Consider the following 57671-nt stretch of genomic DNA (forward strand, 5'->3'; position numbering starts at 1 on the left):
TTGTCACCATCAAGCCGAGCAGTAGCTTGATGGCGTTTGTCTGCTTTCGACTGTTTACACAATCGCAAGCTGACGAAAGAGTTGGTTGCGGGGGCCGGATTTGAACCGACGACCTTCGGGTTATGAGCCCGACGAGCTACCGAGCTGCTCCACCCCGCGTCCGAATTTTTTCTCGAAGTGGCCGAGCAGTAGCCAGTTCGATTTCTCCTTTCCTACCAACCGGTTACACCGGCTTGACTGGTCAGGATCTCAGATGGTTGCGGGGGCCAGATTTGAACTGACGACCTTCGGGTTATGAGCCCGACGAGCTACCGGGCTGCTCCACCCCGCGTCTGAGGTCGCCAATAATAGGCGCCAGCGCACAGATTGCAAGTAAATATCTCAAAAAAAGTTTATTCGTAGATTAATCGGACAAATAGTGCGGTCATTAGCAGCATCATGCTGTTTTTTCAGGCAATCGAGTCCTTGCCAGGCATCCGGCACTACACTCAATAAGGTGAACACTCCTCATTTTGGGTAGGTAGAATATGCGCATCTCCGCCGGTCACTGCCGTCAGTTGGGGGCCACACCCGACAGTCACGGCGTCAACTTCGCGATCTGGGCACGCCTCGCCAGCCGGGTCGAACTGCTGCTCTTCGCAAGCGCAGACGATGCGACCCCCGAGGTGATCCCCCTCTCCCCGCGCCTTAACCGCACCGCCTACTACTGGCATATCCATGTGGAGGGGATCTCGGTCGGGCAGCGTTACGCCTATCGCATTCAGGGCCCGTGGCGCCCATATGGCGGCACCCGCTTCGATGCCGAGAAGGTGTTGCTCGACCCTTACGGCCGCAGCATCGAGCTTGGCGCCCATTACGATCGATGGGCGGCGGCCCGTCCAGGCAGCAATCTGGCTTGTTGCGCCAAGAACAAGGTGGTCGATACTCGCCACTACGACTGGGAAGGAGACAAACTGCCCGCTCACTCCCTCTCCCGCTCGGTGATCTACGAGCTGCATCTGGGGGGCTTTACCAAGTCCCCGAGCTCCGGGGTCGATCCGGCGCTGCGTGGCACCTATCTCGGGCTGATTGAGAAGATCCCCTATCTGCAATCTCTCGGTGTCACCGCCGTCGAGCTGCTGCCGGTGTTCCAGTTCGATCCTCAGGATGCACCCAAAGGACTCTCCAACTACTGGGGTTACAGCCCCATGTCCTTTTTCGCCCCCCACGCCCAATACGCCTGCGGCGATGATCCGCTGACCGAATTTCGCGACATGGTCAAGGCGCTGCACAAGGCCAATATCGAGGTGATCCTGGACGTGGTTTACAACCACACCGCCGAAGGGGGTGATGATGGCCCCACCTTCTCGTTTCGCGGCATCGACAACGAGGCCTACTACATCCTCGACAACAACCAGAAGGACACCAACTATTCTGGCTGCGGCAACACCTTCAACGGCGCCCATCCGGTGGTGCTGCGAATGATCATGGACAGCCTCCACTTCTGGCGTCAGGAGATGCACGTCGATGGCTTTCGGTTTGATCTGGCCGCCATTCTGTCGCGGGATGAATCGGGTCAGCCGCAGGCCAATGCCCCCACTCTACGCACCATAGATACCGACCCCAACATCGCCGACATCAAGCTGATTGCCGAAGCTTGGGACGCGGGGGGGCTCTATCAGGTGGGGTCACTGGCCGGCGCCCGCTGGCGTGAGTGGAACGGCCAATTCCGGGATGATGTTCGCCGCTTTCTGCGCGGGGATGACAACAGCGTCACCGCCTTTGTCGAGCGACTCTGCGGCAGTCCCGACATCTACCACTATCACCACGCCGATCCCGAGAAAAGCATCAACTTCGTTACCTGCCACGACGGTTTTACCCTGTGGGACTGGGCCAGTTACAACAGCAAACACAACGAGGCCAACGGGGAGGAGAACCGTGACGGCTGCGATCACAACTTCAGCTGGAACCACGGCCACGAAGGGGTGACGGAAGATCCCCAGATCAACGCCCTGCGGATGCGTCAGGCCAAAAACATGATGGTGGCGACCCTGCTCTCGGTGGGCTCCCCCATGCTGCTGATGGGAGACGAGCTGCTGCGCACCCAGCGGGGCAACAACAACGGCTACTGCCAGGACAATGCCACCTGCTGGATGAACTGGCTGCCCAATGCCCGCAGTCAGGAGATGTTCCGCTTTATGAAGGAGCTGATCCAGTACCGCAAACACCTGTTTCAGCGCCCGGAACAGGAGAGCATGCCGCTGTCACTCACCGAGATCCTGCGCCACAGCGAGATCTGCTGGCACGGGGTCAACGCCGGGCAACCGGATTTCAGCCCCCACTCCCACGCCATCGCCATGTCGGCGCTGTCGAGCGAAACCAAGCTGGCGCTCTATGTGCTGTTCAACGCCTACTGGGAGCCCCTCACCTTCAACCTGCCGAGCCCCCCCAAGGGCGTCGGCGGCTACTGGCGGCGGATCCTCGATACCGCCCTCCCCTCGCCGCAAGATATCTGCACCTTCGGCATGCCGCTGGAGGGATTGACCCGCGAATATCTGGCCCAGCCGCGCAGCAGTTGCCTCTTTATCTGCGGGGCCGACGATTTCTATTGATCGATTGCTGTGAATTGATAGCAGCGATACTTGCAAGCCAGATATGCAAAAGCCCCGAGTGTTGGCTCGGGGCTTTCTCTTTTCAGCGCCAGTGTCAGATCAGCTGGTGCAACACGCTGGTAGCGGCAATCTGGGCGATCAGCAGGCCACACAGGGAGGTGGAGACCACCACTGGCGCGGTATCACGCTGCAAGTAGAGCGGGCTGAACCAGAGCAGCAGAGAGGCCACCAGCAGCGCTGCCTGGGTCACCACCGCCGGGATCAGGGCATCGAGATTGGCCTCACTCCCTTGCCAGCCCACCAGCACTGCCAGCCAGACAAGGCTGGCCATCGCCCCAACCAGACCAGCCAACGGCAGCAGGGTGTTGAATGCCTTGAGACGATGACGGGCCCGCAGCAGCATCAGATGGGCAAAAGCCGCCCCCAGCATCGCCATCTGCAGCAGACCGCTCACCCAGCCCTGCAGTTGCAGCAGCCCGATGCCATAGAGAGCGAGCGGCAACGCAGGTAGCCAGAGCAGTGTCGAGGGGACTGAGCGCTTGCCCTCCAGCCGTGACTGGGCCAGCGACAAGCCAACCCCGAGCACCAGTGCGGCTCCACCACTCCAGATGAGCCAGCTGGCCGCCTTGGCCTCGACCGCCAGCATCAGGGAGAGCGCGGTAATGACCCAGATGGAGAAGAGCTGCTGACTGATGCGCGAGCGCTGGCCTGGGCAGATATCACCGCGCCACAGCACGATGCCGAGGGCGATCAGGGCGCCAAGCGCCATCAATCCGGTGAGAGGAAAGAGCCAAAAAGGGAGTTGGACGAACACGACGCCTCCAGCAGTAAAGATTCGAGGTGCGCCACCGGGGCGCCAGAGAGGGGCGAGTATACCCAAACCGGCGGCTATCCCCAATCGCGACAAACAATCGCGGGCAAACAATCCGGGGCAATTTGCCGCCAGCAGAGCCCACCTTGAGGGGCGCCCTGCTGGCAGCCATATCCATAGTGACGGGATACGGCGCTGGCGTTAGCCCTGACCGCGGGCCAGCGCCACCACCCGGGCAAACATCTGGCGGATCACCGGCGGAATATGCTCGGCGCCGAGCCGCTCCGCCTCTTCCACCACCGCCAGCGCCATTCCCGGCTTGCTGCGGTGATGGATCGCCTTGTTGATGATATGACTGGCGCTCCACATGGCGCGCCCGCCCACCCCCGCCTCGCGGCGAAACACAGCTTCAAAACCGTTGTGATAGAGGTAGTGCTCGATGTCGGCGGCAGGGAGCTGGGTCAGTCGGTCCCGCTCCCGCTCGCCCTTGAGCTGGCCACGGGCCGAGGTGGCATACTTGAGCCCCGCCTCGTCGCCATCGGTCAGCAGGTGCCACTCGATGCCAAAATCCCGCGCCACCTTGATCAGCGGCGACTGGCCGCACTGGGCAAACTCGATGATCCGCACCCCTTCGGCCCGCAGACTATAACCGCAGATCTGCGCCAACTCGGAGAGCAGCCAGATCTCGGTCTCCCCCTCCACCAGCAGCCAGCAACGGGCAAACAGCGACATGGGGCGGTTGATCCGCACGTGAAAGGCGATCTTGCGCAGATCGTCGCTGCTGTAACGCTCGCCCCCCAGCTGGTGACAGAGGATATCCTGCTGACGGCGCACCAGCCGCCGCACCTGATTGAGCGGCAGGGAGGAGAGCAAGTCCCCCGAGTTGGTGGTGAGCAGCTTCTGGCCCGGCAGTTGTTCCAGCAGCCCCCACGCCAGCGCCAGCATGGTCGGATGCAGCCGGCTCTCAGGATCCTCCAGGATCATGATGGGGCGGGCCCCCTCCTCCAGCTCGCGGTTGCCCCGCGCTTGCAGCAGGGTAGCCGCCATCCCCGCCATCGCCAGCTGCAGCGCGCGGTTATCGGCGCGGCGCAGCAGGGTATGCAGGTTGCCAGGATTGCGCAATGTCATGGGGCGATTGATGATGTCGCGCTGACTGCGCGGCTTGTTCTTGATGGGGGCCAGGGCGTTGAAGTAGTGATCCATCAGCTGGCGCACCGCCTGCAACGCCTCTTTGAGCTCCGGCTCGCCGATCCGCTGGGGTTCGTCGATCAGCTTGTCCGCCAGCTCGCTCAGGCGATGCTCGGAGAGATCTCCCCACTGCAATGTCTCCACCCCGTTGCGAGCGGTACGGGCGTCCCGCAGCCGGAACACCGGGTTCATGGTGATGAGCATGCAGACCAGCTCGTGGGTATTGGCGATGGGCAAGCTCTTGCCTACCCCGTCGAGAAAGTCGTGAATGGTGAGCACAGAGCCATCCGCCTGCAGCTCGGCGCTGGCGCGATAGTGAATGCGGTGGAATTTGTCCTTGTGCAGCACCCAGGAGGGGCAAAGACGGGCCAGCCGACGGGAGTGCTGACACATCTGGGGTCTGTGCTCACTGAAGGTGAGCACCAGTTGCAGGTGGCGCGCCGGGGCCAATTCGGGATCTTCCGGTTGGTGAAAATCCTCGGCGGTGAACTGATAGGGCTCGGCATCCTGCCCCAGCAGACACCAGAGGGCGCGCAGCAGGCTCGATTTACCCCAGGTATTCTCGCCGATCAGCACTGTGGTCTGATCCAGCCCGAGCGACAGGCGATTTATACCGCGAAAACCTTTGACTTCAATACGTTCCAGAAACATCCAGCCATGTCCACATCATTGTGATGGGGCAATAGTGGCAAAGTTACCGGAAAAATCCTATCGCAGGCGGGGCTTTTTCAACGTGAACTGTGAGGCACTGCAGGTTCGGGAGGGGTAACGACAGCGGTGCGATCTTGCGGGGCATTCCAGTGGCTGAACCAGAGATGACGGGTACGGATTTGACGTTTGCGATAATTCAATGGGCATTCCTTTCAATGGATAAGTTGTAGAGAGTACACCTCTTTTGCCCAAAGTCTCAGGGTTATCTGTGACGAGAAGATGACAATTGCGCCCGCCACTGCCCCGGCGTCAAACCAAACGCCTCGCGAAAACGATTACCGAAATGGGCCTGGGAAGAGAAGCCACACTGACTGGCGATGCTGGCCAGCGGCTCGGGGCCAGCCAACAGCTGCTTGGCCCGTTTGAGCCGCAGCCCAAGCAGATAACGATGGGGCGGGCAGCCGAGACTCTGGCCGAACATGCGGGCAAAGTGATACTCGCTCAGCCCCGCCTGCTGGGCCAGCTCTGCCAGCGTGACCGAATCGGCCAGATGGGCCTGCAGATACTCCTGCACCCGCTTGATCACCACGGGCGCCAGCCCGCCGCGTAGAGGCGGCAGACCGGGAGCCTCCTCGGTGTGGTGGCGGTAGGCGTGGAGGATCAACATCCAGGCGCCGTGGGAGAGTGCCAACCGATCGACCCTGTGCTGCCACTGAAGCTGCATCAGTTGGCGCTGCACCAGCGAAGCCGCCTGCGGATCGTCGATAAAGGTCTTGTCCACCAGTTGCAGGTGGCGCCCCTCCTTGTCACACACCTCCTCGGCGATACGGGTGAGGTGAGCCGGGGTGAAGTAGAGATGAAAGAAGCGAAACTCTTCGCGCACCAGCCACTCGGATCTGTGGTGATCCGGCATGATGCACACCTTGCCGGTGCCACCGTGGCCACCCGGCCCATCGAGTCGCTCGGTCTGCTCGCCTCCTTGCAGATAGACGCTCAGGGTGTGGTGGCCCGGCTTGTGATAGCGGGTCTGGTCATAGCAGTTGCGCCAACTGGCGACGCCAAGCCCGGGTTCGAGCCAACAGGCGTCCTCCAGCCGGGCGCCGGTGCTGACCAGTGCATCAAATACCCCTGCTGTTTTCATTCGCCCCTGCCGCCTGTTCCGGTGTACGTGTTATGCCGCTGCCATCCATCTTACCGACCGCGCCCGCAGATGACAGCGCGTGACGATGAAAAACCGCAAGATGGTGCAATCCAGCCATCAGGGTTCGCCCCATAGTGGATCATCTCTCCCTGACTCACCGGAACTGTGATGAACCTGATGCTCTATCTTGCCACCGTGCTTATCTGGGGCAGCACCTGGATTGCCATCGCCTGGCAACTTGGCCCCATTCCCATCGAGGTGTCGGTGCTCTACCGCTTCCTGCTGGCGGCGGTGGCACTGTTTGCCCTGCTCACCGCCAGTGGCCGCTTTCCGCGCCTCCCCTGGCATGGCCAGCGCTATGCGGCGCTGCTCGGTGCCCTGCTCTTTTCCACCAACTTTCTCTGCTTCTACCACGCCACACGCTATATCCCGAGCGGCATGTCGGCGGTGATCTTCGCCAGTGCCAGCATCTTCAACGGCCTCAACCTCTGGCTGTTCGAGCGCAAGCGCCCCACCCTGCGCTGGTTGCAAGGCTCCTTGCTGGGACTCTTTGGCACCCTGTTACTGTTCTGGCCGGTGCTGGCGGATGCGCAACTGGGTGCAAACGGCTGGCAGGGGCTGCTGCTCGCCTGTTGCGGCACCCTCTGCTTTTCGCTGGGCAATCTGGTCTCGGCCCGGGGCCAGCGCCATGGCTACCACGTACTGCAACTGGTGCCCTGGGGCATGGTTTACGGCGTGGTGCTGCTGCTGGGCTGGATCACATTGCTCGGGCAGCAACTGGTTGTGCCGACCGATGGCCACTATCTGGCGGCCATGGTCTACCTCGCCCTGTTTGGCTCGGTGATCGCTTTTACCGCCTACCTGACGCTGGTGGGGCGCATCGGTGCCAGCAAGGCCTCCTACGCCACCGTGCTCTTTCCGTTAGTGGCGCTTACCCTCTCCACCTTCTATGAAGGCTTTGTCTGGCAGCCGGTCTCGGTGGCCGGAGTGGTGATCAGCCTCATCGGCAATCTGGTGATCTTCGCACCGCCCTTAAGCGAATGGCGCATTCGACCGGCCAAGGCAGCAAACGACCCTTGCTCCTGAACCAGTCAGCCCCTAAGGTAGCGCTCAATCTGTGACGATCCTGATGGCGATAAACAAGGGGGCGAGATGTTACTGGAAGGGCTGGAAACGCTGAGCCTGCTGGCAAGTGAAGGAACCATGGCCAAGGTGGCCAGTCGCCTCTATATCAGCCAGTCGGCGGTGAGCAAGCGGATTGCCCAGCTGGAGCTGCGCCTTGGCAAGAAGCTGATCGAGCCGGAGGGGCGCCAGATCCGCCTCACCCCGCAGGCAAAGGAGCTGCTTGAGCGAGTGGCCCCGAGTCTGGCAGAGATGAACGGTGTGCTGGCCGATAGCCAGGATCTGGCGGATCACAGCCCCCTCCCCATCGCCTGCTCCGAGACCCTGCTGGCGGGCTACCTCGCCCACTTTATGCGCGACTATCTGGAGCGCGATCCCCACCTTGCCCTCTCTACCCACCACACGCCGGTCATTCTGGCGCGGGTGCGCAGCGGCGATGCCCTGCTCGGCATCTGCGCCGGTCGGCTCCCGCCCGGCCATGGCCTCGGCGCCGATCTGCTGCTTGAGGAGCCCTTCTATCTGGTGGGCGAGGCACAGCAGAGCCTGCCGCCAGCCAGCGCAGAAAGCAGGCGCAAGATCCTCACCATGGATCTGGAGAACCCCTCCAACCGCTACCTGCGCGAACCGCTGGCTGATTTGGGGCTGGAGCCCGCCATGGAGCTCGACTCCTATCTTGCGCTCATCGAACTCGCCAAGGCAGGTATTGGCCCTGTGCTGCTCCCCGCTGGCCTACTGGGACTGGTGGGAGAACAGGGGGAGATGGCCCGCCCACTGCCCGGGCTAGGCCGTCCCCTGCATCTGGTCTACCGACCAAACAGCCTAAAGCGAGAGCGGATAGCCAGGCTGGTGAGCGCCTTGCATCAACACTTTCGCCACCGCAGCGACACACCGCGCTAGCCATGTAAAACACCAGATATGACAACGGGGCCCGAGGGCCCCGTTAACAATTGCGATGCGGCACATCAGATCCAGGCAAACAGCTCCGGATACTGGCTCCACACCAGCTTGGCAGACATCAGCAAGGAGACGGTCACCAGCAGCGGCTTGATCAGCTTCACCCCTTTTTTCAGCACCATCTTGGAGCCGAAGCGGGCGCCGATAAACTGCCCCAGCGCCATGCAAAAACCGACACTCCACACCACCTTGCCACCGAGCGCAAAGAACAGCAGGGAGGCGATATTAGAGGTGAAGTTGAGCAGTTTGGTATGGGCGGTGGCGCGCGCCATGCCAAAGCCCGCCAGCGCCACGAAACCGATGGCAAAAAACGAACCTGTGCCCGGCCCGAAGAAGCCGTCATAAAAGCCGACCCCGCCCCCCACCAGCAGCGCAAACAGCATGGGAGTCAGACGGCGGGAGCTCTCGGCATCGCTTACCCGCGGCGAGGAGTAGAAGTAGCAGGCAAAAGCCATCAGCAGGAAAGGGAGCAGGCGCTCGAGAATGGCGGCGTCTATGGTCTGTACCGCCAGCGTGCCGATAGCCGCACCGATAAAGGTGCAGATCACCGCAGGCCAAATCATGGCCCACTCCAGCAGCCCCTTGCGGGCATAGAACCACGTGGCGGAGAAGGAGCCAAAACTGCTCTGCAGCTTGTTAGTACCGAGCACCAGCGCCGGGGGCATGCCGGTGGCCAGCAGGGCCGGCACCGTCAACAGGCCGCCGCCACCGGCGATGGCATCGATAAAGCCGGCGACAAGCGCTACACCGAACAGGGCAAACAGGGTAACCAGTTCCAATTCCATCCATAGACCTCACGAGAGTGGGTTGCCCGAAGGGGCCGGGCAACCGGAGCTAACCAAAACGACGTTGTGCGGGGGGGCACAGGCTGTCCGCTATCCTAGCGAGCTACTGACCATGAATCTAACGAAACAGTGGCAGCCAATTGATTCCTGATTTTCATTGATTTGAGCTCAGAGGGCCCGTTAGCAAGCCGGTGAAGCGACGTTCGCTTCCTTGATGGCTGCCAGCGCCTCACAGAGATGCTCTTCATCGGCACCGGGGAAACGGCTGACCCGCCCGGCCATGTAGCGGCTGCTGAACAAGTTGAACCAGTGCTGCAGTGCCTGCCCCGCCTTGAGCTCCCCCGCTACTTCCAGCACACAGGCCGCCACTTCGGCGGTGCAGAGGTGCTCGTCGCAGTTGGCGACCCGCATGCCGTAGGTGGAGAGCGCATCGGGTTTGATGGCGAGCACCGGAAAACCGTCCAGATAGGGGCTCTTGTTGAACATCTTGCGCGCCTCCGGCCAGGTGCCATCGAGCAGGATAAAGAGCGGTTTTTTACCCGGTGCCAGCGCCACCTCACCGGTCAAACGGGCAGGCTCCTTCTCGCAAGCGGGAAAGACTACATAGGGCTGCCAGGCGGGATCGGCCAGCAGGGCCAGCAGCTCGGGATGGGGCTGGGTACGCGACCAGAGAAACGCCCAGGTGGTATCCGGCAACACATCGGCGATGAGGCGACCGGTGTTGGAGGGTTTCATCGGCTCGCTGTCATACATCAGCAGGCAGAAACCGGCCTCCGCTTTGAGCTCGGGGCGCCACTCGCAGGCACACCAGTCCTCGCGCAGCTGGCAGGCCGGACAGCGGGCCAGGGTGCCGCCACGGGCAAGAAACGGTCGGGTAGAGATACTCTTGCGCCAGGCCCGCAGGCGGTTGACGGCGTGATCAGGAACAGGCTTCATCTAGGTTCACAACTGGAGTCAAAACAGGAACGGCAGCGATGCCAACAAGTCACGGCGCCACAGGGCGCGATAACAGGGGGTCTGCCGGAAAAGCGCAAGATTGTACCGAGTTACGCGCTGGCGGAACAGCAATCCCTGCCCCTTTCGCCAGACGCAGTGCCAACTCCTCTTGCCTTACGACTCCTGACAGCTGCGCAGCAGCTCCAGCAACAGGCTGCCATCGCGCAGTGCCTTGTGCACCTGCACCGAAGTGGGCTTGGTGGGATCTTCGTAGAAGTGAGTGGATTCAATCTGCAGCCGCACCAGATATTCGGCGGGCAGCTGGCTGGCCAGCGACTGGTGCAACATGGGGAACAGCAGCCGATCGGCACGGGTGATTTCCCCCCCCAGCAGCAGCTTGCCCGGATTGAGCAGGCAGATGAGATTGGAGAGCACCTTGGAGAGGCGACCCGCCGCCTGATGGAGAATATCCTGACAGAGGCTGTTGCCCGCCAGCGCCAGCTCGCACAGCTCGCGGATGGTGACGCTCTCGGGCAAGTCGTGCTCCTGCATCCGCTCGCGCAGATCCCGGTATTGCGCCTCCAGCGCCTGATTGGTCACCAGGGTGCAGGCGCAGCCAAAGCCACCGCAGTAGCAGCGCTGGCCATAGGGCTCGAGCTGCAGATGGCTGAGATCCCCAAGCAGCGCATTCTCGCTCTCGATGAGCTGACCATTGACCACCATGCCGACCCCGATGTCGTTGTGGACAAACACCAGCACCGCATCGGCACAATTTTTGGCGGCCCCCCACTCCCGCTCGGCCTGGATCCAGGTGCGCACGTCACCGCTTACCAGCACAGGTACCGAGAACGCCTGTTGCAGAGTCGGGCCAAGGGGCCAGTTGCGCAAATCGTAGAAGGGGAAGTGCTTGACCATGCCGGAGTGGCGCTCTACCTGACCCGGCAGACAGAGGGCGATGCAGGCCAGACTGAGGGACTTTCTCGGCAAAAACACCTTGATGGCATGCACCAGACTGCCCAGCAGATCGGCGCGCTCCTCCTCGGTAAAGAGGTGGCGCTGGCGGGCCAGCGAGCGACCGGAGAAGTCAAACAGCGCCATATCCACGTAGCCACGGCCAAGACGCATGGAGAGAAACTGGAAGCGGCGCTCGTTGATGCGCAGCAAGGTCTGACGACGGCCGCGCCCCACCGAACTTTCACCACAGGTGACCACCAGACCCCCATCGAGCAGTTCCCGGGTGATCTTGGTGATACTGGCTGGCGAGAGACCGGTCAGGCGGGAGAGATCGGTGCGCGACAGCTCCTTGTGCTCTTCCAGGCTGGCATAGACCAGGCCGTAGTTGAGCTGCCGGATCAAATCGATACTACCTTTCACGATCTCATTCATAGGGTATGGGGCAAAGGCTGAAAAAAAGAGGCTGGCAATTTTCACACATTATTGGTCAATCCCCAAATAAAGTGCGGCCTGAACCGGGGGTCAGGCCGCATCTTGTGGTTGCCGTCACGGACCATTGCAAGATCAATAACGGAATTGCGATACCAGTTTGCGCAATTTGTCGCCGGTATTGGCCAGATCGCGGGTGGTACTGTTGGATTCCACCGCCGCGCTGGTCAGCTCGCTGACAATCTGCTGAATGGCCACCAGGTTCTTGTTGATCTCCTCGGAGACTGCGTGCTGCTCCTCGGCGGCGGTGGCGATCTGGATGTTCATGTCGTTGATGGTACTGACCGCCATCACCATGCTGTCGAGGGAACTGGCGATATGACTCGCCTCCTGCACCGTCTCCTGACTGCGATCCTCGCTCGCCTGCATCACCTCCACCGCCTGCTTCACCCCGCCCTGCAGACGTTGGAGCATCTCGTTGATCTCCTTGGTGCTCTGCTGGGTACGGCCGGCCAGCGAACGCACTTCGTCCGCCACCACCGCAAAGCCGCGTCCCTGCTCACCGGCGCGGGCCGCCTCGATGGCGGCGTTCAGCGCCAGCAGGTTGGTCTGTTCGGCAATGCCGCGAATGACCTCCACCACCGAGCCAATCTTGGCAGTCTCTTGCGCCAATTGTTCGATAACGCCGGAGGCAGTATGCACCTCCCCCACCAGCCGGTTGATACTGTTGATGGCCCCGCTCACCACCCCCCGGGCGGCGTCCGATTCACGGGCCGCATCGCTGGTTGCTGTCGCGGCATTGGAGGCACTGGCCGCCACCTCCTGCGCGGTGGAGCTCATCTCGGTCACTGCGGTAACCACTTGGTCGGTCTCGCGACTGTGGTCCTGCATCTGATGGTCATAGTGTTCGCTCAGATGGTGCAGCTTGTCGACCGCGCTAAAGAGGTGGTTGCTGGTCTCGCCCACCTGACTCACCACCGACTGGATCCGCTCGACAAAGCGGTTGAAGGCGCTTGCCAGCTGGCCAATCTCGTCCTGACTCTGCACCTTGAGGCGCTGGGTCAGATCCCCGTCACCGTTGGCAATATCGTTCAATGCCAGCACCGCATCCGCCAACGGCTTGGTGACCCGGTTGCCCACAATGATGGTCGCCGCCAGGGTGATACCCAGGATCAGCAGGATCACCAGCACACTGCTCTGCAACGAGGCATGCATGTTGCTCTCGCGCTCTGCCCGCAAGGCCGCCAGCTCGTTGTCGATATCATCGATATAAAAACCGGTGCCAATGGCCCACTGGTATTTGTCCAGCACCAGAGTAAAGGCCAGTTTGGGAGCATCGCGCCCGATAGAGGGCTTGGCCGTCCAGTATTCAGTAAAACCATCCCCCTGACGGGCCGACTTGAGGATCTCCTGGATCAGCAACTTGCCCTTGGCATCCTTGTCGTTCCAGCGGTTTTTCCCCTCCAGCTCGGTACGCACCGGCAGCAGTATGGTGTTGCCTTCGAAGTCATAGACAAAAAAGTAGCCGTCACTGCTGTAACGCAGCGGCCTGAGCAACTCTTTGACCTTTTGACGATTTTCCGGTGAATCCGGCAGGGAATACACGGCATCGACGGCGGTTTTGGCCATCATGATGTAACTGCTGAGCAGCGCTTTACGCTCCTTGATGGCATTTTCCCTCGCCACCACCAGATCAGACTCCAGATCGCTCTTGGAGACCATGTAGTTACTGAGATTGACCACCAGGGCCATCAACAGTACGGGGACTGCACCCAGTAACAGGATTTTCTGCTTTAGCGTCATCTTTCACATCCTTGCAGCTGTTTTTATTGGAATTCCTTGCTTACTCGTCAGTATAGGTGCTGGCAGGGCGAGCCCAGCTTTCGTTACAATTCCCTTAAACAAATCGGCCTGAACGTGAAAATCATGAATCTTTGTCCTTGCGGCTCAACCCTTTCTCTCGAATTGTGCTGTGGCTCACGTCACAGTGGCGCTGTAGCTGACACCCCGGAGCAGCTGATGCGCTCGCGCTACAGCGCTTTTGTGCTGGGTCTGGGGGAGTATCTGGTCCATAGCTGGCACCCGGCCCACCTTGGCGGTCTCACCGCCGAAGAGCTTTCACGCATCGACACCCGCTGGGATGGTCTCGAGATCATCGCCAGCCAGGGCGGCCCAGAGGATGAAACCGGGATGGTGGAGTTTAAAGCCTGGTTTCTGGAAGGGGATGAGCGTCACTGCCTCCATGAGCGTTCCCGCTTCGTGCGTTATCAGGGGCGCTGGGTCTATACCGAGGGAGAGCAGGATCCGGCCCCCCTCAAAACCGGTCGCAACGATCCCTGCCCCTGTGGCAGCGGCAAAAAACACAAGAAGTGCTGCGGCTGACCCCTAACACACCCACCAGACTCGTCAAACAGTGACAAGGGGCATCCGATGCCCCTTTTTTGTGCCTGCCATTCGCCACCAGCCCATTAACCGCTGCGATAACAAGCGTGACAAATGTCACATAATGCTCATTAACGCGCAAGCAAATGAGCGTTTGCGAACGCAAATTTGGCCCATATCAAACATTTCCACTCAGAAGTAGGCCACACTGGCCTCATCTGGAAGAGATGAGACGGGCAACAATGAAAAGAATAACTACACAAGTCGTCATCATAGGCGGCGGTGCCACAGGGGCCGGCATCATGCGCGATTGCGCACTGCGCGGCATCGACTGCATCCTGCTCGAGCGCGATGATATCGCCGCCGGCACCACCGGCCGCAACCACGGCCTGCTCCACTCCGGTGCCCGCTACGCGGTAACGGATCAGGAGTCCGCCCGCGAATGCATCCAGGAAAACCGCATCCTCAAGCGGATCGCCAGCCACTGTGTCGAGGACACGGGCGGCCTCTTCCTCACCCTGCCGGAAGATGACATCAATTTCCAAACCACCTTTATGGATGCCTGCGCTCTGGCCGGTATCGAAACCCGCCAGCTCGATCCCGGTGAAGCCCTGCGCATGGAGCCCAACGCCAACCCGGCGATGATCGGCGCCATCCATGTACCGGACGGTACGGTCGACCCGTTCCGCCTCGCCGCCGCCAACGTGCTGGACGCCAAAGAGCACGGCGCGCGCATCTTTACCCACTGCAAGGTGCTGGGGCTGCTGCGCACTCAGGATCGGGTGCACGGGGTCAAGGCGATCAATACCCGCACCGGCGAAGCGTTCGAGGTGGAGTGTCAGGAGGTGATCAACGCCGCCGGCATCTGGGGCCAGCAAATTTGCGAATACGCCGATCTCGGCATCCGCATGTTCCCGGCCAAGGGCTCCCTGCTCATCATGGATTACCGCATCAACCAGTTGGTGCTCAACCGCGCCCGCAAACCGGCGGATGCGGACATTCTGGTGCCGGGCGATACCATCTCCCTCATCGGCACCACCTCCAGTCGCATCGATTACAACAAGATTGACCAGCTCACCGTCGAACCGGAAGAGGTCGAAGTGCTGCTGCGCGAGGGGATCAAGCTCGCCCCCATCATGGCGCGCACCCGTCTGCTGCGCGCCTACGCCGGGGTACGCCCGCTGGTGGCGGTGGACGGTGACGACACCGGCCGCAACATCAGCCGCGGTATCGTGCTGCTGGATCACGCCGAGCGCGATGGCCTCAAGGGCTTCAACACCATCACCGGCGGCAAGCTGATGACCTACCGCCTGATGGCGGAGTGGGCCACCGATCTGCTGGCCAAGAAGCTTGGTAACAGCAAACCCTGCCAGACCGCCGAACTGAGCCTGCCCGGCTCGCGGGATCCGGAAAAGGTCTCAGCTCCCGGCTTATCGGTGCCGGTCGAAGGCTCTGCCCAGTACCGCCACGGCGAGCGGGTCATCGCCTTCTTCCGTGACAACCCCAAGGCCAACGCCCTCATCTGCGAGTGCGAAATGGTCACCGCAGGCGAAATCGAATACGCCCTGCGCGAGCTGGATGTGGACAACCTCATCGACCTGCGCCGCCGCACCCGTCTGGGGATGGGGCCCTGTCAGGGCGAGCTGTGCGCCTACCGCGCCGCCGGTCTGATGCAGGAGTACGGCAAGGCCGATGGCCGTCAGGCCTGCGTCATGCTGCGCCAGTTCCTTGAGGAGCGTTACAAGGGAACCCGCCCCGTTCTGTGGGGCGATGCCCTGCGCGAGGCCGAGTTCACCTACTGGATCTACGAAGGGCTGTTTGGCCTGGGGGAATGGACGGCGCCACAGCTGGTCGCCGATACCCCACGCGACCCAACCAGCGAGACCACTCACAAGGAGAGCCGTCATGAAGTTTGACAATATCGTTATCGGCGGTGGCATGGCGGGACTCTCGGCCGCCCTGCGGCTGGTAGAGGCGGGCCAGAAGACCCTGCTGATGGCCTCCGGCCAGAGCGCCCTGCACTTCTCCTCCGGCTCGGTCGATCTGCTCGAAAGCGAGGGAGATCCCCGCGCCGCCCTGCCCGCCTTTATGGCTGCCCATCCGGATCATCCCTACAGCAAGGTAGGGATGCAAAATATCGAAGCGAGCCTGGCCGATCTGCAGCGCCACTGCGCCGAGCAGGGATTGCCGCTGGTGCGCCACGACACCAATCACCAGCGTCTGACCCCCATCGGCACCCTCAAGCGTACCTGGCTCTCCCCCGATACCTGTGCCTGCGTGACCGATGCGCCGATCCCGGATGTACTGCTGCTGGCCACCCTCGAGGGCTTTCGCGACTTTCATCCAGCACTGGCGGCCGCCAATCTGGCGACCCATCCGCGTTTTGCCCACTGCCGCATTCTGACTGGCGAAATCCGCCTGCCCCTGCTGGCGGAATTCAGCCGCAATCCCCACGAGTTTCGCTCAGCCGACATCGCGCGCCTGTGTGACAAGCATCATCTGGTGGCCGATCTGGCCCGCGAGATCAGCCGCATGGTGCAGGAGAGCGGTGTTCCCGGCTGCCGCCATATCGTGCTGCCCGCCTGCCTTTCGCTGGGGCTGGTTGGCCCGCGTCTGGCGAAGCTGGAGCAGCGCACCGGCTGCACCATCAAGGAGGTGGCCACCATGCCGCCGTCTCTGATCGGAATGAGAATGCAGGAGGCGCTCAAGCGCCGCTTTATGGCCCTTGGTGGCACCTTCCTCACCAGCGAGCGGGTGCTGGGCGCCCGTTACGAATGTGACCGGGTAGTCGGCGTACATACCCAGAATGGCGATGATCAGCTGTTCGAGGCGGACAACTTCGTGCTTGCCTCCGGCAGCTTCTTCAGCCGTGGGCTGGAATCCCGTCTGCGCGGCATTCGCGAGCCCATCTTCGATGCCGATGTGCTGAGTCTGGAGGAGCGTGACGCCTGGGCCGGTCGCCGCCTGTTCGACCACCACCCTTTCATGGGCTTCGGGGTCAAGACCGACGACAAGCTGCGGGTGCTGCGTGGCGGCAAGCCGCTCGCCAACCTCTATGGTGCGGGCAGTGTCTTGGCCCATTACGACCCAATTCGTGAAGGTTCCGGCTCCGGTGTTGCCGTTGCCACCGGCTGGCAGGCTGCCGGCCATATTCTGGGCGCGGCCCAATGATTACTACGTCCCATATCCCGTGTCTTCATCATCGCCGGGAGGAGAACTGACATGCTACTGGATCACGCCAACCAAACTTTCGATCAGTGCATCAAATGCACCGTCTGTACCGCCTACTGCCCCGTGGCCAAGGCCAACCCCGCCTACCCCGGCCCGAAACAGGCGGGCCCGGATGGCGAGCGGCTGCGGATCAAGAGCCCCGAGCTGTTCGATAGCGCCCTCAAGCACTGCACCAACTGCAAGCGTTGCGAAGTAGCCTGCCCGAGCGGAGTGCGCATCGGTGACATCATCGCCAAGGCCAAGCATCAGTACAGCGGTTTCAAACCGGGGATCCGCGAGTTCGTCCTCTCCCACACCGATCTGATGGGCAGCATGTCTACCCTGATGGCCCCGGTGGTCAACTTCACCACCGGCCTCAAGCCAATGAAAATGGTGCTGGACAAGGCGCTGGGGGTCTCATCCCACCGCGATCTGCCCAAATACTCCCAGGGCACCTTCCGCGGCTGGTACAAGAAGCAAAAAGAATCTCAGGCCCGCTTTGCGCGGCAGATCGCCTACTTCCACGGCTGCTATGTCAACTACAACCACCCGCAGCTTGGCAAGGAGCTGGTACAGGTGCTCAACGCCATGAACATCGGCGTGCAGTTGCTGGAGCGGGAGAAGTGCTGCGGCGTGCCGCTGATTGCCAACGGCTTCATGGACAAGGCCAAGCAACAGGCGGCCTTCAACATCAAGCAGATGGAGAACTCCCTGCTGGGCAACGAGATGCCGCTGCTGGCCGCCTCCTCCACCTGCGGCTTCACCCTGCGGGACGAATACCCCCACCTGCTGGAGCAGGACAACCACAAGGTACGGGATCGCATCTCGCTGGTGACCCGCTTCCTGTGGAACGAGTTCTACAAGGGCAACAAACCGGCGATGAAGCCGCTCAATCTGCACATCGCCTACCACACCCCCTGCCACATGGAAAAAATGGGGGGCGTCATCTACACCCTCGAATTGCTGCGCGCCATTCCCGGGGTCAAGGTGACGGTACTGGAGTCCCAGTGCTGCGGCATCGCTGGCACCTACGGCTTCAAGTCGGAGAACTACCAGACCAGCCAGACCATCGGCGAGGGGCTGTTTGATCAAATCAACCGCCTCTCCCCCGATCTGGTGATCACCGACTGCGAGACCTGCAAATGGCAGATCGAGATGAGCACCAGCTTCCGCTGTGAACATCCGATCCACCTGCTGGCCCAGGCGTTGGCCTGAATCCCCGGCCCTTACGGCCGCATAAAAACAATCCACGCAGAGATAAACAAAGAGCCGGCAATTGCCGGCTCTTCTTTTTTAAGCTTCACGCACGCTATCAGGGGTGCTGGATGATCAGGCTATGTTGATCTTCCAGCATGCTCTGCAGGATATCGTGGGACGAGGTGCTGGTGAGATTCCAGCTGGTTAGATCCACATCCTTCAGGGTGATCTGCTGAGTTATCTGGCCATCACCCGCGGGGGAAACCGAGAGATTCACATCGCTCAGGCCATTGCTCCCCGTGGTCACCGAGGCTGAGAGATGCTTGAGCAGATCATCGACACCATTGCCAGTGACCCCTTGCAGCATATCAGCCAGATCGATCTTGTCCCCTTGCTCCGGATGGAAGTCGGTGATGGTATCGATGGCGGGCAGCCCCAGACTCCCCTCATCCCCGTGTTGCCAAACGAAGAGATCGCTGCCAGCCCCGCCGGTGAGGATGTCGTTGCCATGCCCCCCCAGCAGACGGTCATCACCAGCGGAGCCAAACAGCCAATCCCCCTGATCGGAACCGACCAGCTCATGACCACTCTGGCCGTGCACCGTGATGGTCTCAAGGGGCGTGCTGACGGTTGAGCCGCCGACACTCGACTCGGCACTGATCCCCAGCACATGGTCACCGTCGCCAAAACCGCTGAAGTAGAGCGGAACCGAGTGATCGGCCGGGATCAGCCAGTCGCCATTGCTATCGGCATGACCGATGCTCTGACCATGCTCATCCTGCACCTGCGCCCCATTCAGGCCGCTGATGCGGATGGAGAGCTCACCGGTGGCCGGATTGACCACGCTGGCGTTGATGCCAAGGGGGATAACGGCCCCCTGCAAGGCATGGAACGCATGCTGATCCACCGTCAGACCCGGCATATCCGGCTCGGGAGTGACCGTGATGGTCACCTGATCGGTGTCGCTCAGCGGGCCACCCGCACCAGTGTTGCCCTGATCGGAGGTAGTGACGGTAAGGGTATCCTCTCCCCAGAAATCTTTGACCGGTTCATAGTGCAGGTTGCTTGCCAGCAACTGGTTGAGATCAGCCAGCGACCCCACCAGAGTGATCTCGCTGGTACCCGCCCCCTGCACCATCACGGCACCAGTTGCACCCAGCAAGGTCAGCACACCATGCTCGACCCGCAGCACCATGGAGACAGGCGCACTGCCTGCATCCACATCCTTCACGCTGACACCGGAGAGCGACAGGGAGCCATCCTCCTTCACCGTCATGCTGCCAGGCAGCTGATTGACCGGGGCATCGTTGACCGGCTGCACCTCGATAGGCAGCACATCGGTATCGCTGAGTGCCCCGCCACTACCCGTGTTCCCCTGATCGTTGGTGACCATGGTCAGGGCGTCATTGCCGTAGAAATCACTGTTGCCCTGATAGGTGACCCCACCAGAGAGCAAGGCATTGAGATCGGCCAGCGTGCCGGTCAGCACCAGCGAACCGGTGCCGTTGCCGACCACCGTCACGCCGCTGCCAGCAGGCAACGTCAGGGTGCCATGCTCCACCGACAGGGTGATCTTGATGGGGCTGCTGCCCGCGTCCACATCTTTCACCTGCAAACCGTGGATGACGAAAGGCTGATCTTCCTGCGCGACCTGAGGAGCCGTTGGCAATACGTTGATTGGCGCATCGTTGACCGGACTCACCTCCACATGGATGGTGCCATTGACCTCGGGGCCGAGGGCGCCGTTGTCGAGGCTCTGGGCGGTGATCTTGAGATCCAGTGCACCGTTGGCATCATTGGTCACCAGCTCGACAGCCCCCAGCTTGCCGCCCTCGGTAGTGACCTGCCAGCGACCGCCACCCAGATCAACAACCGTCCCCGCCACGCCATTTGGCAAGCGGATCTCGGCACCATCAGGCACCCCTTCGATGGTGACCCGCACCTGCTCGTGCTTGTTCTCATGCACATTACCCGCACTGCCGCCGGTTGGCTGGGAATCCCGGGTCTCCAGCCCCAGCTCCAGCGTGATCACATCCCCCTCGGTACCGCTCGCCTGATCCTGAATATCGGCGATAAGGGCATCCCCTACCGGCGTCACGGTGACGGTAAAGCTGCCACTGGTTTCGAGGGGAATGGTGAGCCCCTTGTCCAGGGTAAAGGCGCTCAGTGACAGCTCCACGGTGCCGCTGAAATCAGCTGGCGGGATCAGGGTCAGCTTGGAGAAATCGGTCCCCACGGGTACCTGCCAGACGCCGCCACCATTGTTGACCGCCGGAGCCGACAGGGTGAAGCCATCCGGTACCCCCTTGATCTGCAGCGCGACGATCTGCTCCGAGCCATCGTTATCGATTAGGGTTGCGCCAAATCCGGCAAGGTTGACCGTGCCATCCTCGCTCCCCGTGACGCTATGCACCGAGAGCTGGGCCGGATCGTTGACCGGTCTCACCTCAAAGCCGACCTGGCCGCTCCAACTGCCGCTGTCGCTCACCTGTTGGCCACCGACCAGCGCGGTATCGACGATAGCGACCTTGATGTCGAGCGGTACCTGACCGCTGAAGTGCTCTTTGGGCACAAACACCAAATCCTTGAGTGCTGCCACATCGTTGACCACCAGGGTGTTGACCGGCTTGCCGCTGCCATCGAGGAAGTAGCCATATTTGACATCCACCGTGATGGTGACCCGCTCAACGGTTTCGAGGCCGCCACCCGCGATGGAGGGGCTGATATCGGCCAGTTTCACCGAGAGATCGAGGTGGATCTCGCTATCTTCCAGATTGTCCGGCTGTCCGTCATGGTTGGTGTCCTGCACGGTCAGCGTCAGTTCCGGATGCTCGCCACGGCCACCATTCACATCGACCACGGGGGCCACATCGACCCGTACCGTGCTGCTGTCAACCTTGATGTCGCCACTGGCGGTATCCGTGTTGACCACCTTCACCTCGATATTGAGCGAACCGGCAAAGTCCTGTGGCAAGCCAAGGGTCAACCCTTCCAGGCCCGCCAGTGACGGTGGTACCTTGATGACGTATTCACCGGTCGAGATGTTGTACTCGGCCCCGCTGATGGTCACGCCCGCCGGCAACCCCTTGAGGACAATGGTCACCTCGTCGCTCGCCTGATCGGCGGCGCCGATATGGATCACGCCTTTGAGCTGCTGACCAAAATCAACCCGGATATCCTCCTTGCCCACCAGCACGGCGTTGTCGTCGATATCGACAGTCGCCGCCGGCGTCTTGGGCGTCACTGGCTTGTTTTCAAATTCGGCACTGGTTTCCAGGCTCACTTTGACATGGGCACTGGCATCGCCATCATCGCCCCGGTCGATCACCATGGCATCGATGCGGATCGGTTGAACCTTGCCGACAAACCCGTCCGGCGCATGCAGCTTGAAGCTACCGAGATTGCCCGCCGGCACGATCCAGCTGCCGTTACCGTTGTTGATACCGCCAACCACCACGAACTGATCGCCTGCACCACCGTTCAACACCGGCAGGTTGATCACCAGATAGTCGATCTCCTCCACGCTCGAGGGATCGAGGTCGGTAAAGATGAAGCGTCCACTCAGGTCTATATCAGCCCCACTCTGCCCCACGAGAGCTCCACCGTTCTGGGCCAGCACGGCGCTGCTGTGGGGCGGTCCCCTGCTGCTGTTGGGGCTGGCGCTGTTGATCCTGTCTCGCCGCCTGACGCGCACAAAGGTGCAACCCATCCCTGCCGTTAAGGCTTTCGTTGAGGCCCCCCCTCAGCCCGCGGCCGATCCGCGCAGCGAATTGAATCTGTTGATCATGCGTGTAGAACAAGCGGGCCTCTCCCCAGACCAACCACTCTACAGGGAGCTGAGCGCCGCCCGCCTGGCCAACGCCATCCCGGCGGCTGAGCTGGCCCTGCGCGCGCAACTGGCCAACCGGCATGACAATCGCGGCCGCCATCATCGGCACGGGCGGGCCTTGTTGCTGCTTAGCCTCTTGGCCATCGCGGCCGTTGCCGCTGTGTATCTCAGCACCGGCCGTTATCAGGCGTGGCAGGATTATGCATCCCGTCCTGATCCGCTGGCGGGGTTGAGCCCGCGGGATCTGCAGGACAAGGAGCTGGGGAGTCTGCATCAGAAGCTTCAACGCAGCCCCGCCGATCTCGACAGCTGGGCGGCGCTCGGCCAGCTCTATCTCTATCGGGGTGAATATGACAACGCCCTGCTCGCCTACCAGCGTCTCGCTCTGTTGGAGGGGGGCGCTAGCGCGGCGACTCAAGCCGCGCAAGCCACTGTGCTCTACTATCAGGCGGGCCAGCAGCTGACTCCCGAGGCAACCCGCCTGCTGGAGAGTGCCCTCAAGCAAGATGCGGGGGAAGTGAGCGCCCTGATGCTGCTTGCCTCCGATCACTTCCTGCATGGCCGCTACAGTCAGGCCATTGCCCTGTGGCAGCAACTGCTCGATGGCGAGCGCCCTCGCATCAACCGGGCCGCGCTGATCGAGGCGATCCAGACGGCAAGCATCATGGGCGGGTAACCCCTTGATTGAAGGAGGGTAATCATGGTGATATGGCGCCGCGACCACGCAAGTGGTTCAGCACTCTCTTTCAATAGACAAGGATGTCTGGATGCAACTCACCCTGTTAAACGACTCGGGCAAATTCGATGGGCTCGATGACACCATTAGGCATGTCTTTGCCGAGACGGCGCACAAATTGAATGCCTTGTTCGATCTCTCCCAACTGGATGTCACCTTCAGCCCTTTTGCCGAGGGGGATGCTCCCGACTCGGGTATCGGTGGCTGGGCCATCAACATGTATCGGATAGAACTCCAGCTTGATCTGGAACGGCCTGATATCAAAGAGGTGATCATCACCGAATTGCCTGCCGTGCTGGCCCACGAAGTCCACCATATAGTGCAAAAGAAGAACAAGGTGGAAGCAGAAACACTGGCCGAAAACCTGATTTTTGAAGGGCTGGCCTGCTACTTTGAGCAGAGGTTCAATGGCGGCACACTCCCCTCGCTGTTCAAGGAGTCTCATCACCATGACTGGCAATCGCTCCTGGCAGAGATGACGCCCCATCTATCCAGCAAGCAGTTCAACTTTTTAGACTTTTTCTACTGCCGTGATAACCGGCCATTTCCCAAATATGCCGGTTACTGGGTGGGGTTCAATCTGGTGGCCAACTATCTGGCCAAAAATGGCCTGAATGAAATAGAGGTCATGGGCCTGCCCGCCGAGGCGTATTTCAATTAACACGCCTTCACACTGTTCATGGCTATCACAGAGCCCAAACCCGGAGAGAAGATCATGATCCCCATTCGCTGCAAGGCCGTCTCCGGCGTTGCCCTTACCACTGTCGATGGCGAAAACAAATTGCTGGTGATGAAACGGGTCAAGGGGGGCTTCTGGTGCCATGTGGCGGGCACGGTGGAGGCGGGTGAAACCGGCTGGCAGACCATTATTCGGGAGTTTGGCGAAGAGACGGGGCTCAGGGTCACCGAACTCTACAACGGCCAGTATCTGGAGCAGTTCTACGAGGCGAGCTTGAATACGGTGGAGGTGGTACCGGTCTTTGTGGTCTATTGCCCGCCCAATCAGGCGGTGACCCTCAACGATGAGCACACCGAATACCGCTGGTGTTCCCTGGCCGAAGCCAAGGCGCTGGTGAGTTTCCCCGGCCAGAAGGCGCTCTACGACCATATCTGGCACCATTTTGTCGACAATGCTCCCTCTCCCCTGATGCGGGTCGATATCTGCTGACCGCGCACGGCTTCCCCCTGTAAATGCAACACGCCCCCGGATGGGGGCGTGTTGTATCTCAAGCCAGCCAAGCGCTTTTGTTAGACCAAGCAGATGGCCTACGGCCGCTCGCCAGCGGCCAGACGGCGGTTGATATCGGCGATAACCGGGGCGATGTCGGCAAGGGTATCAATCACATAGTGTGCCCCCGCCGCCCGCAGTTTGGCCTCGGCCGGTGCGCGCCGGGCGGCGATCTCCGCCTCGCTCATGGCGGCAAACTCGTCCCAGGTGGCACCAAACTCGTTGCCGGAGACAGACAGCCCCACCGTCCACATGCCCGCGTTAAGCCCTTCGCTGATACCCGGCACGGCGTCATCCACCTTGATGCAGCGATGCACCGCACTCACTCCGAGCTCAATCACGTTGGCCAGCGCCATCCAGGGGCCGGGGCGACCACCAGCCTTGAGATCGTCGGTGGCGACCCAGTGATCCGGGCGGTAGCCGTGATCGGCCGCAGCAGGTACCAGCGCCTCCATCACCGGACGGGGATAACCGGAGCAGGAGCCGATTTTCATCCCCTGCACCCGCAGAGCGTCCAACACAGGCAGCACACCGGGGATGGGGGCGGCAAAGCGGGTCACGGCGGCAATCTGCAGCGGCATAAAGGTGTGATAAATGTGGTCCACCTCGGCGTGGCTCATGGGGTGGCCAAAGCGGGCCTGCCAGCGTGCATCCACCGAGGGCAGACGGCCCAGCGCGGCGATATGATCCCACTTGCCAAGGCCCATGGGCTGGCGTGCCTCATCCAGAGTAACGGGGAAGTCATAGGCGCGGGCGAAGGCCTCGACGAAGATGGAGGTGGGGGCGAAGGAGCCGAAATCGACGACGGTGCCGGCCCAGTCGAGGATCAGCGCCTCCACGTCGGTGGCCGGCTGGATGGCAATTTGCAAGTCAGTCATGGTGATGTTCCTGTTTCGGTGAAAGTGCGATCTCGCCAAGGGCGCGATCGAGAATGGTGATGGCCCGCACCAGATCGGCGCGAGCGATATTGAGCGGCGGCGAGAGCTGGATGACATTGCCCTGAGAGACCTTGAAGCTGAGCCCCAGCTCCAGACAGCGGTAAAGCAGCCGCTCGGCGGCCTGGCTATTGCGGGTGCGACTCTGGTGATCGACCACCAGATCGAGCGCCCAGAGCATACCGATACCGCGAACCTGCCCGATCAGCGGGTGACGCTCGGCAAGCGCCGCGAGCTCGCGCGCCATAAAGCGGCCATCCTCCTGCGCTTTTGCCAACAATCCCGCTTCTCGGATTGTCTCTATAGTGGCGAGGGCCGCCGCGCAGCCGATAGGGCTCTTCTCGTGGGTGTAGTGACCGAGCGAGATGGCTGCGGCCTGATTGAAACGGTCGCGGGTGATAAGCGCCGCAAACGGCACCACCCCGCCTCCCAACCCCTTGCCCAGACAGATGATGTCCGGTTCGATGCCGAACGCTTCGAAGCTGAACCAGTGGCCAGTGCGGCCCAGGGCATTGGGGATCTCGTCGACGATCAGCAGCACCTTGTGGCGATCACAGATCTCCCGCACCCGCTGCCAGTAGGCCTTCGAGGGCACCTGTACATCGGTGTTGCGGATCGGCTCGGCGATAAAGGCGCCGATCCCCCCCTCCTTCTCGATGACGTACTCCAGATAATCGGCGTAGTGCAGGTCATCCCCCTCCCCGCGATACCAGACACCGCGATAGCGGGTGGGGGGCGGGATGCGCTCCACTCCGGCCATCAGCGGGCCCATACCGGCGCGAAAACAGGCTTCACCGCCGACTGAGATGGCATCAAGGGAGGCGCCGTGAAAGGCATCCCACAGGGACACCACCTTGCTGTTGCCGGTAATGAAGCGGGCAAGCTTCAGGGCAATCCCCACCACCTCGCTGCCGCCGGGGGCGAACAGCACCCGGTTAAGATCGCCGGGAGCCAGTTCAGCCAGGGTGCGGGCGCAGTCGATGGCAACCTGATGGGTGTAGCGGCGGGGCGCGAACGGCAGATCGGCGAGTTGCTGCTGCATCGCGGCTACCACCCTGGGGTGACCGTGGCCCAGTTGATGGACGCTGTTGCCGTGAAAATCGAGGTAACGCTTGCCCGATACGCTGGTCAACCAGCTCCCCTGCGCGCGCTCAAGCAGATCGAGACAGGGGGTGGAGAGGGCCTGATGGAGAAAGTAGCGGCTATCCTCCGCCAATCCGGCCCGTACATCTTCGCTCTGGCCCGCCCACCAACGCGCCCGCCCCTCGCCGAGGTTGATATCCCCTTCGCTGTCGGCACGGCCGCTGCCGTGCAGCTTATGGTCATGCAAATCGCGGCCACGCAGATCGCAACCCTGAACCGGCATGCTGGTCATCACTCGTCCCCTTGCCAGTAGCAGGCGCTGGCCATGGCGGCGAGCAGATCGCGCATCTGCTCCGGGGTCACATCGCCGATATTACCGATACGGAAGCAATCGGCCTGGGAGACCTTGCCCGGATAGATGACAAAGCCCTGCGCCTTGAGCCGCTGGTAGAAGTCGGCGAAGCGGTAGTCAGGGTGGGTCGGAGAGTAGAAGGCGGTGATGATGGGGGATTGCCACTGTTCTGGCAGCAGCGGCGCAAAGCCGAGAGCGGCCATCCCCGCCACCAGCGTGCGCTGGTTCTCGCGGTAGCGCTGATGGCGGGCGGCAATGCCCCCCTCTTCGTCCAGCTCGCGCAGGGCCTGGGCAAAGGCAAGCACGGTATGGGTGGGCGAGGTAAAGCGCCACTTGCCCCCCTGCTGCTCCATGGTCTGCCACTGGGCATGCAGGTCGAGGGAGACCGAGCGGGCGCGACCGGCGCAGGCCGCCAGCGCGGCGCGGCGAGCGATGACGAAGCCAAAACCCGGCACCCCCTGAATGCACTTGTTGGCCGAGCTGATGAGAAACTCGATGCCAAGGCGCCCCATGTCGATGGGGATACCGCCAAAGCTGCTCATGGCATCGACAATCAGGCGGATGCCGCGGCGCTGGCAGAGCTCAGCCACCTCCTCAAGGGGGTTGAGCATGCCGGTGGTGGTCTCGCAGTGCACCATGGCCAGATGGGTGATCTCGGGGTGGCGCGCCAGCATCGCCTCGATAGCGGCGGGCTCCGGGCGGGTGGTCTCGCCGCAGTCCAGCTCATGGTGACGCAGGCCAAGACAGCGGGCCATCTCCCCCATGCGGGCACCGTAGGCGCCGTTGTTGATGATCAGCAGACACTCATCGCTACCTATCGCCGAGCCCAGCACGCTCTCCACCACATAGCTGCCACTTCCCTGCAGCAGCACGGCGCTGTAGTCACTTTCATATTCAGGGCCAGTTGCAAGCCGCACCAGCTCGCGGCGGATGGGCTCCACCACCCCCTGGTTGTAGTCCGCATCCCAGGTACAGCTGTCTTGCAGCATGGCGGCACGCACCGTGGCTGTGGTCGAGAGGGGGCCCGGGGTCAGCAGCAGGTAATCGACGGCGGCGGGGGTCGCAGGAATATGGGTCATGACTTCGCTCCTTTTTGGTATATACCAGAATGAGCGCATTGTGGGTAACTCCCCCGCCAAGGTCAAAGGGGTGGCGCTACGTGCAACAAAAAATTCATTTTCAACGCCGGGTTCGCGATAATCTAGGAAGCCTGAACAGCAGGGGGCGCACTGGTATCTACCAACGCATGTTGATGTCGCCGTTTAACCACCGGGCAGATGACCTGCCCTGTGCCCAGCCGATTGCCCAACTCATTGCACAACTTATTGCGCAATTTATTGTAAAAATAGGGATTTTCATGAGCAAACCGCAATATCTGCAGATCAAGGATGCCCTCGCCAACCAGATCCTGGCGGGGGGGCTGGCCCCCAACGACAAGCTCCCCTCCGAGCGGCTGCTGGGGGAACTCTATGGCACCACAAGGGTCACCATTCGCGAGGCACTGGTGCAGCTGGAGGCAAACGGCCTCATCTATCGGGAGGATCGCCGCGGCTGGTTTGTCACCCCGCCGCGCTTTCGCTTGAACCCCAGACGCACCTCCAACTTTCACCAGATAGTGCGGGAGCAAGGGGGCGAGCCGCGCACCGAGCTGCTGGAGAAAAGCCGCCAGGCAGTGCCGCCCGCGTTGATGGCGCAGTTGCAGCTCAAGCCGTTCGACAGCCTGTTTCTGCTCAAGCGACTGCGCTACGCCAACGGGCGCGCCATCTGCTACTGCGAGAACCACTGCCTGCCTGAACGAGTACCCGGCCTGCTGGAGCTGGATCTCGACGGCAGTCTGACCGAGATCTACCACGCCCATTACGATCTTCATTACGCCCGCATGCAGGTGCGCTTCTTCCCCACCGCCCTGCCGGACGAGGTGGCCAAGGCGCTGGGAGCAACCGCCGGTCTGCCCGCCCTGCGCCTCGAGCGACTCAACTTCGATCAGCACGGCCGGGTGCTCGACTTCGATCTGGAGTACTGGCGCCACGACAGTCTGGAGATCGAGGTGGATACCCAGGATTAGTCACAGACAAATCAGGAACGGCAAAACGTCACGGGGCTGTCACGGTCACGTCATAAAGATCCCCTAGCCTCTCTCTCGACCAATCTGGTTTATACCAAGCCAATTTAACTGGAGAAGAGGATGAAACAGGGAACCCATCTGCTGGCCGCCGCCGTGCTGGCTGCCATGACCGCCCCGGCACTGGCCGCGACCGATCTCACCGTCTACACCGCCTTCGAACCGGAGCAGCTCAACGAGCTGAAAACCGCGTTCGAACGCCAGCATCCGGATATCAACATCAAGTGGGTGCGTGACTCCACCGGTGTGGTCACCGCCCGCTTGCTGGCAGAAAAAGCCCAGCCCAAAGCAGATGTGGTATGGGGACTGGCCGCCACCAGCCTGATGCAGCTCGATCAGCAGCAGATGCTCAATGCCTATGCACCGAAAGGGCTGGATAAGCTCGACAGCCGCTTTCGCGACAGCAAGGCCGAGCCGCACTGGATCGGTCTGGACGCCTTCTTCAGCGCAATCTGCTTCAACAAGGTAGAGGCGGAAAAACAGGGGATCCCGGCCCCCACCAGTTGGGCCGACCTCACCAAGCCCATCTACAAGGGCAAGGTGATCATGCCCAACCCCAGCTCCTCCGGCACCGGTTACCTGAGCGTCGCTGGCTGGCTGCAGACCATGGGCGAGCAGCAGGGCTGGCAATTTATGAACGGCCTGCACCAGAACATCGACCGTTACACCCACTCGGGCTCCGCCCCCTGCAAGCTGGCCGCCAGCGGCGAGACGGTGATCGGTATCTCCTTCGACTTCCCGGCTACCAACCTCAAGGCCAAGGGTGCCCCCATCGAGGTGGTATTCCCGAAAGAGGGTTCGGGCTGGGATATGGAAGCTGCCGCCATCATCAAGGGCACCCCCAAGCTGGAAGCCGCCAAACAGCTGCTCGACTTTGCCGCCACCGAACAGGCCAACGCCCTCTACAACAAGTCGTTCGCCGTGGTCGCCATCCCCGATGTAGCCCAACCTAGAGCGGGTTACCCCGCCAATATCAAAGGCCAGATGATCGACAACGACTTTAGCTGGGCAGCCCGCGAGCGTAACGCCATCCTGGCCCAGTGGAGCGCCAGCTTCGACGGCAAGACCGAAGCCAAACAGTAAGCGTGAAGGGCGGCGGTTTGTTCACGCCAGACACACCGCTGCCAATAAACTGCCAGTCGAAGGCCAACAGCTGTTGGCCTTCGCTTTTTGGTTTTAACTTCCCGAGTTTGCATTGCCTTCAATTAGCGATGCTTAGTCCATTCGCACAGTGCCCAGCCACTTGCTGGCGACCCGATGTCATTTGACTGTCATCAAGCTGTCATCCCCCGATCACCTGACCGTCACACTTCACCCGCAAACTGGTATATACCAAATCAGTAGCGAGTCGAACCATGACCCAGCCCTATCTGGACATTCAACATCTCAACAAGCAGTTCGGTGCTTTTCAGGCCCTCAAGGGGATCTCTCTGACCATTGAGCCGGGGGAGTTTATCTGCTTTCTCGGCCCCTCCGGCTGCGGTAAAACCACCTTGCTCAGAGCCATCGCCGGGCTGGATCTGCCGGACAGCGGCGAGATCTGGCAAGGGGGGCGCAATATCTCCCGGCTGCCGCCCCAGCAGCGCGACTTTGGCATCGTGTTTCAGTCCTACGCCCTCTTCCCCAACCTGACGGTGGCCCAGAACATCGCCTTCGGCCTTGAGAATCAGGGGTTGGCGCGGGATCTCATCAAGGAACGGGTCGATCACTGGCTGGGGCTGGTGGATCTCACTGCCCAGTCCCACAAATACCCGAGCCAGATCTCCGGCGGCCAGCAGCAGCGGGTGGCGCTGGCCCGGGCGCTCGCCCTCTCCCCCGGCCTGCTGTTGCTGGACGAACCGCTCAGCGCGCTGGATGCGCTGGTGCGCACCCATCTTCGCAGCGAGATCCGCGCCCTGCAGCAGCGCCTTGGCATCACCACCATCATGGTGACCCACGATCAGGAAGAGGCGCTGACCATGGCCGATCGCATCGTGGTGATGGAGGGCGGCCGCATCGTGCAGATAGGCACCCCGCAGGAGATCTACCACCAGCCTGCCAGCCGTTTCGTGGCAAGCTTTGTCGGCACCATGAACTTCCTCGAGACCCTGGTTCTGAGCCCCACTCAGGTGCGCCTCAACGAACAACCGCTGCAACTCGCCAATCAGGCCGCGGCCGGCAGCAAATTGCAGGTGGCGATCCGCCCCGAGGCAATCACCCTGAGTGCGCCGAGCGAGCCGTATCTTGGCCAACATGGCGTTGAAGCAACCATCGATCAGGTGGAGTTTCTCGGCGCCGCTCAGCGCCTTATCTGCACCGCCGACACCTATCTGGGCCCGCAGCAGATCCTGGTGGAGCGCCCGACCCACGAGCTACCCCGCCACGAACAGGGTGACTGGCGCAGCGGCATGCGCTGCTCGCTGCACTGGCCCGCTGGAGCGATGCAGCTGTTTGAAGGAGAGCGCCCATGACAGCCCCCCTTGCGACCTCTTCCCTGTTGCCGCCAGCGACAGCCCGCCAAGACTCTCGCTGGCAGCGGCTCTGTCGCGGCTGGAGCCGGGATCAGCTGCTGCAACTGATCCTGCTTGCGCTCGGCATCACCCTGCTCACCGGCGGTCTGCTGCTACCGCTGCTCACCATGCTGCAAAAGAGTCTGCAGGATGAGAACGGCCTCTGGATAGGCCTTGCCAACTTCAGCGCCTACTTCGACTCCCCTCATCTGGGGCGCACCATCGGCAACACCCTCTGGCTCGGAGTGCTGATCACCACGCTGGTGGTGACCATCGCCTTTGGCTACGCCTATGCCCTCACCCGCACCTGCATGCCGGGCAAGCCCCTGTTTCGCCTCATCGGTTTGATCCCGCTGTTGATGCCCTCCCTGTTGCCCGCCATCAGTCTGGTCTACTGGTTTGGCAATCAGGGGATCGCCAAGGGGCTGCTCGGCGGCGAGAGCATCTACGGCCCCATCGGCATCGTCATCGGTCTGGGCTTCTGGTGCTTCCCCCACGCCCTGATGATCCTTATCACTGCGCTCGGTCAGAGCGACGCCCGCCTCTATGAAGCCTCCCGGGTGCTCGGCAGCAGCGGCTGGCGCACCTTTGTCACCGTCACCCTGCCTACCGCTCGCTACGGTCTTTTGAGCGCCGCCATCGCCGTCTTCACCCTCACCATCTGCGACTTCGGGGTGGCCAAGGTGATTGGCGGCCAGTACAGCGTGCTGGCCACCGATATCTACCGGCAGGTGATCGGGATGCAGAACTTCTCGCTGGGCGCCGTTGCCAGCGTCACCCTGCTGCTGCCGGCGCTGTTGAGCTTTGCCCTGGAGCACAGAGTGCGCAGCAAGATGCAGGAGCAGAGCAGCACCAAGGCGGTGCCCTATCAGCCCAAACCCCATCGGCTGCGGGATCTGCTGGCGCTCGGCTGGTGTACCCTCTGGGCCCTGCTGTTTCTGGCGCTGGTGGGGATGGCGGTTTACGGCTCCCTGGTGCAGTTCTGGCCCTACAACCTCGGGCTGACGCTGGATCACTACGCCTTTGACGGCAACAGCGTCTATGGCTGGCAGCCCTTTACCAACACCTTGCAGCTGGGCCTCTATACCGCGCTGATCGGCACCGTGCTGGTGATGGTGCTGGCCTGGGCGCAGGAGAAGGGGCGCCACTTCGCGCCGCTGCGCCAGCTGCTGCATCTGCTCGCCATGCTGTCGCTGGCAGTACCCGGCATGGTGCTGGGGCTGGGTTACATCTTCTTTTTCAACGGCAATCCGCTCTTTGGCACTCTCTATGGCACTCTGCCGCTGATGGTGCTCTCCTGCGTCATCCACTACTACACGGTGGGCCATATGACGGCGTTGACCAGCCTGAAACAACTGCCCAAGGAGCTGGAGCTGGTGGCCATCTCATTGCGCATTCCGCTCTGGAAGGCATTCTGGCGAGTCACCCTGCCCGCCTCCCTGCCCGCACTGCTGGAGATCTTCATTTACCTGTTCGTCAACGCCATGACCACCACCTCGGCGGTGATCTTCCTCTACTCGAGCGACAGCGTGCTCGCCTCCATCGCCGTGCTCAATATGGAGGATTCCGGCGATACCGCCGCGGCCGCCGCCATGGCCACCCTGATCCTGCTGGCCGCCGCCACCGTCAAGCTGCTCCAGCTCTTTTTAAGTCGCGCCCTGCTGGATCGCACCCAGCGCTGGCGCCACCCATAACCTTATCGAGGAGTCATCATGTCCACTCTCCCCTTCTGGCTGGCCGAGGCGCTCGCCGCCGAACATCCCGCGCCCCCCATCCCCCTGGTCGGCCACCACGAGGCCGATATCTGCATCGTCGGTGGCGGCTTTACCGGGCTGTGGAGCGCCATCGCCCTTAAACAGGCCGAGCCACACTTGCGCATCATGGTGCTGGAAAAAGATCGCTGCGGCAGCGGCGCCTCCGGGCGCAACGGCGGCTGCCTGCTCACCTGGTCGGCCAAGTATTTGACGTTAAAGCGCCTCTTTAGCGAAAAGCAGGCCGCCTGGCTGGTGCAAAGATCCGAACAGGCGGTGCACGAGATCGCCCGCTTCTGCGCAGCTCACAACATAGAGGCACAGCTGAGGGTCGAGGGCACCTGCTACACCGCCACCAGCGAGGCCCAGCGCGGCCTGATGGAGCCGGTATTGCAGGAACTCAAGCGAGCCGACCTTAACCAGTGGCAGGCGATTGCAGAGGGTGAACTGGCGAGCCAGAGCGGTTCCCACGTTCATCTGGAGGGGCTCTACAGCCCCCACGCGGGCTCGGTGCAACCGGCGCTCTTGGTACGCGGCCTGCTGCGGGTGGCGCGGGAGCTGGGGGTCGAGGTCTATGAACACTCCCCCATGCAGCGCCTTGAGGCGGGCCAGCCTGCGCGGGTACAGACACCGCAAGGTGAGGTGCATGCCCGCAAAGTGGTGCTGGCCCTCAACAGCGCTATGGTGCAGCACTTTCGCGAGTTTCGCCGCAGTATAGTGCTGGTCTCCTCCGATATGGTGATAACCGACCCAGCGCCGGATGCACTGGCCGCCCAGCAGCTTGAACACGGCCGCTCCGTGGTGGATGGCCGCACCTTCGTCCACTACTACCGCTCCACCCCGCAAGGGCGGCTGATGCTGGGCAAAGGGGGCAACACCTTCGCCTTTGCCAACCGCCATCTGGCCGAGTTCGATGCCCCCAGCCGTTATCTTGCCCCCCTCACCCGCACCCTGCGCCGCTTCTTTCCGGCGCTCAAAGAGGTACCCATCGCCGCCAGCTGGTGTGGCGCCTCCGACCGCTCAGTAGATGGCCTCCCCTTCTTCGGCCACTGGCGAGGGCAGCCCAATATCGTCTATGGCCTCGGCTATTCCGGCAACGGGGTGGCGCAGAGCTGGATCGGCGGCCAGATCCTGGCGGCTTTGGTGCGCGATGAAGTGCGGGAGGAGGACAAGCCGTGGCGCGACTGCGCGCTGGTCAGCGGCCCGCGTGGCTACTTCCCGCCCGAGCCATTTCGCTGGCTGGGGGCCATGGCGGTGCGCAACGCCATCCGGCGCAAAGAGCGGGCAGAAGATGAAAACAGCCCGGTGGCCTGGTATGACAAACAGCTGGCCAAACTTGCCGATGCCGCGGGCAAGGCGGATAAATAGCCCGGCGATAGAGGGCAACCATTTCCCATACTGTTTCGCCCCACCCCCTATTTCTTGAAACTGCCGACCCTAGGGTCGGCATTTTTACAGGTGAAATCTGAGGGGACATTATCGCCAAGCGTGATCAGCTGATGGTCCCAGCGGCGGCAGGATTGAGATAGCGTGATTTGTAGGTTGGCGCAGAGCGTAGCGAAGCCCAACATACGAGATTCATAGGTCAGGGGCAGGTTATAAAACGATAATCTGATTGTAGATGTGATAGCCAAGATAGATGTTCCAAATCTCCTCGCATGATCTAAAAACAATCAACCATTGATATTCACAACCATAAAAAATAAACTACTTCTACACCAACCACCTTAACCAATATTTAAAATGGATTTAAAATGCCACAAAGAATTATTTTATTAATGACATTGCTAATGCTGGTGGGCATCAGTATAAGTCTTTTCATTTCACCTGAAATATCCAACAACCACAACTCTATTTTTGACCTATTAAGAATAGGAATGAAAAATATACCCGCATGGTTTGGTGCTATTGCAGGAATATTTGGGTCGACACTTTTATCCTATTTTTATGCATTGGACAAACAGAAGCGTGACGATTTAAAAAAAGAACATGAAAAAAATATAGAAAATGCGTCAAAAATATTAATAACGATCGCGGGTTGTATAGAGCAATTGAAGTCCATTAAACATGTATATATGAGAAAAATTGAAAATCAAACTAGTATACAACGCTCCTTTAGATCAATGAACTTAGTACACGGAGAACTAACAGCAGTATCTATTGATGCTGCATCTCTTAGCTTTTTAGTGAAACCAAAAGAAAAAGCTGTCTTTCAGCTCACAGCAAGCAATCCGGTTTTTATTCAAACAGCAATTGGTCAATATAATGATATATTAGCTCTAATGAAAGAAAAAAAAGCCATGAGTGATCGATTAATCACTACATTATATGAAAGTAAAGGTGACTCTCAATCATTCAATCTTAGCTTTGAACCAAGTTATTTTTTGGGGAAAAAGACATTCCATGACATAATGAATTTCATTAGGCTCTCGGAGTGCTTTTTTAAAACCGTAGATGAAAGCATAGACACACTATCATCTATAGCAATAGATTTGTCTAGAGAAATGAAGTTGTATGTGAAGGAGCATAATCTCACAGAGACATTTTTATCTTACGAAAATGAAAGCCATATATTTGCAAGACCACCACAAATAGATGTAGAAAAAGAAATTGAAGCCTTGATCAACCGCTGTATGTATAGGGGGGATAATTTTAACATAGAAAATTGGCCTATATTTACAGCTAGCACATTAAAATAACGCGCATTTTATTTATACTTATTAAATATATAATAAGTATAAATAAAATGCCGCCCATCGGGCGGCATTTTTATTAGAGATAACGGGCTAACGGGAATTACCAGCCGGTGACTTCGCGCAGGGCCTTGCCGATATCGGCCAGGGAGCGGACGGTTTTCACGCCAGCATCTTCCAGCGCGGCAAACTTCTCGGCGGCGGTACCCTTGCCACCGGAGATGATGGCGCCAGCGTGGCCCATCCGCTTGCCGGGAGGGGCAGTAACACCGGCGATATAAGATACGACCGGCTTGGTGACGTGGGCCTTGATATAGGCGGCCGCGTCTTCCTCGGCGTTGCCGCCGATCTCGCCGATCATCACGATCGCTTCGGTCTGCGGGTCGTTCTGGAACATCTCCAGAATGTCGATAAAGTTGGAGCCTGGGATGGGGTCGCCACCGATACCGACGCAGGTGGACTGGCCAAAGCCCTCGTCAGTGGTCTGCTTGACCGCTTCGTAGGTCAGGGTGCCGGAGCGGGAGACGATACCCACCTTGCCCGGCTTGTGAATGTGGCCCGGCATGATGCCGATCTTGCACTCACCCGGGGTGATCACACCCGGGCAGTTGGGGCCGATCATCCGCACACCGGTCTCTTGCAGCTTCACTTTGACGTCCAGCATATCCAGAGTCGGGATGCCTTCGGTGATGGTGACGATGAGCTTGATGCCCGCGTCGATCGCTTCCAGGATGGCATCCTTGCAGAACGGCGCCGGAACATAGATGACGGAAGCAGTAGCGCCGGTCGCTTCAACCGCGTCACGGGCGGTGTTGAACACCGGCAGGCCCAGATGGGTGGTGCCGCCCTTGCCCGGGGAGACGCCGCCCACCAGCTGGGTGCCATAGGAGAGCGCCTGCTCGGAGTGGAAAGTACCCTGACCGCCGGTAAAGCCCTGGCAGATGACTCGGGTGTCCTTGTTGATCAGTACGCTCATCAGTTGGCCTCCGCTGCTTTGACGACTTGCTGCGCGGCATCGGTCAGACTCTTGGCCGCAATGATGTTGAGGCCGCTCTCGGCCAGCTTGATACCACCCAGCTCGGCGTTGTTGCCTTCCAGACGGACCACGACGGGCACCTTGACCCCCACTTCCTTGACCGCACCTATGATGCCTTCCGCGATCATGTCGCAGCGCACGATGCCGCCAAAGATGTTGACCAGCACAGCTTTGACGTTGCTGTCGGAGAGGATGATCTTGAACGCCTCGGTTACGCGCTCCTTGGTGGCGCCGCCGCCGACGTCAAGGAAGTTGGCCGGCTTGCCGCCGTGCAGGTTGACGATGTCCATGGTGCCCATGGCCAGACCCGCGCCGTTGACCATGCAGCCGATGTTGCCATCGAGGGCCACATAGTTGAGCTCCCACTGGGCGGCGTGCGCTTCGCGGGGGTCATCTTGTGACGGGTCGTGCATCTCGCGCAGCTTGGGCTGACGATACAATGCGTTGGCGTCGATGTTGATCTTGCCATCCAGGCAGTGCAGGTTGCCCTGCGCGGTGATCACCAGCGGGTTGATCTCCAGCAGCGCGAAATCGCAGTCGAGGAACATCTGGCCCAGACCCATGAAGATCTTGGTGAACTGTTTGATCTGATCGCCGACCAGACCCAGTTTGAAGGCCAGTTCGCGAGCCTGATAGGCCTGCGGACCCACCAGCGGGTCGATGGCCGCCTTGTGGATCAGATGGGGGGTTTCGTGGGCGATCTTCTCGATATCCACGCCACCTTCGGTCGAGGCCATGAAGACCACGCGGCGCGAACCACGGTCAACTACGGCGCCCAGGTAGAGCTCTTTGGCGATGTCGGTGCAAGATTCCACCAGGATCTTGGTGACCGGCTGGCCGTTGGCGTCGGTCTGGTAGGTCACCAGATTTTTGCCAAGCCAGTTCTGGGCGAAGGCACGGATCTCATCCTTGCTCTTGGCCACTTTCACGCCGCCCGCTTTACCGCGGCCACCGGCGTGTACCTGGCATTTGACGACCCAGGTATTGCCGCCAATCTTGTCGGCCGCTTCGGCTGCTTCTTGTGGGGTAGCACAGGCATAACCTTCGGAGACCGGCAGGCCATACTCGGCAAACAGCTGTTTTGCCTGATATTCATGCAGATTCATAGATGCTCTATCCGTGTTGTAGGTATTTCCGTCCGGGGCTGGTGTTTCTCAATCCCCTGTGAATGGGGGCCTGGGCGGCCCCTCGTTATCTTTCAATCGCTCGGGTATTACTCAAACGTCCAGCAGCACATTCGGCTCGGGGCGCAAACCCCTTGCCCGGGTGCCACGGGCTTAGACGTCCAGCAACAGACGGGTCGGGTCTTCCAGCAGCTCCTTGACGGAGACCAGGAAGCCTACCGATTCGCGTCCGTCGATGAGACGGTGATCGTAGGAGAGCGCCAGATACATCATCGGCAGGATCTCGACCTTTCCGTCAACGGCCATCGGGCGATCCTGGATCTTGTGCATGCCCAGAATGGCGCTCTGGGGCGGGTTGATGATCGGGGTAGACATCAGGGAGCCGAACACGCCACCGTTGGTGATGGTGAAGTTGCCGCCAGTCAGTTCATCCACAGTCAGCTTGCCGTCACGGCCCTTGCCCGCCAGATCCTTGATGGCCTTCTCGATGTCGGCCAGGCTCATGTTGTCGCAGTCGCGCAGTACCGGCGTCACCAAACCACGGGGGGTAGAGACGGCGATGCTGACGTCGAAGTAGTTGTGGTAAACCACGTCATCACCATCGAGCGCCGCGTTTACTTCCGGATAGCGCTTGAGGGACTCCACCACCGCCTTCACGTAGAAGGACATGAAGCCGAGCTTGATGCCGTGCTTCTTCTCGAAGATCTCGCCGTACTGCTTGCGCAGATCCATGATGGGCTTCATGTTGACCTCGTTGAAGGTGGTCAGCATGGCGGTAGTGTTTTTCGCTTCCAGCAGACGCTCGGCAATGCGCTTGCGTAGACGGGTCATCGGTACCCGCTTGTCGGTACGACCACCCAGCGGGGAAACCTTGGCTGCCGGGGCTGCAGTTTCGACCGGTGCGGCTGCCGCAGGCTGGCTCTTGGCCTTGATGAAGGCTTCCACATCATCCTTGGTGATGCGACCACCCTTGCCGGTACCGGTCAGCTTGGTCACGTCGATATCGTGCTCACCAATCAGGCGGCGCACCGAGGGGCTCAGGCCATCGGCGCCATCATCGACAACCGCTTCGGCCGGCTTCTCTTTGGTCTCTTCACCGGCCACGGCAGCCGCCTTGATGGTGGCGATCAGCTGGCGGGAGAGGACGGTCGCCCCCTCTGCCTGCAGGATGTCGCCCAGCACGCCAGCTTGCGGTGCCGGCACTTCCAGCACCACCTTGTCGGTTTCGATGTCGACCAGCACTTCATCACGGGCAACCAGATCACCCGGCTTCTTGTGCCAGGTGGCAATGGTGGCATCCGCCACTGATTCCGGCAGGTCCGGTACCTTGATCTCGATAGTCATCTAATCAGTTCCTTGTTACTTCTTGTTCAGGGCTTAGGCCAGAGTAAGGGCATCTTCCACCAAGGCTTTCTGCTGCTTGGCGTGGACGGACATGTAACCAACCGCCGGCGAGGCGGACGCCGGACGACCGGCATAACGCAGGGTGGCTCCGGTCGGCAGCACCTCATCGTAGTTGTGACGGGTGCAATACCAGGCGCCCTGGTTTTGCGGCTCTTCCTGACACCAGACAAAATCGGTGACGTGGCTGTAATCGGCCAGAATGGCGCGCACTTCCTCTTCCGGGAAGGGGTAGAGCTGTTCGATCCGCACGATCGCCACATCCTTCTGCTCCGCCTTGCGACGGGCTTCGAGCAGGTCGTAATAGACCTTGCCGGAGCAGAAGACCACCCGCTTGACCGCTTTCGGATCCAGCGCGTCGATCTCGCCAATGGCGTTCTGGAAGGTGCCTTCCGCCAGATCTTCGAGCTTGCTCACCGCCAGCGGATGGCGCAGCAGGGATTTGGGGGTCATCACGATGAGCGGACGGCGCATCGGGCGCACTACCTGACGGCGCAGCATATGGAATACCTGAGCCGGGGTAGAGGGCACGCACACCTGCATGTTGTGCTGGGCGCACATCTGCAGATAACGCTCCAGACGGGCGGAGGAGTGCTCCGGCCCCTGCCCCTCGTAACCGTGCGGCAGCAGCATGGTCAAGCCGCACATCCGGCCCCACTTCTGCTCACCGGAGGAGAGGAACTGGTCGACCACCACCTGAGCGCAGTTGGCGAAGTCACCGAACTGGGCTTCCCAGATGGTGAGGCCAGCCGGCTCGGCGCTGGCGTAACCATATTCAAAGGCCAGTACCGCGTTCTCGGTCAGCACAGAGTCATACACCTCGAACGGGCCTTGCTCGTCGTGCAGGTTGCACAGCGGGGTGTAGGTGCTGGCATCGGTCTGGCTGTGCAGCACGGCGTGGCGGTGGAAGAAGGTGCCACGGCCGGAATCTTCACCGGTAAAGCGGATGCGGGACCCCTTGTCCACCAGAGTGGCGTAGGCCAGGGTTTCGGCAAAGCCCCAATCCACGAGCTTCTCGCCAGCGGCCATCAGACGGCGGTCTTCGTAAATCTTCTCGACCTGACGCTGCAGCACGTGGGTCGCCGGATACTGGCTCACCCGCTCGCCGAGGCTCTTGAGGTGATCCATCGGCACGGCACTCTCATAGGCCATGTTCCAGTCGTGGCCCAGATAAGGGGTCCAGTCGACGGAGTGCAGCTCCATCGGCCGCCACTCTTTGCTCACCCGCTCACCGCGATCCAGCGCTTCGCGATACTCGTTGACCAGTTCGGTCGCCCGCTCCTGAGCGAGGCTCCCCTCGGCCACCAGCTGATCGGCGTAGATCTTGCGCGGGGTCGGGTGCTGCTTGATCTTCTGGTACATCAGCGGCTGGGTGGCGCTCGGCTCGTCCGCTTCGTTGTGACCGTGACGACGGTAGCAGACCAGCTCGATCACCACGTCGCGTTTGAAGGTGTTGCGGTAATCCAGTGCAATCTGGGTCACCAGCACCACGGCTTCCGGATCATCCCCGTTGACGTGCAGCACCGGCGCCTGCACCGCCTTGGCGATGTCGGTGCAATATTCGGTGGAGCGCAGGTCACGGATATAGGAGGTGGTGAAACCAACCTGGTTGTTGATGACGATGCGCACCGTCCCGCCCACGCCGTAGGCGCGGGTCTGGGACATGTTGAAGGTCTCGGCCACCACGCCCTGACCGGCCATGGCCGAGTCACCGTGAATGGTGATGGGCAACACGCTGGAGCCATCCTTGTCACCGCGACGATCCATGCGGGCACGGACCGAGCCGATGACCACAGGGTTGACGATTTCGAGGTGAGAGGGGTTGAACGCCAGCGCCAGGTGGACGTTGCCACCCGGAGTGGCGAAGTCGGAGGAGAAACCCATGTGGTACTTCACATCACCGGTACCCCAGGATTCGCCATGCTTGCCGGCAAACTCGTCGAACAGGTCCTGAGCGCGCTTGCCCAGCACGTTGATCAGCACGTTGAGACGACCGCGGTGGGCCATACCGATAACGGCCTCTTTGCAGCCCTGCTCACCGGCGCGACGGATCAGCTCCTTGAGCATGGGGATCATGGCGTCGCCACCTTCCAGCGAGAAGCGCTTGGCTCCCGGGAACTTGGCGCCCAGATATTTCTCCAACCCTTCGGCGGCGGTCAGGCTCTCGAGGAAACGGGTCTTCTCTTCGAGGGTGTAGCTCCCCTTCCCTTCAATGGATTCGAGACGCTGTTGCAGCCAGCGCTTCTCTTCCGTGGAGGTGAGGTGCATGTAGTCGGCGCCGATGGAGCCGCAATAGGTCTTCTTCAGCGAGGCGTAGAGGTCGGAGAGCACCATGGTCTCGCGACCGATGGCGTAGGAGCCCACATTGAAGGTGGCCTCCATATCTGCGCCCTGCAGGTTGTGGAACGCAGGCTCCAGTTCGGCAACGGTTTCACGCTGCCACAGGCCCAGCGGGTCCAGATTGGCATTCTGGTGACCACGGAAACGGAAGGCGTTGATCAGCTGCAATACCCGCACCTGCTTGGCATCCACTTGCGGATCGGAGACGGGGGCACTGTAGCGAGAGGGATCCTTGGCCAGACGACGGAAATAATCGCGGACCTGGGAGTGGGGTTGTTCAACCGCATGGCCATTGACCTGGGGCAGCTCGCTAAACAGGCTGCGCCACTCGTCGGACACGGAGTCAGGATTTTCCAGAAAGGATTCGTACAAATCCTCGATATAGCTTGCATTCGCACCAGCCAGGTGAGATGACTCCAACCAGGCCTTCATCACGCCGTTATGCATTTCTATCCCTTGTACTTCTTGTTACTGCTGCGCAGCTTGTAGGGGTCAAATAGCCATCCTGCCACGGGTGGGATGACTATCCAGAGGTCGGGCCAGCACGTGGCCGGCCCTGATACTAAACAGCCCGATTGAGCAACATCGACTTGATCTGGCCAATCGCCTTGGTCGGGTTCAAGCCTTTCGGACAGACGTTCACGCAGTTCATGATGCCATGGCAGCGGAACACGCTGAAGGCGTCGTCCAGATTCCCCAGTCGTTCGGTGGTCGCGGTGTCGCGGCTGTCAGCCAGCCAGCGGTAGGCGGCGAGCAGCCCGGCCGGACCGATGAACTTGTCGGGATTCCACCAGAAGGAGGGGCACGAAGTGGAGCAGCAGGCACAGAGAATGCACTCGTACAGGCCGTCAAGCTTGGCGCGCTCTTCGGGGGATTGCAGGTGCTCACGCACCGGCGGCAACTTGTCATCGTTGATGAGGAAGGGTTTGACCTTCTCCCACTGGGTGTAGAACTGGGTCATGTCGATCACCAGATCGCGGATCACCGGCAGGCCGGGCAAGGGGCGGATAACGACGTTATTGCCCTTCTTCAGCAGGTCGGAGAGCGGGGTGATACAGGCAAGACCATTCTTGCCATTCATGTTGAGACCGTCTGATCCACAGACCCCTTCGCGGCAAGAGCGCCGGAAGGCGAGCGTGGGATCCAGCTCTTTCAACTGGATCAGTGCGTCGAGCACCATCATGTCGGAACCTTCAGGAATATCAAGACGATATTCCTTCATATGGGGGACGTTATCAACATCCGGATTGTATCTGTAGACAGAGAATGTGACGTTCATAGGGCTGGCTCCGCAATCAGTAAGTCCGGACCTTGGGCGGGAACGCCTCACGGGTCTTGGGTGACATGTTGACAGCGCGACGGGTCATGGACTCGGTGTCCGGATGATAGAGGCTGTGGCACAGCCAGTTCTCATCGTCGCGATCCGGGAAGTCGAAGCGGCAGTGAGCACCGCGACTCTCGGTACGGAAGTTGGCGGCAACCGCCGTGGCAAACGCCGTCTCCATCAGGTTGTCCAGCTCCAGGCACTCGATGCGCTGGGTGTTGAACTCTTTGGAGGTGTCATCCAGACGGGCTGACTTGAGGCGCTCGCGGATAACTTTGAGCTCGGCCAAGCCTTCTGCCATCGCCTCACCTTCGCGGAATACGGAGAAGTTGTTCTGCATGCAGCGCTGCAGGTCTTTGCGGATCTGCACCGGGTCTTCCCCGTCACGGCAATTTTCCCAGCGGTTGAAGCGGGCCAGTGCGGCATCCAGATCCGACTCGGAAGCATCGCGGCCGTGATCCATCTCGCCCAGAGTGTTGACCAGATGCATGCCGGCAGCGCGGCCGAAGACCACCAGATCCAGCAGGGAGTTGCCACCCAGACGGTTGGCGCCGTGCACCGAGACGCAGGCAATCTCGCCCACCGCAAACAGACCGACCACCGGCACATCGTTGCCGTTCTTGTCCTGAGTCAGGCATTGGCCATTCACGTTGGTCGGTACGCCGCCCATCATGTAGTGGCAGGTCGGGATGATCGGGATCGGCTCTTTGACCGGATCCACGTGGGCGAAGGTGCGAGAGAGCTCGCAGATGCCCGGCAGACGGGATTCCAGCACCTCTTTGCCGAGGTGATCCAGCTTGAGCTTGATGTGCGGGCCCCAGGGACCATCGCAGCCACGGCCTTCACGGATCTCGATCATGATGGAGCGGGCCACCACGTCGCGACCGGCCAAGTCCTTGGCGTTTGGCGCATAACGCTCCATGAAGCGCTCGCCATCTTTATTGAGCAGATAGCCGCCTTCACCACGGCAGCCTTCGGTTACCAGCACCCCTGCCCCGGCGATGCCGGTCGGGTGGAACTGCCACATCTCCATGTCCTGCACGCCGACGCCGGCACGCAGCGCCATACCGACGCCGTCACCTGTGTTGATGTGGGCGTTGGTGGTGGACTGGTAGATACGACCGGCGCCGCCGGTGGCCAGCACGGTGGCCTTGGCCTTGAAGTAGACCACTTCACCGCTCTCCATGTCGATGGCGGTACAACCCACCACATGGCCATCCTGGTTTTTCACCAGATCCAGCGCATACCACTCGGAGAAGACGGTGGTCTTGTTTTTGACGTTCTGTTGGTAAAGGGTGTGCAGCAGGGCGTGACCGGTACGGTCGGCGGCCGCTGCGGTACGAGCAGCCTGCTCGCCACCGAAATTCTTGGACTGACCACCAAACGGACGCTGGTAGACAGACCCGTTGTCGAAACGGGAGAAGGGCAAGCCCATGTTCTCCAGCTCATAGATAGCCTCGGGGCCGGTTTTGCACATGTACTCGATGGCTTCCTGATCACCGATGTAATCGGAACCTTTTACCGTGTCATACATATGCCACTGCCAGTTGTCATCGTGGGCATTGCCCAGCGCAACCGTGATCCCGCCCTGGGCGGAAACAGTGTGAGAACGGGTTGGAAAAACCTTGGACAACAGAGCGCAGCTCTTGCCAGACTGGGCAATCTGCAGAGCGGCGCGCATACCGGCACCACCGGCACCAATCACCACCGCATCAAATTCACGAGTTGGAATAGTCACCTTACACACCCCACAGCACGACGAAACCCGTCATCAGATAGACAAACAGCACCACGACCAGGGCAAATTGCAGCGCCCCGCGCAGCCCTACCGGCTTGATATAGTCAGTCAGCACCTGCCACAGACCAATCCAGGCGTGGATCAGTACGCAGAGCAGGGTCAACAGGGTGAATACCTTGGTGAATGTTTTGGCGAAGAAGCCTGCCCACACCTCGTAGGTGATGTCGTTGAACGCGACAAAGCCCACCAGATAGAGGACATAACAGGTCATGATGAGGGCGGTGGCGCGGATCAGGATGTAATCGTGAACGCCGCTGCGCCCGAAGGTTGCAGAATTGGTTACCATACAAGCACTCCCGCCAATACAGCCAGGATCGCGGTGATCACGAAGGCCACGCGGGCGCTCTGATTGCCGGATTCCAGCTCTTCCCAATAGCCCATATCCATGACCAGATGACGCAAGCCGCCCACAATGTGGTATGCCAGCGCAGTCAGGATCCCCCACAGCACGAGTTTGACCAGGAAGTTGTCCATGATGGCAACCACGGTTTCAAACCCTTCGGGAGAGGCGAGTGAAGTACCAAGCATCCACAGCAAGATGCCCAGTGCAACAAAGGTAATGACCCCTGAAACACGGTGCAGGATGGATGCAATGGCAGTGACAGGAAAGCTGATCGTCTGTAGGTCGAGGTTGACCGGTCTCTGTTTGTTTTTCACGCTTGCCCACTCAGCTCCATTGAGCACGTTAGTTATTGTTTTAACTCACACTTGAGGGCACGGAATGGTGATTGTTGGTTTTTTGTTACCAAAACACTCTGAAAAAGCCAAAACGCGAGTTTTCGGTTTCACATCAGGCTTTGCCAAAGCGTTTCAAACACCCGCAGCCATGACCCACGTGGCGCAGTATATCGGCGGCCTTAACCGAAGACAATCAATTAGCTACAAAGAAAACACAAAACCGCAAACTCGATCGCATATTTAATTTAACATTTCATTAATGCCATTAATGGGGTTCCAGCAAAATTGACATTGATAAGGAACTCTGTTTCAAATAAGGCGCTCCAGCCACTTCGGTATGGGTAACAACCTTTGCCAGCGTCATAAAAGTCGTAATAGAGTAGGACTGGAACCAAATTATAAAGAGCAAAGGAGACGTGCTATGGCTGATAAGATAGCCACCCTACACCTGCCCGGAAAAGATCCGGTCGAACTGCCGATCCTCTCCGGCACCATCGGCCCGGATGTCATCGATGTCAGAAAATTGGGATCACAGGGGTATTTCACCTTTGACCCCGGTTTTATGGCCACCGGTTCTTGCAAATCTGCCATTACCTACATTGACGGGGATCAGGGTGTCTTGCTGCACCGTGGTTACCCCATCGCCCAGTTGGCCACCCAGGCCACCTATCTGGAAGTCTGCTATATCCTGCTGTACGGCGAAGCGCCGACCAAGGCGCAATATGCCGAATTCGAACGCCTGGTCACCCGCCACACCATGGTGCACGAGCAGATCGCCTTCTTCTTCCGCGGCTTCCGTCGCGACTCTCACCCCATGGCCATCATGTGCGGTGTGGTCAGCGCCCTCTCCGCCTTCTATCACGATGCCCTCGACATCAATAACGAGCAGCATCGCGAGATCTGTGCCTTCCGTCTGCTCTCCAAGATGCCGACTCTGGCCGCCATGTGTTACAAGTACTCCATCGGCCAGCCGTTCATGCAGCCGCGTAACGCCCTCTCCTATGCCGGTAACTTCCTGCACATGATGTTTGGCGTGCCGACCGAAGAGTACAAGGTCAACCCCATCGTTGAACGTGCCATGGATCGTATCTTTACCCTCCATGCGGATCACGAGCAGAACGCCTCCACTTCCACCGTTCGTCTGGCTGGCTCCTCCGGTGCCAACCCGTTCGCCTGTATCGCCGCGGGGATCGCCTCCCTGTGGGGACCGGCCCACGGTGGCGCCAACGAAGCCTGCCTGCGCATGCTGGAAGAGATCGGCTCGGTGGATCGCATCCCCGAGTACATCGCCAAGGCCAAGGACAAGAATGATCCGTTCCGCCTGATGGGCTTCGGTCACCGCGTCTACAAGAACCACGACCCCCGTGCCACCGTGATGCGCGAAACTTGCCACGAAGTACTGACCGAGCTGCAGATCAAGGATCCGCTGCTGGACGTGGCCATGGAGCTGGAGCGCATTGCGCTCTCCGACCCCTACTTCGTCGAGAAGAAACTCTACCCTAACGTAGACTTCTACTCCGGCATCATCATGAAGGCGATCGGCATCCCGATGAGCATGTTCACCGTGATCTTCGCCATCTCCCGCACCATCGGCTGGATTGCCCACTGGAACGAGTTCCACTCAGACCCGGACAGCAAGATCGGTCGCCCACGCCAGCTCTACGTAGGCCACCCGCTGCGCGCGTTCACTCCACTCGAGCAGCGCTAACCACTGCGCTGATATGGTTTGTTACAAAGGCGGTCATTGACCGCCTTTTTGTTTGCCGCTCTAATGCCCCCTTTCGCGTTAAGGAGTCCATCATGAAACCACTGTTTATCAGCGCAGCCTTGCTGCTGACCGCCTGCCAGAGCGCCCCCGCCCCGTCACAGGGGGAGACCCTCTATATCAACAGCCAGTTGGTCGATTGCGTCGGAGTTGGCCCAATGCAGTGCATGCAGGTTCGCAGTGATGAGCAGCAGCCCTGGACGCTGTTCTACCAGGATATTGAAGGTTTCCAGTTCGAGCCGGGCTACCGCTATCAGCTCACAGTCAACAAGGAGCAACTCACCGATGTACCGGCCGATGCCCCCTCCCTGCGCTATCGGCTGATCAAAGTGGTGAACAAGGTCGCCAGCAAGTAACAAACACGATCAAAAAAACGGGGGATGGCTGATGCCATCCCCCGTTGGTTTATGGGTAGTGCGCCTCATCAGGCACGATCAGGTCGGCGCCAGCGCCATATGTAGCAGCGGATAGGGCTTGCCCTGACCATCCAGCGGCGAGCGACCCGTCACAGTAAATCCCATCTTCAGATAGAAGCCCACCGCCTGTTCGTTCTGCTCGTTGACGTCAACCTGCGTCGCGCCGCACTGGCGGATGGCATGTTCCACCAGCCGGCGACCCACGCCACTGCCGCGCTCCGCCGGCGCCACAAACAGCATCTCTATCTTGCGATCGCACAGCCCGCAAAAACCGGCAATGCGCCCCTCTTCTGTGCGGGCACAGTGCAGTGTCACCGCATCGAAGTAGTGCTCCAGAATAAGCGGTTTAAGCGCGAGGATCTCGGCCTCGGGCAGGAAGTGGTGGGTCGCCCGAACAGAGGCCTCCCACAGATCGATCAGGGCCGGATAATCGGCCCGGGATACCGGAACAATCGTCATGAAATAACTCGATATGATAACCAGCGGGAAGAGACACCTTCCCGCTGGCAACGGTGATTAGCGCGCCTGCACCGCCTGCAGCAGCACCGACATATCAGCGCCAAAGTTGCGGCTGCGGATCGCCTCGCGAATATCCGCTTCGCTATAACGGCTGCCCGGATAGACCACCACACAGGAGGTGTCGCCAGGCTTGAGGAAGTGGGTCTCGCCAAACGGGGTATAACGGGTGGCGCCGATACTGATGAGCGCGTGGGGAGGATGCCCCGCCTGCGCCAGCAGCCCCTGAATGTGCTCCGCCGGCCCTTCATCCTGCTGATGATTGAACTTGTCGATGGCCCAGTCGAGCAGCTTGCCGTGGAAGTAGCTGTAGTCGATGGCGGCGCTATCTACCCCGTAGGCGTGCAGCTCACCGTCCCGCTCCAGATAGCAGGCGATGCGATAGTCATCGAGCTCGCAACCGGCGGCAAAACCGGAAAGCGGCAGCAAGTTGGCCGCCAACCCCTTGCTCTCTTCGCCCCAGTTCTTCTTCTCGCTGATCTTCTTGGCGTTGGGACGGCGGATGGAACAGTCGTTATAGGCACCAAAGGCGCGGGGATGGATCGCCACCACCTGCTTGCCGGCATACTCCAGCTCGCACCAGAGGGCTACTTCCGGCTCGATCTGCACCTTCTCGTCACCGCTGACCGCCGCTTCCGGCAGGAAGATCGCCTTGTCGCTCAACGGGAATACCCCGAGCTGACCCGGATGGCCCGGCACGAAGAAGGGGAACAGCGCCTTGGGCGCTGTGGTGTCGCGCACGACTACAGCTACGAAGTCCGATGCTTCACCCGCCTGCTCCAGATGACCGGCGAAATTGCCCGCGACCCCGAGTCCGATAAATTTGCTCTCTGCTGCTATCTGCATCTTGCTCACCTGCATCTTGCCCACGCAAGGTAGCAGGCCCGTCGCCCACTACCGCTAAAGTGGCAAGATTAAACCACAAGGGCCACGCCTTCGCCCAGTCCGGCCCTGTCGTGGTGTGCGCCAGTCCACTTTTTTAGGGACGAGAAGGCTGTGGCGAACCAGCCATTGCGCACTCATTCAGCTACGCGGTCGCCGCGCTGGAAACAGTGCGTTTCCGGCATCTCCCCTCTTTCTCCTTGGGACTCAACTTCATCTTTGTTAGGCTGCCTGCCACACAGGCTCACAGAGGGATCTTCTTGATGTCACAGGCGCACTTTCAGGGCCGCTTCGAAGTCGAGTTCAAATATCAGCTGACGGATCGCCCCGCCTTCCTCAAGGCACTGCTCGCCCTCAATCCGGAGATCATGCTGGAGGATAATCTGGAGCAGGATCGCTACTTCGACACCCCGGATGATGCCCTTGCCTAGGCTGGCAAAAGTCTGGCTATCCGCACCATGCAGCCCTCCGGCATCCAGCTCTGGATCGTCAAGGGGCCCGAGACGGATCGCTGCGAGGCGGTCAATATCAATAATGCGGACAAGGCCGTCAGCATGCTCTTGACCATGAACTACCGGCAGATACTCGAGATCACCAAAAGGCGCAGCATCTACTTCATTGGCCCGTTTCACGTCACCCTGGATCATCTGGCCGAGATCGGGGATTTTGCCGAGCTCGCCATCATGACCGATGACGAGGAACGCCTCCCGGCGTTTCGCCAGCAACTGCTCGCGCTGGCAGATCAGTTGGGACTTTCTCCCGATGCGCAGGAGCCTCGCTCCTACCGAACCCTGCACATGCAGGCAATACACACCACACAACCAGAGGATGCAACTCAATGATCGACAAACTCGCCTGGCTCACCTTTAAAGATCAGCAGCTGCTCTGCGCCCGCTCCCACGGCAAGGACATCTATTACATCCCAGGCGGCAAGCGGGAACCGGGCGAGAGCGACGAGGCGGCGCTGATCCGCGAGATTGAGGAGGAGCTGGCTGTCACCCTGCAGCCCGATACCCTGCGCTTTGCCTGCGAGTTCAGCGCCCAGGCCGATGGCAAACCGGCAGGAGTCGAGGTGCGACTGCGCTGTTACACCGGCGAAGCGAGCGGCACACCGATCGCCTCGGCAGAAATTGCCGAGCTGCGCTGGCTCGACAGCAGCCATCTCGACGAGCTCTCCCCCGTCTCCCGCTTGCTGTTTGCCTGGCTCGTTGAGCAGGGGCTGATCCGCTGACAAGCCGTACTCGTGGCGAGCATAAGTACCTACCTCATATGAACCAACGGTGGCAATCAGCCACATAACAGCGCAACGACAAGGATGTCAGATGAACATTGTGGAAGTTAAGAGCGCAGCAACCTACCAAAGTGCGCTCATCACCCTGCTGCAAGATTGTGTCGATAACGGCGCCTCGGTCGGTTTTTTACCGCCGCTGACCACGGAGGAATCTACCCGCTACTGGCAAGGAGTTGAAGCGGATCTAGCGGCAGGTCACCGAAAACTGTGGCTTGCCCTTGAGCAACAACAGCTCGTGGGAGCGATTCAGCTCGCGCTCTGTGGCAAGGCCAACGGTCGCCACCGGGCCGAGGTGGAAAAACTGATGGTACTGCAAACGGCGAGAGGCAAAGGTGTCGGTCGTGCGCTGATGCAGGCAATGGAACAAGGCGCCCATGCCGCGGGCCGTTCGCTGCTGGTGCTGGATACTCGCGCCGGTGATGTGGCCTCCCACCTTTATCGTCAACTCGGCTATCTGGAGGCGGGCCAGATCCCGAGCTTTGCACGCAACGCCGATGGCTCTCTTGCTGCGACCGTCATCTTCTACAAACCGCTCTGACCATCCCCTATCCCTTATCCAAATACAGCAGGGCCGCACCAAGCGGCCCTGCTTGTTGCCAGCGTGGCTGTTTGTTGCAGCAATATGGCTTGCGACGGATTGCCACGATAGAGCCATTGCGCCTGTATGCCTCAACACCGCCAATCGTTCGCCCCAAAATACAACCAAACAAACAGAAAGATTAATTAATGATTAAAACGCCCCCCTTTTCTTCTTCATCTATTGCCTCATCAGGCGGATCGTGAGAGACCCATTTGATAATCAAACCTATGTTGTTCACTGCCTTGAGGAATAATGGATGCCCACTTTGCCCCGTACAGTTACCTCCCCCAAAAAGTTCATCATCGGTCAACACCTTCTCCCGCAACTCCATGAGCACGTTAAAGATTTTGGTGACTATGCGTTGCTCATCAGCGATGAGTTCATTCTGGAGCGGGTACGGGAAGAAGCTTTGGCGGGGCTCCTGCAGGCAGGCCTCAGGGGAGTGGTCGACAAGTTTCGCTACGAATGCACCGAACAGGAGATCCACCGCCTGACCCACCTTGCTGAGCAATATGGTGCGAACGTGATTGTCGGGATCGGCGGCGGCAAGACGCTGGATGTCGCAAAGGCCGTGGCCTTCTATCTGCGCCGTCCGGTTGTGCTGTTCCCGACGATTGCCTCCACGGATGCCCCCTGTACGGCGCTGGCGGTGATCTACAACCAGGCGGGTGAATTTGAACGCTATCTGTTCCTGCCGCAAAATCCGGACGTGGTGCTGGCTGACACGGCGATCATTGCCGCCGCCCCTCCCCGCTTCTTTTCCGCAGGCGTCGGCGATGCCCTGGCCACCTATTTCGAGGCGCGCGCCTGCTATCGGGCGGACGGGCTCAATCTGGTCGGCAAGCGCCCTTCACGCACTGGCCTTGGTCTGGCACAGCTCTGTTACGAGCTGCTTGGTGAGAACATCGAGCTGGCCATGGATGCGATACGCCACCATGTCTCAACTCCGGCGCTGGAGCAGGTTATCGAGGCCACCATCTACCTCAGTGGCGTCGGCGCAGAAGCCGGTGGGCTGGCCGCCGCTCATGCAATCAACAACGGCATGTCACTGATCGCGGAGCTCCATCGTGCCCAGCATGGCGAGAAGGTGGTCTTCGGCCTGCTGACCCAACTCGTGCTTGAGCGCGCCCCGCAACATGAGCTTGATGAGGTGTTTCGCATCATCGACTGTGCAGGCCTGCCCATGACGCTGCAAGAGCTGGGGCTCACCCACTTTGATGAAAGCGAGTGGCGCAAGGTGGCGCAGCTGGCCTGCGATCCCCTCGATACCATGGGCAACATGCCGATGACAGTGAATGAACAGGATGTCTACGCCGCCATGGTAGCGGCCAATGCCATGGCTGAGCGTTATCGCCTCCGCCATCCCCGCATCTGATCGCTTGCCGCACTAAACAGGCAAACAGTAAAAAGGCTTGCCCATTGGCAAGCCTTTTTTATATGCAGCCCATCCCTTGTCGGGATAGACGAAAGTCCGCGTTGACTCAGGGCAGTTTCACCGCTCGCACTGCAACCTCTGGCAGGGCGAAGGCATCTTGCGCGGCGATGAGTTGCAGCTCGTAAGCCTGCTGGCGCCAGGTCTCCTGCAGCACCGCATCCACCGAGGCGTTGGTGCGTTCGAACGCGCTGACCGCATCGTGACCAGCCAGCAAATTCGCCAGCATCAGGGCGCTGATAAGATCGCCAACCCCCACCGGCTGGCGGGCAAAGTCATAGAGCGGACGGGCAATCAGGTAATCCCCTTGCGGGGTCGCCAGCAGCATCTCGAAGCGGCTGGAGTCCTGCGCCGCACGACCGAGATGCTTGACCAGCACCAGCTTGACGCCGCGGGCCAGCAGCTGATGGGCAGCCGCGCGGGTCTGATCCAGATCAGCCAGATGGGTATCGCAGAGGGTCTCCAGCTCCAGCAGGTTGGGGGCCATCATGTCGGCCACCGGCAACGCCTGCTCGGTCAGGAAACGGGTAACGCCGGGAGCGACGATACACCCCTTCTCCGGATGACCCATCACAGGGTCGCAGAAGTAGATGGCATCGGGGTTGGCCGCCTTGACGGCGTTGACCACGGTCAGAATCTCGTCCCCCTGCTCGGCGGAGCCAAGGTAGCCGCTCAGCACGGCGTCACACTGGCTCAACACCTCGATATTGCCCAATCCTTTCACCAGCGCACTGATATGACCCGCCGGCATCGCCATCCCCTGCCACCCCTGGGCATATTGGGTGTGGTTGGAAAACTGCACCGTGTTGATGGGCCATACATCCATACCAAGGCAGCGCATGGGGAAGACGGCCGCGCTGTTGCCGGCACAACCAAAGACCACGTGGGACTGAATAGAGAGAACGGATTTCATCGGGAATACCACAGCAAAGGATCAGCAAGGTGGGCAATATATCGGATGAAGATAACGATGCGCCACCTTGGCGCGGGATGAACAGGCAATTTCCTGACTAAAGACAGGTTTTTTTGCGCCATTTGGCCCGCCTCCACAGGGTGAGCAGCGCCATGATGTGCCGCGTCCCCGTCGTCACATGCCGTTGTGCTCTACAGCATGACGGGCAAAGTGATAGACCCATCCCTCATCACAAGGCATGTCACTGGGTGGCAAAATCAGCTCAGGCAATACCGTCACCTTGCCACCAGCGGCATATTGCAGCGCCATCAGGGCGCAGAGCGCCGCATCGTAGCGATCGGTGCCTGCCAGCACGCCCGCGGGCAGCAAGGCCGCCAGTTCGGGCCGTGCCGGGGAGGCCTTGCCGCCCACTTTGGCCAATGCCGGATAGACCTCCAGCACGGCGCGACTGGCCTTCGGGGCAACGGTCGGCACCAGTTGCAGATCCGAGAGCTGCGGCAGCATGGAGAGCGCCAGGGTGGCATTGTTGCCAAGCCGGTCGAAGGTGGCCGAGAGCGGCTTCTTGCCGTACTGCTGATACAGCCAGCGCTCGCAGTCGCGATAGGCGTAGGGGTTGTCTATCTCCCGTTCGGGCACGGCGCAGCTATGTGGCTGGCCGTTGAGCAGACCCCGCAAGGCACGGGGAAAGGCGAGCGGAGCATCGATACCGAGCGCCAGTTGCGGGCAGGCTTCTACCTGCATCAGGGTCAGCTCGTTTTGCAGGGCCGGACGCAACAGGGCGGCCAGATCCGGCGCCACCCGCGAGCTCAAGCGAAACAGCGGCGACACCCCGAGCCAGTGCAGGCGGTTGGCGTCGGCCTGCCAGCCCACCACGGCCACCGCCTGGGCACTGCCCTGCCAGCCACGCACATCCCAGCCGATCCCGATTGCACTCATCTGCCCTGCCGTCATCTGTTACCTCTGTGTCACGGATAGAAGGGGCACAGGGTAATCAGCCTGCGGGCTTAACGCAAAGCGAACCGCCCACTCAGAACGATTTCTGGAAGTTCACCAGCGGCAAAATGGGGAAAACGCCGTTGGCGGCGTAGTTGGCCAACCCGATCTGCAAGCCGTCGAGGTGTTTGGTGGCATTGATAAAACCGATCTGGAAGGTGGTGCGCTCGGCATAGTTGACCAGCCCGACGTTGGCCAGCGCATTGCCCTTGGCGATATTGACCGCCCCCCAGTTAAGCCCCTGTACATTGTTGGTCAGGTTGACCAGCCCCAGATTGACGCCGGTATCCTGCCCTTCGTGCCAGTTGATGGCGTTGATAGCGACCCCGCCAAACTGGTGACGCACCCGACCAGCACCGAGGAAAATCCCGAGCTGCAGACCGCTGAACTGATCCACATCGGAGAGGGCGAAGATCGGCAGATCAATGCCCTTCACCTGACCGGTCCGACCGTAGAGCAGCGAGGCGCGCGCCCCTTCCACCTGATGGGACGCGGGCAAATTGACCCCGGGCAGCGAGACCTGCACCGGAGTACTGGCCTGCGCGACACCGCACAGAGTAAGGGCGCTGCATGCCAGCAGCAGGCGGGAGAGTGTCATGGAAAGTTCCTTGGGCCATTGAGAGTGGCCCGATCCTAACAGTCAGGGGAGAGTGTGGGCACACCAGCAGGGACGAGGTGCGTCACGATACGTCACGGGTGGCCCTCTCACCTCTCTATCAGGTCTTGCGAAAGCGCCACCTCAAAGACAATCGGCCACTTTTTCGCAGCGAGTGGCCCCTCTTCCTTTCTTTGTCTGAGCGAACTGCCTAAAATAGTCGCCCTGCTGTATCCGGCATTCATCCATCTAGAGGATTTCCCATGGAGACGTTTCTGCTCGAAGGTCACCCCTTCGTTGCCTTGTGTGACCTTATCAAACATCAGGGGTGGGCCGATTGTGGCGGCGCCGCCAAAGCCCTCGTTGCCGAAGGGCTGGTCGAGGTGGACGGTCAGGTGGAGACCCGCAAGCGCTGCAAGATCGTGGCCGAACAGGTGGTCAACTTCAACGGCATGAAGGTCGTGGTGAAAGAGGGCGTCAGCCCGGAGATTGGCTAAACCCGTTTCGGGGAGCCACTCGCCGGCAACCCGCTAGCTGGCCTTGACTGACAGGGTCAGCACAAAACGCGCCATCGTCTCATCCCCGTTCAATGACGGACAGGTGGCCACCACCCGGATGGGGCGATTGATGCGCTGACCGCTTGCCAGAGATTCGTCGATCATGGCGTCAATCTCCTCCCCCGCTGCGCAGTCGAACTGCACATCCCCCTCCGGTCGTTTCAAAAACTCCCCCTGCACATCCTTGAAGGCGAAGTGCACCTTCTTGCGCCGCTGCCGCCCCTTCTCCATCACCAGCAGACCGCCTACCAGATCGGCGCCGGTCGCCAGCGCGCCAAAATACATGCTGCCCAGATGGTTGCGGGTACGCCAGCCAAGGGGAATGCGAATGCGCAGAGCCTTGGCGTTCATATCTTCGATGATCGGGGCACAAAACCCGATGACGGGAATATAGCGCCAGGCAAACAGCCGGAGCGCCAGATTGGCTTTGAAGCGTTGCAAATCCATATGCGAACTGATCCGATGAGTTAATGTAAACAACATGTTGCCCGCATCTGCGCCATTCGACAAGCACAGGGATCACGGTTACGACCTTTTGCCCAACGCAAAAACACAGAGGGAACCGCATCGGTTCCCTCTTTTCGTTCATGTCGCCGTTACAGCAAATGTGCCGCTCAGGCGCGCTTCTCTTCCAGCCAGGCCCCCTGACTCTGCATCTCGAACAGCTGGGCATAATGGCCGCCGAGGGCCATCAGCTCGCTGTGGCTGCCCCGCTCGCTCACCTGACCGCGGGAGAGCAGCAGGATCTCGTCCGCATCGACGATGGTCGAGAGGCGGTGGGCGATGGCGATGGTGGTGCGGCCACGACGGGCGGCAGAGATCGCCTGCGACAGCGCCAACTCGGTCTGGGAGTCCACGCTGGCCGTCGCTTCATCCAGAATGAGGATACGCGGATCTCCCACCAGTGCACGGGCAAAGGAGAGCAGTTGCCGCTGACCGGCGGAAAGGTTCTTGCCCCCCTCTTCCATCAGGGTGTTGATCCCCTGTGGCAGGCTGCGCACAAACTCGGCCAGCTGCACCTCGCTCAGCGCCTGCCAGAGCCGCGCCTCATCTATTCCGGCGCGGCCGAGACGCAGGTTCTCCGCCAAAGTGCCGACGAAGATAAAGGGATCTTGCTGCACCAACCCGATGCTGCGGCGCACCGCTGCCAGCGACAGGGTATCCAGTGCGTGTTCATCGAAACGGATCTGCCCCTGATCCAGCGGATAGAAGCCCATCAGCAGGCTGATGATGGTGGACTTTCCGCTGCCGGTATGGCCCACCAACGCCAGCATCTGGCCCGGTTTTGCGGCAAAGCTGACCTCCCGCAGCACCTGCTGCTCACCATCGTAGGAGAAGCTCACCCGCTCAAAACTGACCCGCCCTTCCAGCGGGATCATCTCGCCCTCGGTGCTCTCGCGGGTTTCATCGAGCAGGGCAAAGACCCGCTCCCCCGCTACCATGGCCTGCTGCAACTGGTTGAGCTGGTTGGTCATCTCGATGAGCGGCTCGATCATCCGCCCCAGATAACTGATAAAGGCGTAGAGCACCCCCACCTGAATAGCACCCGCGTGGCTCACCCCCTCATGGGCAAACAGCGCCAACAGACCGATCAGCACCATCATGTAGAAGAGATCGATGAGCGGACGCAGCAAGATGCCGTTGATCTTGAGGCTCTTGATCCGTGCCGACCAGTGCTGCTGATTTACCTCGGCAAAGGCGTTGGCAAAGTGGCGCTCCTGCACCATTGCCTGGATCACCGGCATCCCCTGCAGCGACTCGTTGAGGCGGCTGTTGATGTCGGAGAGCAGGCTGCGGGTCGCTCGCACCACCGGCACACTCAGTTTCTGGTAGAGCCACATCACCCCGCCCACCGCGGGCAGCAGCAGGGAGCAGACCAGCATCAGCCGCAGATCCAGCAGCGCCATGGAGATGAGGATGCCGCATAGCAGCACCACTTTTTGCACCAGCAAGCCGATCACCTGCACATAGAGGTTCATGATCGCCTCGGTGTCGTTGGTGATGCGGGAAATCAGCGAGCCGGAGCGATGCTTGTCAAAGTAGCGGGCCGGCAAGCGGATGGCGGTGGCAAACACCTGCTCGCGCAAGGTTTGCACCACCGCCTGGGCGATACGGTTAAAGCGCAGGGATTGCAAATAGAAGCCCGCCGCCGAGAGTACCTGCAAGCCCAGATAGCCCGCAGCAATCAGGGCTATGGTGGGCAGCACGATATTGCGAGGCGCCAGATAGTCATCGATAAAGAGCTTGATCAGCAGCGGCCCGGCCACTTCGGCGCCGGTGGCAAGCAGCAAACAGATCCCCGCCTGAATAAGCCAGCGAGGATACTGGGCGCAGTAGGCGAGCAGTCGTTTAATGGTCGGATTCACAGGCTCTCCTCCACCGCTTCTTCGAGACGCTGGTAACGCACCATATCTGCATACCAGCCATTGTGCGCCATCAGGGCACCATGATGACCCCGTTC

At 60.4% G+C, this 57671-nt stretch carries 47 protein-coding genes, 2 tRNA genes and 3 pseudogenes (1 of these 52 cut by a window edge); 23 read left to right on the forward strand and 29 right to left on the reverse strand.

Translation table 11 applies throughout. The features are described from left to right. Positions 1–82 precede the first annotated feature (82 nt). Both NOM06_RS08575 and NOM06_RS08580 read right to left on the reverse strand, forming a co-directional pair. Positions 83–159: transfer RNA gene (locus NOM06_RS08575), tRNA-Met, on the reverse strand. 95 nt (positions 160–254) lie between these two features. After that, positions 255–331, reverse strand: a tRNA-Met gene (locus NOM06_RS08580). A gap of 196 nt (positions 332–527) precedes the next feature. Between NOM06_RS08580 and glgX the strand changes: the two genes are divergently transcribed. Beyond that, complete coding sequence (glgX, locus tag NOM06_RS08585) at positions 528–2591, forward strand: glycogen debranching protein GlgX (protein WP_255911095.1); 2064 nt, start codon at positions 528–530, stop codon at positions 2589–2591. 94 nt (positions 2592–2685) lie between these two features. On the opposite strand, the gene NOM06_RS08590 is transcribed toward glgX, so the two are convergent. The 3 genes from NOM06_RS08590 to NOM06_RS08600 form a co-directional block, all read right to left on the reverse strand. Beyond that, positions 2686–3405 (reverse strand): hypothetical protein, encoded by a 720-nt coding sequence (locus NOM06_RS08590; protein ID WP_005361023.1) that lies wholly within the window; start codon positions 3403–3405, stop codon positions 2686–2688. A gap of 198 nt (positions 3406–3603) precedes the next feature. Then, complete coding sequence (locus tag NOM06_RS08595) at positions 3604–5241, reverse strand: ATP-dependent endonuclease (protein WP_005333463.1); 1638 nt, start codon at positions 5239–5241, stop codon at positions 3604–3606. Positions 5242–5503: 262 nt separating this feature from the next. Then, a complete protein-coding gene (locus NOM06_RS08600; RefSeq protein WP_255911098.1) occupies positions 5504–6382 on the reverse strand; it encodes a helix-turn-helix domain-containing protein in 879 nt (292 codons plus the stop codon). Positions 6383–6550: 168 nt separating this feature from the next. Here NOM06_RS08600 and NOM06_RS08605 point away from each other — a divergent pair, with 168 nt between their 5' ends. Next, positions 6551–7468, forward strand: a complete 918-nt coding sequence (locus NOM06_RS08605; RefSeq protein ID WP_255911100.1) for a DMT family transporter — start codon at positions 6551–6553, stop codon at positions 7466–7468. 66 nt (positions 7469–7534) lie between these two features. Next, a complete protein-coding gene (locus NOM06_RS08610) occupies positions 7535–8401 on the forward strand; it encodes a LysR family transcriptional regulator (RefSeq protein ID WP_255911103.1) in 867 nt (288 codons plus the stop codon). A gap of 65 nt (positions 8402–8466) precedes the next feature. Here the strand turns inward: NOM06_RS08610 and NOM06_RS08615 are convergent, their stop codons facing one another. The 4 genes from NOM06_RS08615 to NOM06_RS08630 form a co-directional block, all read right to left on the reverse strand. After that, positions 8467–9243 (reverse strand): TSUP family transporter, encoded by a 777-nt coding sequence (locus NOM06_RS08615; RefSeq protein ID WP_255911106.1) that lies wholly within the window; start codon positions 9241–9243, stop codon positions 8467–8469. A 180-nt stretch (positions 9244–9423) separates the two neighbouring features. Continuing rightward, positions 9424–10179 (reverse strand): tRNA-uridine aminocarboxypropyltransferase, encoded by a 756-nt coding sequence (locus tag NOM06_RS08620; protein WP_255911109.1) that lies wholly within the window; start codon positions 10177–10179, stop codon positions 9424–9426. A 174-nt stretch (positions 10180–10353) separates the two neighbouring features. After that, positions 10354–11565, reverse strand: coding sequence for an ROK family transcriptional regulator (locus tag NOM06_RS08625; RefSeq protein ID WP_005333476.1), 1212 nt, complete (start codon positions 11563–11565; stop codon positions 10354–10356). 132 nt (positions 11566–11697) lie between these two features. Further along, the gene (locus tag NOM06_RS08630) at positions 11698–13365 is read right to left on the reverse strand and encodes a methyl-accepting chemotaxis protein (RefSeq protein WP_255911112.1); all 1668 of its coding nucleotides are present in this window, start codon (positions 13363–13365) and stop codon (positions 11698–11700) included. Between the two features lie 123 nt (positions 13366–13488). On the opposite strand from NOM06_RS08630, the gene NOM06_RS08635 reads away from it, so the two are divergent. The 4 genes from NOM06_RS08635 (at position 13489) to glpC (ending at position 18369) form a co-directional block, all read left to right on the forward strand. Further along, the gene (locus NOM06_RS08635) at positions 13489–13944 is read left to right on the forward strand and encodes a YchJ family protein (protein ID WP_074045197.1); all 456 of its coding nucleotides are present in this window, start codon (positions 13489–13491) and stop codon (positions 13942–13944) included. A gap of 242 nt (positions 13945–14186) precedes the next feature. Beyond that, complete coding sequence (glpA, locus tag NOM06_RS08640) at positions 14187–15860, forward strand: anaerobic glycerol-3-phosphate dehydrogenase subunit A (protein WP_069555955.1); 1674 nt, start codon at positions 14187–14189, stop codon at positions 15858–15860. Then, on the forward strand, positions 15850–17115 hold the full coding sequence (gene glpB / locus NOM06_RS08645; protein WP_255911115.1) for a glycerol-3-phosphate dehydrogenase subunit GlpB: 1266 nt from the start codon (positions 15850–15852) through the stop codon (positions 17113–17115). Before glpA ends, glpB begins: the two co-directional genes overlap by 11 nt. Before the next feature lie 51 nt (positions 17116–17166). Next, positions 17167–18369, forward strand: coding sequence for an anaerobic glycerol-3-phosphate dehydrogenase subunit GlpC (gene glpC, locus NOM06_RS08650; protein WP_255911117.1), 1203 nt, complete (start codon positions 17167–17169; stop codon positions 18367–18369). 97 nt (positions 18370–18466) lie between these two features. Here the strand turns inward: glpC and NOM06_RS08655 are convergent. Further along, positions 18467–21967 (reverse strand): annotated as a pseudogene (locus NOM06_RS08655) (type I secretion C-terminal target domain-containing protein); the annotation flags it as partial. Between NOM06_RS08655 and NOM06_RS08660 the strand changes: the two are divergent. The 3 genes and pseudogenes from NOM06_RS08660 to NOM06_RS08670 all read left to right on the forward strand — a co-directional run. Then, a pseudogene (locus NOM06_RS08660) lies at positions 21951–22856 on the forward strand (heme lyase NrfEFG subunit NrfF); the annotation flags it as partial. The pseudogenes NOM06_RS08655 and NOM06_RS08660 sit on opposite strands and share 17 nt — an antisense overlap. Positions 22857–22947: 91 nt before the next feature. Continuing rightward, the gene (locus tag NOM06_RS08665; RefSeq protein ID WP_043824168.1) at positions 22948–23577 is read left to right on the forward strand and encodes a DUF2268 domain-containing putative Zn-dependent protease; all 630 of its coding nucleotides are present in this window, start codon (positions 22948–22950) and stop codon (positions 23575–23577) included. 54 nt (positions 23578–23631) lie between these two features. Beyond that, positions 23632–24084 (forward strand): NUDIX pyrophosphatase, encoded by a 453-nt coding sequence (locus NOM06_RS08670; RefSeq protein WP_255911120.1) that lies wholly within the window; start codon positions 23632–23634, stop codon positions 24082–24084. A gap of 98 nt (positions 24085–24182) precedes the next feature. Here NOM06_RS08670 and phnX read toward each other — a convergent pair whose 3' ends face one another. The 3 genes from phnX to phnW are packed head-to-tail and all read right to left on the reverse strand — an operon-like array spanning position 24183 to position 27593. Beyond that, the gene (gene phnX, locus NOM06_RS08675) at positions 24183–25022 is read right to left on the reverse strand and encodes a phosphonoacetaldehyde hydrolase (protein WP_255911122.1); all 840 of its coding nucleotides are present in this window, start codon (positions 25020–25022) and stop codon (positions 24183–24185) included. Further along, complete coding sequence (locus NOM06_RS08680) at positions 25015–26454, reverse strand: aspartate aminotransferase family protein (protein WP_255911124.1); 1440 nt, start codon at positions 26452–26454, stop codon at positions 25015–25017. The genes phnX and NOM06_RS08680 overlap by 8 nt, the downstream gene beginning before the upstream one ends. Next, a complete protein-coding gene (gene phnW, locus NOM06_RS08685) occupies positions 26454–27593 on the reverse strand; it encodes a 2-aminoethylphosphonate--pyruvate transaminase (protein WP_255911126.1) in 1140 nt (379 codons plus the stop codon). The genes NOM06_RS08680 and phnW overlap by 1 nt, the downstream gene beginning before the upstream one ends. A 278-nt stretch (positions 27594–27871) precedes the next feature. On the opposite strand from phnW, the gene phnR reads away from it, so the two are divergent. The 6 genes from phnR (at position 27872) to NOM06_RS08715 (ending at position 35575) form a co-directional block, all read left to right on the forward strand. After that, positions 27872–28579, forward strand: a complete 708-nt coding sequence (gene phnR, locus NOM06_RS08690) for a phosphonate utilization transcriptional regulator PhnR (protein ID WP_255911128.1) — start codon at positions 27872–27874, stop codon at positions 28577–28579. Between the two features lie 120 nt (positions 28580–28699). Further along, positions 28700–29719: a putative 2-aminoethylphosphonate ABC transporter substrate-binding protein gene (locus NOM06_RS08695; protein ID WP_255911130.1), complete on the forward strand. Its 1020-nt coding sequence runs from the start codon at positions 28700–28702 to the stop codon at positions 29717–29719. Between the two features lie 272 nt (positions 29720–29991). Then, positions 29992–31086, forward strand: a complete 1095-nt coding sequence (locus NOM06_RS08700; protein WP_255911133.1) for a putative 2-aminoethylphosphonate ABC transporter ATP-binding protein — start codon at positions 29992–29994, stop codon at positions 31084–31086. Continuing rightward, positions 31083–32819 carry a putative 2-aminoethylphosphonate ABC transporter permease subunit gene (locus tag NOM06_RS08705; protein ID WP_255911135.1) on the forward strand — a complete coding sequence of 579 codons (1737 nt, stop codon included), beginning with the start codon at positions 31083–31085 and terminating at the stop codon, positions 32817–32819. Before NOM06_RS08700 ends, NOM06_RS08705 begins: the two co-directional genes overlap by 4 nt. 18 nt (positions 32820–32837) lie before the next feature. Beyond that, positions 32838–34244: an FAD-dependent oxidoreductase gene (locus NOM06_RS08710; RefSeq protein WP_255911137.1), complete on the forward strand. Its 1407-nt coding sequence runs from the start codon at positions 32838–32840 to the stop codon at positions 34242–34244. A gap of 386 nt (positions 34245–34630) precedes the next feature. Further along, positions 34631–35575: a hypothetical protein gene (locus tag NOM06_RS08715; protein ID WP_255911139.1), complete on the forward strand. Its 945-nt coding sequence runs from the start codon at positions 34631–34633 to the stop codon at positions 35573–35575. A 97-nt stretch (positions 35576–35672) separates the two neighbouring features. Here the strand turns inward: NOM06_RS08715 and sucD are convergent, their stop codons facing one another. The 8 genes from sucD to sdhC form a co-directional block, all read right to left on the reverse strand. Further along, positions 35673–36545 carry a succinate--CoA ligase subunit alpha gene (gene sucD / locus NOM06_RS08720; RefSeq protein WP_255911141.1) on the reverse strand — a complete coding sequence of 291 codons (873 nt, stop codon included), beginning with the start codon at positions 36543–36545 and terminating at the stop codon, positions 35673–35675. Next, positions 36545–37711: an ADP-forming succinate--CoA ligase subunit beta gene (gene sucC / locus NOM06_RS08725; protein ID WP_005361097.1), complete on the reverse strand. Its 1167-nt coding sequence runs from the start codon at positions 37709–37711 to the stop codon at positions 36545–36547. Before sucC ends, sucD begins: the two co-directional genes overlap by 1 nt. A gap of 171 nt (positions 37712–37882) precedes the next feature. Further along, positions 37883–39073 (reverse strand): 2-oxoglutarate dehydrogenase complex dihydrolipoyllysine-residue succinyltransferase, encoded by a 1191-nt coding sequence (odhB, locus tag NOM06_RS08730; RefSeq protein WP_255911144.1) that lies wholly within the window; start codon positions 39071–39073, stop codon positions 37883–37885. A gap of 33 nt (positions 39074–39106) precedes the next feature. Then, positions 39107–41917 (reverse strand): 2-oxoglutarate dehydrogenase E1 component, encoded by a 2811-nt coding sequence (gene sucA / locus NOM06_RS08735; RefSeq protein ID WP_255911147.1) that lies wholly within the window; start codon positions 41915–41917, stop codon positions 39107–39109. Positions 41918–42032: 115 nt separating this feature from the next. After that, positions 42033–42749, reverse strand: a complete 717-nt coding sequence (locus NOM06_RS08740; protein WP_005333549.1) for a succinate dehydrogenase iron-sulfur subunit — start codon at positions 42747–42749, stop codon at positions 42033–42035. A 16-nt stretch (positions 42750–42765) separates the two neighbouring features. After that, the gene (gene sdhA, locus NOM06_RS08745; protein ID WP_255911150.1) at positions 42766–44532 is read right to left on the reverse strand and encodes a succinate dehydrogenase flavoprotein subunit; all 1767 of its coding nucleotides are present in this window, start codon (positions 44530–44532) and stop codon (positions 42766–42768) included. A 1-nt stretch (position 44533) separates the two neighbouring features. Next, complete coding sequence (gene sdhD, locus NOM06_RS08750; protein WP_005333558.1) at positions 44534–44878, reverse strand: succinate dehydrogenase, hydrophobic membrane anchor protein; 345 nt, start codon at positions 44876–44878, stop codon at positions 44534–44536. Then, positions 44872–45249 (reverse strand): succinate dehydrogenase cytochrome b556 subunit, encoded by a 378-nt coding sequence (gene sdhC / locus NOM06_RS08755; RefSeq protein ID WP_005333571.1) that lies wholly within the window; start codon positions 45247–45249, stop codon positions 44872–44874. The genes sdhD and sdhC overlap by 7 nt, the downstream gene beginning before the upstream one ends. Before the next feature lie 442 nt (positions 45250–45691). Between sdhC and NOM06_RS08760 the strand changes: the two genes are divergently transcribed. Both NOM06_RS08760 and NOM06_RS08765 read left to right on the forward strand, forming a co-directional pair. Beyond that, complete coding sequence (locus tag NOM06_RS08760; RefSeq protein WP_199416350.1) at positions 45692–46978, forward strand: citrate synthase; 1287 nt, start codon at positions 45692–45694, stop codon at positions 46976–46978. Positions 46979–47070: 92 nt separating this feature from the next. Beyond that, positions 47071–47391 (forward strand): DUF4377 domain-containing protein, encoded by a 321-nt coding sequence (locus NOM06_RS08765; protein ID WP_199416349.1) that lies wholly within the window; start codon positions 47071–47073, stop codon positions 47389–47391. Between the two features lie 78 nt (positions 47392–47469). On the opposite strand, the gene NOM06_RS08770 is transcribed toward NOM06_RS08765, so the two are convergent. Next, positions 47470–47910, reverse strand: coding sequence for an acetyltransferase (locus tag NOM06_RS08770; protein WP_199416348.1), 441 nt, complete (start codon positions 47908–47910; stop codon positions 47470–47472). A gap of 57 nt (positions 47911–47967) precedes the next feature. Beyond that, positions 47968–48813: a DUF5718 family protein gene (locus NOM06_RS08775; RefSeq protein WP_047438856.1), complete on the reverse strand. Its 846-nt coding sequence runs from the start codon at positions 48811–48813 to the stop codon at positions 47968–47970. Between the two features lie 299 nt (positions 48814–49112). On the opposite strand from NOM06_RS08775, the pseudogene NOM06_RS08785 reads away from it, so the two are divergent. The 4 genes and pseudogenes from NOM06_RS08785 to NOM06_RS08800 all read left to right on the forward strand — a co-directional run bounded on the left by NOM06_RS08785 (position 49113) and on the right by NOM06_RS08800 (position 52095). Next, positions 49113–49691, forward strand: a pseudogene (locus NOM06_RS08785) (class IV adenylate cyclase). Next, entirely contained in the window at positions 49688–50080 is a 393-nt protein-coding gene (locus NOM06_RS08790; protein WP_139478043.1) for an NUDIX domain-containing protein, read from the forward strand. Before NOM06_RS08785 ends, NOM06_RS08790 begins: the two are co-directional and overlap by 4 nt. Before the next feature lie 91 nt (positions 50081–50171). After that, positions 50172–50678 carry a GNAT family N-acetyltransferase gene (locus tag NOM06_RS08795; protein WP_255911156.1) on the forward strand — a complete coding sequence of 169 codons (507 nt, stop codon included), beginning with the start codon at positions 50172–50174 and terminating at the stop codon, positions 50676–50678. A gap of 298 nt (positions 50679–50976) precedes the next feature. Next, positions 50977–52095, forward strand: a complete 1119-nt coding sequence (locus tag NOM06_RS08800; protein ID WP_255911158.1) for a glycerol dehydrogenase — start codon at positions 50977–50979, stop codon at positions 52093–52095. A gap of 106 nt (positions 52096–52201) precedes the next feature. Here NOM06_RS08800 and pdxY read toward each other — a convergent pair whose 3' ends face one another. From pdxY to NOM06_RS08815, 3 genes are all read right to left on the reverse strand, one after another. After that, entirely contained in the window at positions 52202–53065 is an 864-nt protein-coding gene (gene pdxY / locus NOM06_RS08805) for a pyridoxal kinase PdxY (protein WP_255911160.1), read from the reverse strand. Positions 53066–53239: 174 nt separating this feature from the next. Next, positions 53240–54016, reverse strand: a complete 777-nt coding sequence (locus NOM06_RS08810) for a DUF429 domain-containing protein (protein WP_255911162.1) — start codon at positions 54014–54016, stop codon at positions 53240–53242. A 76-nt stretch (positions 54017–54092) separates the two neighbouring features. Further along, a complete protein-coding gene (locus NOM06_RS08815; protein ID WP_019446112.1) occupies positions 54093–54656 on the reverse strand; it encodes a VC2662 family protein in 564 nt (187 codons plus the stop codon). 260 nt (positions 54657–54916) lie between these two features. Between NOM06_RS08815 and ybcJ the strand changes: the two genes are divergently transcribed. After that, a complete protein-coding gene (ybcJ, locus tag NOM06_RS08820; protein ID WP_005361116.1) occupies positions 54917–55150 on the forward strand; it encodes a ribosome-associated protein YbcJ in 234 nt (77 codons plus the stop codon). Between the two features lie 33 nt (positions 55151–55183). Here the strand turns inward: ybcJ and NOM06_RS08825 are convergent, their stop codons facing one another. The 3 genes from NOM06_RS08825 to NOM06_RS08835 form a co-directional block, all read right to left on the reverse strand. Next, positions 55184–55657: a DUF4442 domain-containing protein gene (locus NOM06_RS08825; RefSeq protein ID WP_255911164.1), complete on the reverse strand. Its 474-nt coding sequence runs from the start codon at positions 55655–55657 to the stop codon at positions 55184–55186. 167 nt (positions 55658–55824) lie between these two features. Further along, positions 55825–57576, reverse strand: coding sequence for an ABC transporter transmembrane domain-containing protein (locus tag NOM06_RS08830; protein WP_255911166.1), 1752 nt, complete (start codon positions 57574–57576; stop codon positions 55825–55827). Then, positions 57573–57671 carry the 3' end of an ABC transporter transmembrane domain-containing protein gene (locus NOM06_RS08835; protein ID WP_058060072.1) on the reverse strand. Its footprint extends 1638 nt past the window's final position, so the window shows 99 of its 1737 coding nt (coding positions 1639–1737); its start codon lies beyond the right edge, outside the window; it ends in the stop codon at positions 57573–57575. Before NOM06_RS08835 ends, NOM06_RS08830 begins: the two co-directional genes overlap by 4 nt.

Origin of the sequence: Aeromonas sp. JL9 (genome assembly GCF_024436075.1) — a bacterium.
Classification (GTDB): domain Bacteria; phylum Pseudomonadota; class Gammaproteobacteria; order Enterobacterales; family Aeromonadaceae; genus Aeromonas; species Aeromonas veronii.

Bases quoted from the DNA above. Each gene is read 5' to 3' on its own strand.
- glgX (WP_255911095.1), top strand. From the start codon at position 528: ATGCGCATCTCCGCCGGTCACTGCCGTCAGTTGGGGGCCACACCCGAC.
- NOM06_RS08595 (WP_005333463.1), bottom strand. From the start codon at position 5,241: ATGTTTCTGGAACGTATTGAAGTCAAAGGTTTTCGCGGTATAAATCGC.
- NOM06_RS08600 (WP_255911098.1), bottom strand. From the start codon at position 6,382: ATGAAAACAGCAGGGGTATTTGATGCACTGGTCAGCACCGGCGCCCGG.
- NOM06_RS08605 (WP_255911100.1), top strand. From the start codon at position 6,551: ATGAACCTGATGCTCTATCTTGCCACCGTGCTTATCTGGGGCAGCACC.
- NOM06_RS08610 (WP_255911103.1), top strand. From the start codon at position 7,535: ATGTTACTGGAAGGGCTGGAAACGCTGAGCCTGCTGGCAAGTGAAGGA.
- NOM06_RS08615 (WP_255911106.1), bottom strand. From the start codon at position 9,243: ATGGAATTGGAACTGGTTACCCTGTTTGCCCTGTTCGGTGTAGCGCTT.
- NOM06_RS08620 (WP_255911109.1), bottom strand. From the start codon at position 10,179: ATGAAGCCTGTTCCTGATCACGCCGTCAACCGCCTGCGGGCCTGGCGC.
- NOM06_RS08625 (WP_005333476.1), bottom strand. From the start codon at position 11,565: ATGAATGAGATCGTGAAAGGTAGTATCGATTTGATCCGGCAGCTCAAC.
- NOM06_RS08630 (WP_255911112.1), bottom strand. From the start codon at position 13,365: ATGACGCTAAAGCAGAAAATCCTGTTACTGGGTGCAGTCCCCGTACTG.
- NOM06_RS08635 (WP_074045197.1), top strand. From the start codon at position 13,489: ATGAATCTTTGTCCTTGCGGCTCAACCCTTTCTCTCGAATTGTGCTGT.
- glpA (WP_069555955.1), top strand. From the start codon at position 14,187: ATGAAAAGAATAACTACACAAGTCGTCATCATAGGCGGCGGTGCCACA.
- glpB (WP_255911115.1), top strand. From the start codon at position 15,850: ATGAAGTTTGACAATATCGTTATCGGCGGTGGCATGGCGGGACTCTCG.
- glpC (WP_255911117.1), top strand. From the start codon at position 17,167: ATGCTACTGGATCACGCCAACCAAACTTTCGATCAGTGCATCAAATGC.
- NOM06_RS08665 (WP_043824168.1), top strand. From the start codon at position 22,948: ATGCAACTCACCCTGTTAAACGACTCGGGCAAATTCGATGGGCTCGAT.
- NOM06_RS08670 (WP_255911120.1), top strand. From the start codon at position 23,632: ATGATCCCCATTCGCTGCAAGGCCGTCTCCGGCGTTGCCCTTACCACT.
- phnX (WP_255911122.1), bottom strand. From the start codon at position 25,022: ATGACTGACTTGCAAATTGCCATCCAGCCGGCCACCGACGTGGAGGCG.
- NOM06_RS08680 (WP_255911124.1), bottom strand. From the start codon at position 26,454: ATGACCAGCATGCCGGTTCAGGGTTGCGATCTGCGTGGCCGCGATTTG.
- phnW (WP_255911126.1), bottom strand. From the start codon at position 27,593: ATGACCCATATTCCTGCGACCCCCGCCGCCGTCGATTACCTGCTGCTG.
- phnR (WP_255911128.1), top strand. From the start codon at position 27,872: ATGAGCAAACCGCAATATCTGCAGATCAAGGATGCCCTCGCCAACCAG.
- NOM06_RS08695 (WP_255911130.1), top strand. From the start codon at position 28,700: ATGAAACAGGGAACCCATCTGCTGGCCGCCGCCGTGCTGGCTGCCATG.
- NOM06_RS08700 (WP_255911133.1), top strand. From the start codon at position 29,992: ATGACCCAGCCCTATCTGGACATTCAACATCTCAACAAGCAGTTCGGT.
- NOM06_RS08705 (WP_255911135.1), top strand. From the start codon at position 31,083: ATGACAGCCCCCCTTGCGACCTCTTCCCTGTTGCCGCCAGCGACAGCC.
- NOM06_RS08710 (WP_255911137.1), top strand. From the start codon at position 32,838: ATGTCCACTCTCCCCTTCTGGCTGGCCGAGGCGCTCGCCGCCGAACAT.
- NOM06_RS08715 (WP_255911139.1), top strand. From the start codon at position 34,631: ATGCCACAAAGAATTATTTTATTAATGACATTGCTAATGCTGGTGGGC.
- sucD (WP_255911141.1), bottom strand. From the start codon at position 36,545: ATGAGCGTACTGATCAACAAGGACACCCGAGTCATCTGCCAGGGCTTT.
- sucC (WP_005361097.1), bottom strand. From the start codon at position 37,711: ATGAATCTGCATGAATATCAGGCAAAACAGCTGTTTGCCGAGTATGGC.
- odhB (WP_255911144.1), bottom strand. From the start codon at position 39,073: ATGACTATCGAGATCAAGGTACCGGACCTGCCGGAATCAGTGGCGGAT.
- sucA (WP_255911147.1), bottom strand. From the start codon at position 41,917: ATGCATAACGGCGTGATGAAGGCCTGGTTGGAGTCATCTCACCTGGCT.
- NOM06_RS08740 (WP_005333549.1), bottom strand. From the start codon at position 42,749: ATGAACGTCACATTCTCTGTCTACAGATACAATCCGGATGTTGATAAC.
- sdhD (WP_005333558.1), bottom strand. From the start codon at position 44,878: ATGGTAACCAATTCTGCAACCTTCGGGCGCAGCGGCGTTCACGATTAC.
- NOM06_RS08760 (WP_199416350.1), top strand. From the start codon at position 45,692: ATGGCTGATAAGATAGCCACCCTACACCTGCCCGGAAAAGATCCGGTC.
- NOM06_RS08765 (WP_199416349.1), top strand. From the start codon at position 47,071: ATGAAACCACTGTTTATCAGCGCAGCCTTGCTGCTGACCGCCTGCCAG.
- NOM06_RS08770 (WP_199416348.1), bottom strand. From the start codon at position 47,910: ATGACGATTGTTCCGGTATCCCGGGCCGATTATCCGGCCCTGATCGAT.
- NOM06_RS08775 (WP_047438856.1), bottom strand. From the start codon at position 48,813: ATGCAGATAGCAGCAGAGAGCAAATTTATCGGACTCGGGGTCGCGGGC.
- NOM06_RS08790 (WP_139478043.1), top strand. From the start codon at position 49,688: ATGATCGACAAACTCGCCTGGCTCACCTTTAAAGATCAGCAGCTGCTC.
- NOM06_RS08795 (WP_255911156.1), top strand. From the start codon at position 50,172: ATGAACATTGTGGAAGTTAAGAGCGCAGCAACCTACCAAAGTGCGCTC.
- NOM06_RS08800 (WP_255911158.1), top strand. From the start codon at position 50,977: ATGCCCACTTTGCCCCGTACAGTTACCTCCCCCAAAAAGTTCATCATC.
- pdxY (WP_255911160.1), bottom strand. From the start codon at position 53,065: ATGAAATCCGTTCTCTCTATTCAGTCCCACGTGGTCTTTGGTTGTGCC.
- NOM06_RS08810 (WP_255911162.1), bottom strand. From the start codon at position 54,016: ATGACGGCAGGGCAGATGAGTGCAATCGGGATCGGCTGGGATGTGCGT.
- NOM06_RS08815 (WP_019446112.1), bottom strand. From the start codon at position 54,656: ATGACACTCTCCCGCCTGCTGCTGGCATGCAGCGCCCTTACTCTGTGC.
- ybcJ (WP_005361116.1), top strand. From the start codon at position 54,917: ATGGAGACGTTTCTGCTCGAAGGTCACCCCTTCGTTGCCTTGTGTGAC.
- NOM06_RS08825 (WP_255911164.1), bottom strand. From the start codon at position 55,657: ATGGATTTGCAACGCTTCAAAGCCAATCTGGCGCTCCGGCTGTTTGCC.